Genomic DNA, 47,114 nt, shown 5'->3' on the forward strand with positions numbered 1-47,114 from the left:
ATCATGTCGTCGGTCATCAGTGGTCTTTCCATCAGGTTTGAGCTTGAACAACCCGACCCTACCGGAAAAACATTGATGACCACCCGCTACGCCGCTCACTCGCTACGGCGCTGTTGTGGGCGCGCTCGCGAGCGGCTTCGCTACCGCCGAGCTACACCTCCCCCAGGGACGCGACCACCCGGAAAGCGAGGCGCAACGGCTCCCTTTCCGAATATGCACGGTGGCAAGCTCAGCGCCGACGGCGTGCAGGCACTGTTGAACAAATATGTCACCAATGCGCGCGAGCACTGCATCTCCCTTCGCTCGAAGCGAGTGTCGCCTCATGTCTTGCGGCACTCCGCTGCAATGGAGTTGCAGCAGGCGGGCGTCGACTGCTCGGTCATCGCCCTGTGGCTGGGCCACGAGGCGATGGACAACGCTGACCTATCTTCATGCACATCTTGAACTGAAGGAATCCGCACTCGCAAAGCTGAAGCCGTACGAACGTGCCAAGGCTCAGCGATTTCGACCGAACGACCGGCTTCTGGAATTCCTGAACGCCCTCTGAGCATGAGAACTATGCCGACTGTCAACCATCGGCTCCCAGCCGAACTGCCCGGCAACGCGCGGTGATCCGTCTCCATCAGAAGAGGCGCTCGGCATAGTTCGCCGGTCGGCATAAACGGCCAAGCTCAATGACATCGACCCTCAGGCCTGGCTGGCCGATGTGCTCTGCCGCATCGCCGACATACCCGTCTCCAGGGTCGGGGAACTGCTACCCTGGAATTGGAAGACGCAATCTGCGAGATTGGCCGCATGACCATGTCCCCAAAGATTGCCATGTCCGATAGCGTCAACGAAATCGCCACGATCCGTATCGAGTTGCGGGATACCGATCCTCTGATCTGGCGCGAAGTCGATGTGCCGACGTCGATCACGCTGAAGGTGCTGCACGACGTCATCCAAGCTGTGATGGGCTGGTTCGTCTCTCACTTGTGGGAGTTCACGATCGGTAAACAGAGATACGGCCTGCCAATGGACGAGGACTGGGGGACAGCACCACGCAAGGAGGCATCCAAGGGGCATCGTCAACTTAACGGATCGTGGATTTCGATATGAGATGACGGGGTATGACAGACCGTGACCCGCTTTACCGCCGCCATCGTTTCCCAGCCGAGATCATAGCCCATGCTGTGTGGCTCTACTTCCGTTTTCCCCTCAGCCTGCGGATGGTCGAGGACATGCTGGCGGCCCGAGGCATCATTGTCTCGCATCAGACGGTTCGTCTGTGGGCAGAGAAATTCGGCCGCGCCTTCGCCAATGAGATCCGCAGCCGCTCCGCCGGTCGGCTGGGCGACAAGTGGCACCTTGACGAGGCCGTCGTTGCGATCGGCGGCAAGAAGCACTGGCTCTGGCGCGCAGTCGATCAGGATGGTTTCGTCCTCGACGTTCTGGTCCAAAGTCGTCGCAACGCCAAGGCAGCCAAGCGCTTGATGCGCAAGCTGTTGAAGAGCCAGAGGCACCCGCCGCGGGTGATGATCACCGACAAACTCCGATCCTACGACGCTGCAAAGCGCGAGATCATGCCGGGTGTCGAACATCGTTACCACAAAGGCTTGAACAATCGAGCGGAGAACTCCCACCAGCCATTCCGGCGACGGGAACGGATCATGAAACGCTTCAAGTCACAGCGACATCTACAGCGCTTCGTCTCCATCCATGATCCGATCGCCAACCTCTTCCACATCCCCCGCCACGACATCTCATCCAGCCACCATCGCGAACTGCGTTCAGAGGCGATGAACCTGTGGGCTGAAATCGCGCGGGTGTGACCGTCATGACGCAAGCGGGCTCCCATTGCCTCTCGCCCATTAAGTTTACGATGCCGGACTCGCTGCGGCTCGACACGCACCGCCATGCGGTAGCCATCCCATTTGATTTCGAAAGACCATTGGTCGCCCGACGGTGGCTTGTCGACGAGCTGAGCCAGGCATGGCTCAATTCGCTCTGGCATAGGGTCAAAGGGAAGTTCAGGCGGCTCCGGCCGCCGGACGCGGACAGGACGCGAAACGAGCGGCGCTTCAGCGTCTCGCAGCAACGGTGCGGATTTCGGAGTCTTGGAGGGTCTCTTCGCCATCCTGGCATTGCGCCAGAAACGTATTAGAATTGGCTGAGGAGGAAATGAGGGAGGCTGAAAATGCCGTTTACTGGACTGGTGATGCTGCCTCAGGAGATGGAAGTCGTGCAAGATGTCTTCAATGCGGTAGTCCGTGAGCCCTGGTTCCTCCGGACGACATCGAACGACAAGGAATTTGCGGAGTTTGTGCTTCGCGCTTATCGCGCGGGCATAACCGATCGAGACCACCTTTTGATCTATTGCCACGAGGCAGCGGTGCTGCGCTTCAGTCGACACCCCTGATCCGCAATTCAAGGCGAGCGCAAGAGAAAAAGCCCACCGCAGAGGGGCTCGCGGTGGGCCTTGTACACGGCTCGGGGGCGGATACCGTAGAGGGGAGATGGTAAACCGAGCCTGGCAGCTCTGATTAACGCTTGCGACTGCGGAGCGTTCCGGTACCGTCAGATAGCGTACAAAGCAGGGGTGAGATGTGCGGGCGCTGTACCGAAATGCTGCCGTGGCCGGAATTGATCCGACCCTATCGGTTGACCGATCCCTGGTTCGGCCGGAACGTTCCGGCCCGCTATAACATCGCGCCGACGCAAACGGTGCCGTTCATCCATCATGACGCCGACGGTCAGCAGGTGCTGAGAGAGGGCCGCTGGTGGCTTGTGCCGAGTTGGGCGAAGGAGATGCCGAAGGCTGCGATGTTCAATGCCCAGGTCGAAACAGTCGACACGTCGGGCGCCTTCAAAGACGCTTAGAAACCGAAGCGCTGTTTGATCCCCGCCGACGGATATTACGAGTGGACCAAGGCGAGGATGGCGGCAAAGACCCATGGTTCATCTTTCTGCCCGGCCCGACGCCGTTCGCATTTGCGGGTCTCTGAGCCTATAACATTGCAATGGATGTCTACAGCTGCACGATCATCACCGGCCAGGCCGTCGCGCCCACGAACCAGCTTCATGACCGCATTGCATACATCCACGATCCGGAATTTTACGACGCTTGGCTGTCCAAAGAAACGCCGCATGCCGATCTCAAGCCGATGTTGGCGGGGCACAATTTGAACGGTCAACTGCAATTTCACCGCGTGTCGCGAGATGTGAATTCGTCTAAGTTCGACGGTGATCCCGGATGCGTCAATCCGCTGTAGGGAACCGGTGATTCCTGACTTCGTTGGGTCGGCAGGAGAAATAAATGAACCGTCCGTGCCTACAAGGCTATTGCGATGATCGCTTCCTGGAGTGTTACGAGTCCATGGAAGATCATTTCAACGATATCATGGATGCAGCATCGCCGCAGATTGGACGCCCGCTGAAGCCGCGGCCGCCATCGTCGATCTTGCTGACAACTGCATGCTGAAGCTCTTCGGGATGGAGGAGACGCAGTCGAAGATTGCTCTCTTCGTGGATAGGGAAAGCCGAGGGAGACATAATCGCTAACTCTTGCTAGCCGTCTTTGCCTGGCAACGATCGTCATTCGCTGCCAAAACACTCTATGCGTTCGGCGCGTTGCTGGTTCGTTATGTTCTCTGCCAACGCACTGCCGAACGTGCGGGAACTTAAGCGGAGCGATCTCATTTCGGTCGTGAACAGCATGTCACCCGAGGAAAGTGGAAATGCGCAGAGTGCTTGTGGTCGAGGACGAGGTGTTGATTCGCTTGACCATTATCGACGCGCTGGAGGACGCGGGGTTCGAAGTCATCCAAGCTGCCTCGGCCGACGAGGCGATCGGCATAATCAAAGAGCAGACGATCCATTTCCTTTTCACCGATATCCAGATGCCTGGCAGATTGTCGGGTGTCGATCTGGCGCGCGCCGTCGCTGAGAGGTTTCCCCAAGCCGGCATCATCGTGGCTTCGGGCCGCTTGGCCCCGGGTGACATAGAGTTGCCACCAGACGCCGAATTCTTCTCGAAACCCTACAGCTTCTCGGATATTGTCGCTCGCTTAAACGCGTTGTCCAAAAAGTGAGGCTGAGGACCATTCTGGCAAGCCGGACAAAGCTGCTTCGATGCTCTTCTCATGTGCACTGCCTGGAAAGGAATACCGTGAAAATCGAACTCCCRTCTGACCGGATTTCTTCGCGGGAACGCTTCCTCGAAGCTATTGTGCAGAGCGCCATCGACTATGCGATAATTTCGATGGATCTCGATGGTCTGGTTACGAGCTGGAACGAGGGCGCCCACAAGGTGCTGGGCTGGACGGCCGAAGAAATGATCGGCAAACCGGCTACGTCTTTCTTTATCGAGGAGGACCGGGAACGGGGAGTGCCCCAGTCAGAGATGACCGCCGCCCTTCACCGAGGCCGAGGCAGTGACGAGCGGTGGCATTTGCGCGCAGACGGATCGCGCTTCTGGGCGTCTGGCGAGATGATGGCGTTGAAAACCGTGGACGACAAGGTAATCGGCTTCGTCAAGATTCTTCGCGACAGAACCGGAGAGCGGGAACAGGCAGAACGTCAGCGATTGATGATGCACGAACTCAATCATCGTATGAAAAACACTCTCTCTGTCGTCCAATCCATTGTGACACAATCGATGAGAAACTCGGCTTCGCTCCACGACGCGCGTGAAAAAATCCAATCCCGTATATCGGCCTATTCCAATGCTCACGACATCCTACTTCAGAAACAATGGCTCAGTGCAACGCTCGAAAATATCGTCGAGGCTGCGAAAGCAGCCATCGGCTTGGAAGCGAGTGACCGCATCAAAACGGGCGGTCCGAAAGTGACGCTCGGTCCAGAAGCGGCCCTGTCGTTCTCCATGGTGCTTCACGAGCTTCTGACCAACGCCTGCAAATACGGAGCGCTGTCGAACGAGAGCGGATATGTGGAGATCAGGTGGCGGATTGAGCGCCGTGACGATGGCGACCACCTTTTGTCGTCGTGGAGGGAAATCGGCGGGCCAGCAGTGTCGGCACCGGTTCGCAAGGGTTTTGGCTCACAGCTGGTTTCTGCCAGCCTCCGCAGCTATGGCGACCTGGACTTTTCATACGAAACAAGCGGCTTTGTCCTTGAGGCGGATATGCCGCTGTCCAAAGTCCAGTTTGAAAACGATCTAGCTCTTATTAGATCAACGTGTTGAGCGCCTTTCCCATCGTGGTCGCTTTGCATTCCCGTCGAAGTCTTAGCCCGCTCAGTGCGCCCCGATTGCTGGCAGCCGCCGGGACGCAGGCGTAATCGGTGAAAAGGCATTCTTGCTGCGCGTTTTCGTCGGGATGCCCGAAGACGAGCGGCTGCTCATAGTGAACCTCGGCCCGGCATCACCATCACCGGCCTCGCCGATCCGCTGCTCGCCCCGCCGACCCGCAGCCAATGGTCCGTGGTCTGGTCGAGCGAGGATTTCGCTTACCGAGGAAGCGGCCGGCGGCCCGGGGATTTGCAAAGTCGCTGGCCGCTCAGGGCCGACTGCTCCCTAATCCTGTCGCCGGTGAGGGGGGACCGCCGCGCAACACCCGACAGTGATCAGTTGAGAGAGTGGCAGAGACGCATTTCGGAGTAGCAACATTGCATTCAGGGATGCCGTCAGCCTTGCACCGCTCGGCTTCCCTCTGATTGAGTACGTCGCAGCGTGCGCTTGAAACATTTCATGGCTAGGGGTGATGGCCCTGCGATCAAATTGGTCGAAACCCAAGCTTGATGGCCCTCTAAATGAACTTAGCGTTGCTATGCAAATCAAATCAAGCGCGTGGCCGCATGTAGACGAACGACATGAAATCATTACGCAATGTACGGTCGCCGTCACCTCGGTTAAGCGAGCTGGCGGCGACACGGTACGCAAACGATTGCGAAGCCATGGCTAAGTCAGGCCCTCGCCATACACGTTCGGCGCACGTGAAGAAATTCAATCTTCGTCATCGTTGCCCTTGATCACCACCCCGTGATTGTCGTCGTTTTCCTTGATGATCACCTTCTTCTTGACCACGACGTCAGGATTGCGTTGCTTCAGCACAATGCTCCCCGTCGTATCAGGGTCGGGGTCGGTATGGCGCTTTATAATCGTGACGTCGTCCGCAGCAGCGATGCTGGCGAAAGAAAACATGGCAACGAGGCCAAGTCCAATGACCGTCTTCATCTTAGACTCCTTTGCGATTTTATGCATTGCAAACGGGGCCAGGCATGGATGGTTCCAGAGCTGCTCGATGGGCATCACCAGCAAATTCGTTCGAGGCCCTATCAGGGACGGAACGGGTCGCCCGGAAGGAAGCTCCGACAGGGCTCAAAGCTTGAATGTTGTCGCAGGCCACCTTGATGATGACGAGGATATGGACAGCCATCAGCGCCCCAACAAATCCCCAGAGCAACGACCAGAATGAGATGGAAATAAACGAACACGGCGTTCGACTCCAACCGGACGGCCGAGCGGCATCAGGCCAGAGCCTTCACGCAGGCTGAAGATTACCAAAGGGGAAAAGGCCTTCCGGCAGGAACATCTCGAGCGCGGGGTTGTTGTCACGATCAATTGGAAGGAAACAACCATGTCAGACAACAAATATCCTATGCCTCCGCAAGCGAAGCAACAACAGTCTCCCCCGGGCGAAACCAAGCTCATGGACCCCGTGCCCGATCATGGCGAAGACAGTTACAAGGGCAGTGGCAAACTCAAGGGCAAAGCTGCCGTAATCACAGGGGCGGACTCGGGAATTGGACGCGCAGTCGCGATAGCGTATGCCCGTGAGGGTGCTGATGTACTAATCTCGTATTTGAACGAGGACGAAGACGCGAGTGAAACTGCAAGGTGGGTCGAAGCCGCCGGACGCCGCGCTATTGTCGTGGCCGGTGACATAAAGTCCGAGGACCACTGCGTTTCTCTCGTGAAGCGGGCCGTTTCCGAGTTGGGCGGGATCGACATCCTCGTCAACAACGCGGCCTTTCAAAGGACGTATTCTTCCATTAGCGACATAACCGCCGACGAGTGGGACGAGACGTTTCGGACAAATATCTACGCGCCGTTCTTTCTTGCGAAAGCTGCGGTTCCGCATATGAAACCGGGTGCATCGATCATCAATACGACGTCGATCCAGTCTCGGCAGCCATCGTCACATCTTCTCGCCTACGCCTCGACCAAAGGAGCTGTTTCGAATTTCACGGCCGGGCTCGCGGAAATGCTCGCCGATAAAGGCATTCGGGTCAATGCTGTCGCACCTGGGCCCATTTGGACGCCGCTGATTCCCTCCACGATGCCTTCGGAGAAGTCGGCATTGTTCGGCAGCAAAACATTAATCGGTCGTGCGGGTCAGCCCGCCGAACTGGCTGGCGCCTACGTGCTGCTGGCGTCCGAGGACGGCAGCTATATGACGGGAGCCGTCATACCCGTCACGGGCGGGGAAATCATGATTTAACTATCGACCATCGTCGAAAAGTTGTGGTTGACAAGTCGCCTGGATTGGTGCGCGAAGGCGGCCAATTGGCCGCGTCGGCAAACGATATTAACAGCTCACGCACAAGATAGTCGGAAACATCCATGCCTGATCGCTCGCCAGAGGAAATTCAGCAGCGACGCGAGCGGCGGGCTGCGCGACGCGAAGCTCAGAGGCAGGCTAATTTGGACCGCGCCAGCCGAATGCATGCTGCGAGGCTGAAAAGCCAGTCTGAAGCGACGCCTCCAGGGCGAGCGGCTCATCCTTCGTCCCGGGTCAATATAGGCTGTTCGGGCTGGTACTATTGGCATTGGAAAGGTAAGTTCTATCCGGACGACGTGCCGCGCGATGAGTGGTTCTCGATATACCAGCGTGAATTCCACACGGTTGAGCTGAACGCGCCATTTTATTCCTGGCCGACCGTCGCGACGGTCAGGACATGGCTGCGCCAGGCTCGCGAGGATTTTGTCTATACGATCAAAGTTTGCGAACTGATCACGCATGTGCGGCGATTTGAAGAAACGCAGGAACTTGTCGACGATTTCGGATATATTGCGGATTTGCTCGGGCCTCAAATGGGTTGTTTCCTGTTCCAGCTTCCGCCGAGCGTTCGCTATGATCCCCGCAAGCTCGAACTGATCCTCGGACAATTGGATCCTCGCCATCGCAATGTCGTGGAATTCCGCCACAAGAGCTGGTGGAATGAGCACGTCTACGCCGCGTTTCGAGCCGCTGGAGCGATATTCTGCTCGCCCAGTGGACCGCGCCTGCCCGACGAGTTGGTCAAGACTGCTGATGATGTCTACATCCGTTTTCACGGCGTCAACCAGTGGTACCGCCATGACTACAGCGAGGCTGAGCTGGCTGTTTGGGCTGCGCGCATCGTCGACAGCGGGGCCAAAACCGTCTGGATCTACTTCAATAACGATCGCGACGGATATGCAACCAAGAACGCCAAGATGTTGGCGACCTTGCTGCTGATCAAACATGACGATGAGATGCCATGGTAGCGAGTGGCTCGGTTATCCGTGCTCGGCCATCGAGAGGTACTGCTCTGCAATCGCCGTCTTCGGGCAAAAGATTCAGCGTGAAACAAGAAAAGCCGGCGCACGTCCCCTGTGCACCGGCTTTGCGTTGTTCTCGATTGATAAGGTACACGACGAGCGCCGCCAATCGTCGTGCTTGACCGATGTTCAGATTCGCTTTGAGAGTAGGTTCAACTTCGGGCCGCCGCCCTGGTGAAACCAGAGCACCGAAGCTGAGTGCGATTCTCTGTTCAGCCTGTCGAGGACTGGAATTAATTGATTTGCCCGATCGGATGAACTTATATGAGGTATTAGATCGTGCTGAGTTATGGCGGGTTGTAACAGCGGCGTTGCTTGCAGCCGGTGGCAGGGCAATCAAGAGCTGATGCGCGAGCATTCCCGCGCGGGGCGCGGCCCGCCACAATCTCCAATCCGGTTCATGTCGGTTTCAGTGCAGCCACCGGATCAGGGGGCCGGCCGAAGATTAACAGTTCGACTTGCGCAGTTCTGGTGCATCCGGAACCTTCTCATGTCGATGGGCATTGAGCGAATGCATCATTGTGGGAGGTATTCTTTCGCTCGGAAGAGTCCACGACTTGAGGATCGCCACTCACAATCTCAACGGCGTGCACGTCCGCCTACAAGTATTTCTGCGGTGGCTCGCTAAGGCATCTCCCGGAGTGGTTTGCCTGCAGCAACTGAATGCTCCCGACAGTAATTTCCGCCGAGGAAATCGAGGCTGCAAGCTACGGTGCGATCTGGGGTGGTCAGAAAAGCGGGAGCGGTGCCGCGATCGTCGCAAAGGGCGAACAACCTATTCAGGCACGAAAAGGCCTGCCCGACGATCCGGACAATGCCCGCAGCCAAATGCAGCGGCAAATTCGCGTAATGCTATACGGAGAAACTCATGTCCGGGGATAGTGTCAAGAAGCGGTGGTCGCGCCGGCTCACCCCGGCAAAGCGATCCCATCCCTACATCGTCGGCATATTCCTAATGTTGGCGGTTTATGGCCTTTACATCGGCCGGGATTTCCTCACGCCCGTCTTCCTTGCTTTCATCTTGGCGACGACACTCACCCCGGTCGTACGGTACATCGGAAAGTGGGGCGTACCGTCCGCGGTGGGGGCGACTATTCTCATAGTCATCTCGGCCTTTTGCCTCGGAACCCTTGGCTATTTCACAAGTGGCCCCATTTCTCAAATGATAAGCGACGCGCCTGAAATCGGCGACAAACTGCGCGAACGGGCCGACACAGTTCGGCACATGTTCGATAAGGCGATAAAGGCGACCGCCCAAATTGACAAGGTTTCAGAGAACGTCGACGACGCCACCACCCAGAAGGTGGTAGTTGCTCAGCCAGGCATAGTCTCGCGAGCAGCGGGAAACCTCCTTTCGGTAGGCACCACGCTTGCAGTGACCTTCGTGCTCTCGCTTTTTCTGCTCGCGTCCGGAACCCTGTTTTACCAGAAGATAATCCAGGTGTTCCCCAACCTCAGCGACAAGAAGAAGGCGCTCAAGGTCATCTACAACGTTCAGTCGGAGATATCACGCTACCTCTTTACAATCACGGTGATCAACATCATCGTCGGAATCGTCGTGGGCTCGGGAATGTGGCTGCTCGGGATGCCGAACGCTCTGGTTTGGGGCGTGGCGTCTGCGGTCCTCAACTACTTGCCCTATGTGGGCGCGCTCGTCGCCATCGTCTTGGTGGGCGCGATATCGATCGCCACATTCGACGACACTTTTTACGCTTTGATTGCCCCGGGCTTCATTCTATTGGTCCATATTCTGGAGGGCCAGTTCCTGACGCCGATGCTTCTGGGAAGGAGACTGGAACTGAACGCCGTGTTCGTGTTCATCTCGATCTCTTTCTGGTCCTGGCTCTGGGGCTTTGTCGGCGCACTTATGGCAGTGCCGATCCTGGTGATTATCAAAGTCGCTTGCGACAATTTTGAGTCGCTGCACCCGGTCGGCAATTTCCTTACGGCGGAAAAGCCGATCCAGAAAGACGCAATCGACGATCCTGCCTTCTAAGTGTTTCGAGTGAGACGCCGTGTCGTCGCTGTTCGACAAGCCCGCTTGAGGACGACGGTACATCTGGTTCTGGGGTCAGGTGCCACTGCCGCCAGCGGCGTCGAGCGTCTACGAGGCAGTATGGTCCTGTGACGTAACGCCAGTCCCATGCTCCTCGTGCTGGATAACGAAGTTGCCCTCGCGCTTGTCAAAAATCATAGTGTTGGCGCGGCGCTCAACTGGCTCTTGGCCGATACCGGCTCCGTCCGCGATGCGGGTCATCTCTTCATCGACAGCATCCGGCAGGTTGGGTTTCTGACTGTCTGTATACGCCAATGAGAAAGATGGAACGATCTCAACGCCCTGTGGAGATCGGGGGTTGCCAGCATTCGCTCCCGCACCACCCTCGGCCATTCCTTTACGATAAATTCCCTCGATCGAGGTCGGATCGATCCGCGGTTCGAGAGCCGAGGAGCGAGTGTCGTCGTCAACTAGGTCGGGGGCTGTAGCGACATCATCCGTCATGCGAGTGGCCTCCGGAGTTTTCGTGTCCCGCAATCCCTCTTCTAATTGTTGCTGGCCATATGGCGGCCGCTCGGCGCCTTGGCCACCGGGAACAAGCTCCTGGACGGGATCTGCCTCAGAAGTCCTGAACTCATTGTCGGGCCGCTCATGGCCCCCGTGAGGGTCGTTCGCACTTCCGCCGCTACGGCGACTTGCGCTAGCCAGATCCGACCCACGATTTGATATCGGGGAGCCGCTGATCAAAAGCCTTGCATCGCGAGGGGATATACCCGGCGGGCGGCGCTGGTCGAGTGACGAAACGTCTTCTTTCGAGCTTTCATCGCGGGGAGAACCATCGCCGCTGCATCCGTTAGCCTCCGTATCGAGACGATGATGTTCAGAGGTAGCATTGTGCCGGTCGATCATGATCTTACCTTTGGACTGGGTTGGTTGCTTTGCGATCGAATCGCGTCAGAGAGAGCGCCTCATCATCGCTTGCGGCTGCCGTTCGACGCCGACGCGTCTTTGCTGGTTAGAATCGAGCAAATGACCCCGCGCTTCTTTTTGATCGTGGTCTAGCAACCGAGATTGCGTCGATCGTCAGTTTCTGGCGATGCGTGTTGGTGTCGCTTGCCGATCTGTCTTGCGGCGTGGCTTGTACCAATGCCAACGGTTTCGCTTCGACCCGTTTACGCTCTGAGTGAAAGCTGCAAGCTCACTCTCTGCCTGTAGCCAGTTTTCCAAATCCCGCCCTACTGGCATGCCGGCTTGGAGCCAGATCGCGTGGGCTCGCGCACGGATAAAATTCTCACCTTGGTCATCCATTCAAACCGCTCGACAATATTTTCACGGGGACATTGCGATAAGGGTGAAACACCCGCGTCGGGCGGGCCTTTCATCTGGCAGTGTCACTTGCTGTTCTTAAGGCTTTGCTCACCAGCCTTCGACTGCTGCTCGTTCTTGCCGCCGCGCGCACTGTTGCCCGACTTGTCATCATTGGAGCTTGAGGAAGAAGCACCTGCATTCTTGTGGGTTTGCTGGCCTGCTTTAACGTGCTGCTCGTGTGATCCACCTTGAGTTGCCATGCTATTTCTCCTTGAATTACCCGATGAGACCAACAGCGGCCTCGCATAGCTCAACCGTCCTCAAGGCGGTGTGTTCCTAGAGAATTACCATGGAGCGATAGCGTACAGTGATGCTGAAGCAGAGATCGACTAGGAACATCAAAACGGCAGGCGCTTGGTTGGAGCGCCCATGTCAACGGGACATGGCGGCACGAAAGATATGGGATTTTCTGTGATTTCTCCCCGTGGTCAACCAAATGGCAGGCGAGTTCCCATCCCGTCCGGCGGTCCTCTTTTTCCATGGAGATCCCAGATTACCGGCGCTCGGTGCAGCCTGTCTTGCTCGCTGCTCGCGTAACCACCGAGCGCTTTTGAACCGGCTTCGAGATCGACCGTTTTACCTCAATCGAGGGATGATTTTGCTTCCGCAATCGAGCCGCCTGGCTGTGAGGAAAATGCAATGTATAACCACATCAACGGACTGCTCTCCCTTTTGTCGGCAGAACAGGCTTCACACATTGATCCATTGCTGACGCCAGTTGATCTCGAAACGCGCGCGGTGCTGCATGAGCCGTACGAACCGATTGAACACGTTTATTTCTTTGAGGGTGGACTCTCCTCGGAGATCGTAACGGACAGTGCCGGCGAAAAAATCGAGGTCGGCTGCATCGGCAAGGAAGGATGCTCAGGGCTGCCGGTCGTCCTTGGCGTGCCGAGCAGCCCTCATAAAGCTTTTATGGAGATCGGCGGACACGCCTTGCGTGTCCGGGCTTCGGATCTTCATGGAGCGATGGAAAAAAGCGTCGAAATCAGATCGCTGATACTCCGCTTCGTGCACGTCTTCATGATCCAGATCGCAGCGACCACGCTGTCGGACGGCCGGTACGATATCCACCAACGACTGGCACGCTGGATTCTCATGGCGCACGACAGGATCGAGGGTGACGAGATCGCTCTCACACACGATTTCCTGGCCCTGATGCTAGGGGTCCGTCGCTCCGGCGTTACAAACGCGATCCATATTCTGGAGGGCGATCATCTGGTCCGCGCTGATCGCGGGCTAATCACAGTGCGGGATCGCCCTCGATTGGAAAAGATCGCCGAGGGATGCTACGGGTTGGCTGAGGCGGAGTATCGGCGTGTTCTGCTCGGCCAGTGAACCAACCTCATCGCTATTCGAGATGCAAAGCCGCTCTGAACGGAAACTGGGAAATCTGCTTGCCGTTCTCGTCGAAGATCAGGAATTCCTGTGCGTCCAGCACTTGGCCTGATCTGATCCGATCCGCCATGATTTCCCGTGCGGCCTGGATCGCCTCGTCGTGAACGGATGCGGCGTCAGGTAAATCAATACCCTCCAAGTCCTCAATGAAATCATCGCCTTCGCGCATATGGAAAAAATAGCGTGGCATTTCAAACTCCGGATGACCACCATAGTTGCTTTCCACTCTAACGGTTCCCATTCAGCTCTCGTGAGCTTCTGTACGCTTTCAGACCGAACCTGCGATCCCACCCCCGCCAGCTGGAACCGTATGCCACTTTTACAATTAAGCGTACGAACGCTCCCAATCCGGAAACGTTTACTAGACAGCGTTGAATTGAACGAGCTCTTGCTATGGCAAACCGCGACCAAGGCCCCCAGACGATTCCCGATCTGCGGGATGTGATCGACGACAAAATCGTTGAAATCATTGACTACGCTAGGCGGGCCGGTTGGCAGCTTGACGAGGTCCTCATCTCGATTGAGGACTGCATTGCCTACCGCTGGCCCAAGGAAAGCCATGTTGCTTCTGACAACACACGCTGCAGCTGACCGACGAAGTTGCGCGTGATGAAGATCCAAGCTCGAGTTCGTCGATATTCCGTCCGGCACGTTACATGTTGGTCATGGCGGATCTTCATCATCGGTCTTGTTTTTCGACGGGCATCCGTGGACCTCATTCCACTCGGGCCGGTCGTCGAAGGTCTCTCGACCTCCCTCTAATATTCGCATCACCGCAGTGAAATGGCGCAGCCACTTTGGCTGTACGGCAGGAAGCGGCGCGGGAACATGCGGTTTCGTACCCCGTTAGGAATGCACAATACGGGAGCAGAGCATGTCAGGCCATCCAACCAAACCGCACATCAAAGTTTATTCCGGACCTGCGGGAGGCTGGGGATCGGCGAAATCCGTCAGCCAGATCCTGTTGCGCGAACATGTATCGGCTAAAGGCCCCGCGCTGCTCGCCCACCAGAACAAGCCCGATGGCTATATGTGCGTCAGTTGCGCCTGGGCCAAGCCCGCCAAAACCCGTCCGCTCGAATTCTGCGAGAACGGCGCAAAGGCCACGGCCTGGGAGGTGACAAGCCGCCGCGCCGGCCGCGCCTTCTTCGCGGCCCACACCCTGGTTGAACTCGAAGGCTGGCGCGACCATGACCTCGAAGAACAGGGCCGGTTGACGCATCCGATGCGTTGGGATGCCGCGAGCGACAAATATGTGCCTGTGGCCTGGGAGGCTGTCTTCGAGGAGATTGGACGCGAGCTTCGCGCGCTGTCGCCCAAGCAGGTGGATTTCTACACATCCGGCCGCGCTTCGCTGGAAGCATCCTACATGTACCAGCTCTTCGCGCGCATCTATGGCAGCAACAACCTGCCGGATAGTTCCAACATGTGCCACGAGAGTTCATCGGTGGGACTGCCGGAAAGCATCGGCGCGTCGGTCGGCACGGCGATCCTCAGCGACTTCCAGAACACGGATTGCATTTTCTACATCGCCCAGAATGTCGGCACTTCCTCGCCGCGCATGCTTCATGACCTGCAGGATGCGGTCGAGCGCGGCGTCAAGATCGTCACCTTCAATATGCTGAGGGAAAGGGGCCTGGAGCGGTTCGTCAATCCGCAGGCGCCCGGCCAGATGCTAACGGGCAAGGAAACGCCGATTTCCTCCGAATATTATCAGGTAAGGAATGGCGGCGACACCGCGGCTCTGTTCGGCGTCTGCAAGGCGCTGATCGAGGCCGATGACTGGCTCAAGGCATCCGGCACCAGCAAGGTGTCCGGTGACGATGACGTGCCCAAAAATCCGGCGGAGGCCAGCACCGTCGCCTTTGCCGCCGCAATCGCTGCAGCCGACAAGAAGCATGTGCTCGACCATGATTTCATCAAGCAGCACACGGCGGGCTTCGAAGATTTTGCCGCCGCCGCGCGGCAGCATGAATGGTCCGAGCTGGAGCGCGTTTCGGGACTGACGCGCGAGCAGATGACCGAGGCGGCACAGATCTATGCCAAGTCCGACGCCGTGCTGATCGTCTATGGCATGGGCCTGACACAGCATGTCATGGGCGTTGACAACGTGCATATGGTGGCCAATCTGGCACTTATGCGCGGCAATATCGGCAAACCGGGCGCCGCTATCTGCGCCGTGCGCGGCCATTCCAATGTCCAGGGTCAGCGGACGGTCGGCATTACCGAAAAGCCAGGCCTGGTGCCGCTCGACAAGCTCGCAGAGCTTTATCAGTTCGAGCCGCCGCGCTGGACCGGCCATTCTTCGGTCGAGACCTGCCAGGCGATCATCAGCGGCGAAACACGCGCCTTCTTCGGCCTGGGCGGAAATTTCTTGCGGGCCGTGCCGGACACGGAGGTCATGGAGAGCGCCTGGCGAAAACTGCGGCTCACCGTGCAGGTGGCGACCAAGCTCAATCGCAACCATGTCATCCATGGCGAAATCGCCTATCTTCTGCCCTGCCTCGGCCGGATCGAGGTCGACAAGCAGGAAGGTGGCCCGCAGGCCGTGTCGATCGAAAGCTCGGTGGCGCACTTCCACGGCTCGCGCGGCATGACAGCACCCGCAAGCCCCGAACTGCTCTCGGAGCCGGCGATCATCGCCGGCATTGCCAAGGCGACGCTCGGCGAGACAAAGGTGCCGTGGGAGGCCTGGTTGGCGAATTATGCGGAAATCCGCAACGCCATCGAGCGGACCTATCCTGAGACATTCAAGAATTTCAACGAGCGCATGTTCCGTCCCGGCGGGATCCCGCGGCCTTTGCCCGCCCGGGAGCGGAAATGGGTGACGCCGAACGGCAAGGCGAATTTCATCACGCCAGAGCGGTTGTTTCCGGAATTCGCCATCGAGACGGGCCGCGCTGCATTGCACCTAGCCACGCTGCGCTCCAACGACCAGTTTAACACGACCATTTACGGCTACAGCGACCGCTTCCGCGGCGTGGAAGGCACGCGAAAAGTGGTGTTCATGAATGCGGAGGATATTGCCGCGCTTGGATTTGCCGATGGGCAGAGTGTCGATCTCACCACCGCGATCGAGGCGCAGACGCTGCGTCAGGTGAGGGGGCTGCGCATCGTCGAATACGGTATACCGAAAGGCTGTTGCGCCGGTTATTACCCCGAATGCAATCCGCTTTTCCCGCTCTCCCTTCACGATGCCAAATCGAAGACGCCTTCCTACAAATTGCTGCCTGTCTTCGTGACGGCTTCGCGCGAGATTCCTGTCGACTGAATTCGTTGAGCGTGGTTTGAGATGACCTGGGAGTCGGCGGCAGAAAAACTGCGGATAGGAGCGCTGGTGCTTGCGGCGATCCTTTGCTGTGTGACGGCTGCGGTTCTGATGGGCTGGCTGCGCGGCGAGCGCGAATTCCGGCTGGCACCACCGCTCTCGGCGGAGCTGGACAAATTCCGGCTGATGCCGAACGGCATCGGCGGCGCGCCCCCCGAAGTCTATTTCGCCCTGGGCAAGCCCTATGAGGGCGATTCCTATGATCTCAGCCAGGGCAAGCGGCTCTATTCCTGGTTCGGCTGCGCGGCCTGCCATGGCGATGGCCGCGGCGGCATCGGGCCATCCTTCCTCGACGGCTGGTGGCTTTACGGGCCAGAAATGGTGTCGGTCGTCGCCTCCATCCGCGACGGCCGTCCGCACGGCATGCCGGCTTTCCGCGACAAGATGACGAGCGATGAGATCTGGCAGCTTGCCGGCTATGTCCGCACCATCGGCGCCTATTCGGTGCAGACGACAGCGCCGAGCCGCAATGACGACAAGCATACGCGGCCTTCGGAAAACCGCGGCCCGGCGGTGATCCAGTTTGATCCGGGGCCTTCGGGGGCGAAGGTCGATCAAGGACCGTCTCCATGAAGTGGATCGGGCGGTTGGCATCTCTGGTCTCTGCCTTGATCCTGGCCGGCTGCGACAATCCGCAATCGGCGCTCGATGTGCAGGGGGCGGTGGCGGTCGAACTCAGGCACCTGATCCTGGTCTTCGCCGTGGTCTGCACGGTTGTCTGGCTGGCGGTTGTCGGCGTGCTTGTCTGGGCGCTGCTGCGCAGACGAGGGAGCGGACAGCCGGGCGGTGCCGAACAGGAGAGAACGCTGCGGCTGGCAGTCTTGGCTGCCGTCGCAGGCACGGTCGTGATCGTTTCAGGGCTGACGCTAACGAGTTTTCTCGCAACCCACCGGATCGCCTTGATGGGTGACGCCGCATTGACGATCCGCGTACGCGGCCAGCAATGGTGGTGGCAGGTCATCTATCCCGACAGGAACCCGGCGCTCGCTTTCGAAACCGCCAACGAGATCCACATTCCGGTCGGAAAGAATGTCCGGCTCGAACTGGAGGGGGTAGACGTCATTCATTCCTTCTGGGTGCCGAGCCTGGCCGGCAAGCAGGATCTCGTGCCCGGCCGGCACAACAGCCTGACGATCCGCGCCGAGCGCCCCGGCGTCTATCGCGGGCAATGCGCTGAATTCTGCGGCCTGCAGCACAGCCATATGGCGGTGCTGGTGATCGCCGAGACCGCGGCGGACTACGAACGTTGGTCAGCGGCGCAGCGCGCGCAGGCTGTCGCCTCGATCAACTCCGAGGCCAGCACCGGCCACACAGTGTTCCTGAGCAAGCCATGCGCCGCCTGCCACACGATCCGCGGGACGTTAGCCGCAGGCAAGACCGGTCCAGACCTGACGCATGTCGGCAGCCGCACGACGATCGCTGCAGGCCTTGTCGAGACGACGCGCGGCTCGCTCGCCGCCTGGATAGCAGATCCGCAAACCCTCAAACCGGGGAACAACAWGCCATTGGTGCCGCTGACGAGCGACGAATTGCGAGCGCTCTCCGCTTACCTGGAGAGCCTCAAATGACTGAGGACAGCAAACCCCCGCAATTGGACAGCATGTTCGACAATGCCGAGCTCGAACGCAGGCTAGCCAAAACCTGGCAGACGAAGCCGGGGATCTGGGGGGCGCTTTCGACGGTGGACCACAAGATCATCGGGCAGCGCTATGTCGCCACCGCCTTCGTCTTCCTGCTGCTCGGCGGGCTGCTGGCAGTGGCGATGCGCATCCAACTGGCGCAGCCAGAAGCGCGCTTCATCGGTCCGGACCGCTACAACCAGATCTTCACCATGCATGGCTCGAACATGATGTTCCTGTTCGCCGTGCCGGTCATGGAAGCCATGGGTGTCTATCTCGTGCCGCTGATGGTCGGCACGCGCAACATCGCATTCCCGCGCCTGAACGCCTTTTCCTACTGGATGTATCTCGCGGGGGGCTTGCTGCTATGGATCGCGTTTGCGCTCGATGTCGGACCCGATGTCGGCTGGTTCGCCTATGTGCCGCTCTCCGGACCGGAATATGGCACCGGCAAACGGGCGGACATCTGGGCGCAGATGATCACCTTCACCGAAGTCTCGGCGTTGGCGATTTCGGTCGAGATCGTCGTCACCGTGTTCAAGCAGCGGGCGCCGGGCATGTCGCTCGACCGCATTCCGCTATTCGTCTGGTCGATGCTGGTGACCTCCTTCCTGGTGATCATGGCCATGCCGGCGATCATGGTCTCGAGTTCGACATTGATCATGGACAGGCTGGTGGGCACGCATTTCTACAATCCCGCCGAGGGCGGCGATGTGCTGCTCTGGCAGCACCTGTTCTGGTTCTTCGGCCATCCGGAGGTCTATATCATTTTCCTGCCGGCGGTCGGCATGGTCTCCACCCTGGTCGGCACGTTTGCCAGGCGCCCGGTCTTCGGCTACCTGCCGATGGTGATGGCGCTGATCGCCACCGGCATTCTCGCCTTCGGCCTCTGGGTGCACCACATGTTCGTCGCCGGCCTGCCGCGGCTGGGGGCGAGCTTCTTCACCGCATCGAGCATGTCGATCGCCGTGCCCGCGGGCGTGCAGATCTTCTGCTGGCTCGCAACACTCTGGGACGGGCGGCCCGTGTTCAAGGTGCCGCTGCTGTTCGTCATCGGATTCGTCTTTACATTCGTGATCGGTGGCCTGACCGGCGTCATGGTCGCCTCGGTTCCGCTCGATACGCAGGTGCACGACACCTACTTCGTCGTCGCACATTTCCACTATGTGCTGGTCGGCGGCGCGGTATTTCCGCTGCTCGGCGCCGTCTACTACTGGTTTCCCAAGATGACCGGGCGGATGATGAGTGAGCGGCTGGGCCGATGGGTGTTCGGCCTGGTCTTCGCCGGCTTCAATCTGACCTTCTTCCCGATGCATATCCTCGGGCTCGAAGGCATGCCGCGGCGCATCTATACCTATCAGCCGGAAATGCCCTGGGGCGGGCTCAATCTGTTTGTCAGCTTGAGTTCTGGCATTCTCACACTCGGTTTCCTGATGTTCTTCATCGACATCGTCAGGAGCGCCCGGCATGGAGCACTGGCGGGTGCGAATCCGTGGGGCGCTGCGACGCTCGAATGGGCGACCTCTTCGCCGCCGCCGCCCTATAATTTCCGTTCCATACCGGTCATCAGCGCGCGCGAACCGCTATGGTCCGATCCGGATGAATTGCCGGTGGCCGCAGGGCTTCAGGTGGACCAGCGCGAACTTCTGGTGACCAGCGTCGTCGAGGGACTGCCGGAGGCACGCGAATCCTCGCCGCAAAACTCGATCTGGCCGTTCTGGGCCGCGATCGCCACCACGGTTCTGCTGATCTGGTCGATCTTTTCACCCTGGGCGGTCGTCTGGGGCACCATTCCGTTGGCCATCGCGCTGATCGGCTGGTTCTGGCCGAAAGGCGATCCGGAGGATGATTCATGAAGCAACGCGTCGTCCTCGATGTGTCACAACTTCCTCTGCACGGTCTGGGCACGGCCAGCCTCACCTGGTGGGGCACGCTCGGTTTCATGCTGATCGAGGGAACCGGCTTTGCGCTGACGATTGCCATCTATCTCTACCTGATGAGCATCGCGCCGCATTGGCCCATCAATGCACCGCCGCCCGATCTGCTGCCGGGCACGATCCTCACCGTGTTGTTGCTGGTGAGCGTCGTGCCGAACGTGATGGTGGCGGCCTGGGCGCGCAAACAGGATCTGCGCCGGGTGAAGATCGGGCTTGTCGTCATGTCGGTGCTCGGCATCCTGCCGCTCATGGTGCGCATCTTCGAGTTCCCGGCGCTCCGGATCAAGTGGGACGACAATGCCTATGGTTCGGTGGCCTGGGTGCTGCTCGGCCTGCACACCACCCATATCCTCACCGACCTGGCGGACACGCTGGTGCTGACCGCCCTGATGTTCACGCGCCACGCCGACAATCCGCGCCGCTACGGCGACGTGCAGGACAATGCCATGTACTGGAATTTCGTCGTGATCGCCTGGATCCCGATCTATGCCTGCCTCTACTGGCTGCCACGGCTATGAGTAGCGCTTTCGCCAGATATGCCGGGCTGATCTGGGCGCCGCTTTTATGGGCAGCGAATACCCAGCTCGGCCTGATCCTGCCGCATGTCGATTGCCCGCAGCATGCGCTCCTGACCGCGGCCGTTGCCTGGATAGCGGTCGTGCTGGCGCTCGGCAGCGCCCTCGTTTCGTATGCGATGCGCGAGGCGAAGCCGTCGCGGCTGCAGATCTTCTTCGGATGGATGGGCGTGCTGTCCGGCTTGGTCTTCTCGCTCGCACTCGCTTACCAGGGAGCGGCAAGCCTGCTGTTGAATGCATGCGAACGTTGATCGCATCGAGCCTGCTGATCGCGGCATTTGCCGGCACTGCGGCGGCGCATGGCGACGAGACGCATGGGCTCCAACTCGCCTGGACCTTCGATCCCTGGATCGTCGTCCCGTTGTTGCTGACCGGGCTGCTCTATGGCCTGGGTTCCATGCGGCTTTCGCTGCGGATGCGTGCCGGCAAGCATCGGTTCAGCCATGCGCTCGCCTTCTGTAGCGGCTGGCTGGCGCTGGCCGGTGCGCTGGTGTCGCCCTTGCACTGGCTCGGCGAACATCTCTTCACCGTTCATATGATCGAGCACGAGATCGTCATGGCGGTGGCGGCGCCGCTGATCGTCATCGCTCGACCCATCGGTGCGTTCTTCTGGGCTTTGCCGCGAACCGGCCGTCACTCGGTGCTGCGGGTTTTCCAGGCATTGCGAGACGTCTGGAGGTACATGACCCGCGGCAATGTCTCGACCTTGCTGCACGGGCTGGTGATCTGGATCTGGCATGTGCCCCTGCTGTTCGACGCCGCGGTCACCAACACGACGTTGCATCGGCTGCAGCATCTCAGTTTCTTCCTGGCTGCCGTTCTCTTCTGGTGGTCGGTGCTCTGGGTTAGCGACCGCGGCATCGCGGCCTGGCATCTGTTCGTCACGATGATGCATACGAGCGTTCTCGGCGCGCTGATAGCGCTGGCGCCGCGGGTGCTCTATGTCGCGCAGACCAGGATGGCGGCGGGTTGGGGCGTGACGCCGCTAGAAGATCAGCAGCTTGCGGGCATCGTCATGTGGGTGCCGGCGGGAACCATTTATGCCGGCGGTGCTTTGGTTCTGCTGGCGCTCTGGATCAGCAAGTCCGGCACGGGAGCATTACATGGCCGAAGCATCCGCTCGTCATGACTTTGGCGGCTTGGTCTTGGTGGCGGGTATATTGGCCGTCATCCTCGCCTTCATCGGCGCAGACGCGCTGAACGACAGGCAGCAGACACGCGACGTTGCCAAGGCAGCGACCGGCGGCAATCCCGACCGGGCGCCAGAACTGTTCCGCAAATATGGCTGCACCGGCTGCCACACCATCCCGGGCATTCCCGGCGCCGACGGCCAGGTGGGAGCGCCTCTCGCAGACCTCAGGAAGCGCGTCTACATTGCCGGCGTCATAGAGAACACGCCGGACAATCTCATCCACTGGATCGTCTCGCCGCAGGCCTTCGCGCCGCATGTGGCGATGCCGGCAACGGGCATAACCGAAGCCGAGGCGCGCGATCTCGCGGCCTATCTCTACGCGCAGTGAGGCGGTCAGGGTTTCGGTGTTTCTCGATAGGGCAGGGCCTTGACGTAGCGGGCGATCGCCTCGCGATCGGTCTCAGGCAACATAGCCGTATTCGTCACTACGTCTGCCATCGATGAGCCGACGCGGCCGTGATCCGGCGTGTTCCCGGTCTTCAGCAGCTCGGCAATATCTTGCTCCGACCATTTGGCGAGCCTAGCGGGGGTGATATTCGGGATATAGCCCGTGCCCTCCGGGTCGACGCCGCCGGCGAACAATGTCGATGCCTTGATCGCGCCAAAGCTGTTGCGCGATGAATGACACTCCGCGCAATGGGTGACGGCCTCGACGAGATAGCGTCCTCGGTCGGGTGCAGCTTTCGCAATCTGCGCGGCGGGCTGGCCCTCGCGGAAAAACAAGAGCTTCCAGATGCCGAGCCCGCGCCTAATCTTGAAGATCATCGCAAGATCATGCGGCGGCGGACGGCCCTTCACGGCCGGCAATGTCCGGAGATATGCAAACAGATCCTTGATATCGCCCGGCTGCATGCCGGTGAAACTGGTATAGGGAAATGCTGGATAATAGTGCTGGTCCTTCGGCGAGACGCCGGCGACCAGCGCATTCGCCAGGTCCGTCACGTTCCAGGCGCCGATACCGTCCGCCATATCGGACGAGATGTTCGGCACCCGGAAAGTCCCATAGGGCGAGGCGAGCGCTAGGCCTCCACCAAGCCTGAGGCGATCCTGCTGGCCGGGCGCAGCATGGCAGGATGCACAATCGCCGGCAGCGAAGACGAGGCGGCCGCGCGCCGGATCGCCGGTGCCGGCCAGCAGCGGATCATCCTTCGCAAACGGTTTTGCCGGCGCCGTCGCGACCCAGATGATTGAGCCGATTGCTGCCAATGCGACAACCGCGATGGCCAACGGAACGGGGATGCGCATTCTACAGCACCTTGCAGGGACACTCCTGCACAAAACACCGATCCGGGCTCGGTGTTCCCATCGCAGAGAGTTCCAACGTCACCGGGGGGGCCTCGCCGTCTATATTTGGGCCGAGCGCTGTAAATCGAGAGAATGCAACGTAGCAGCACCCTTCGGGGTTACTGGGTGATTGATAGCGTCGCGGCAAAGCTTGTAAATAAGCGCTCGGTCTGCCGAGCGTCCTATATCCCACCCACCAGTCTTTGAACACTTCGAGGCGGGTATTTTGTCGCAACTCGGAAAAAATGGGAAAAACGCGAAGCGCCAGATTGCTCGACTGCTCAACGAAGATGAAATCTGCTATTCAAGTGGGTCAGCTCATCCGGCTGATGCAACACTGCTCCTGATAGCCCTCAATCCCGAGGTTGCGCCTGCTTTTCGAAAGTCAGCTTCTTCCCCTCGGGGTCCCGCTCCCACGTGCAGTTGTGCTCGAGCACGAACTCGATCGTGTTGACGTCCCGTTCGGTTTCGTCTGCCCCCGGCACTGCCGAGGTGATCCAATCCTTCGGAAGCGTTACCGACATTCCTGGTTCAAGCTCGTCGAGTATTCTACGCAACTGGTCGAAATCCATGGATCAATCTCTGCGGAGCTGTTGAGGCGCCTGGGGGCGGGGGACGTGAAGAATAGCGAAGTAGATTAGCCAACGCCCGGATCGACTTCTCCGGCGGTGGGCTCGGGAAGCGCTCCGGTGCCGGGCGTCTTTTCCCGATCCACCAGCTCTGGTTTGGAGTGAGGACCAGCTGGCGGATGCTCACCTTCGGCATCCGGCTTATCCCCCAACGCGGACGAACGTGCCGCGACCGATGCAGCCAGGGCGTTGAGGGTCGCCCGCTCGGTAAATCCTTGCTCCTGTGCAGTCGAAACGATGTCGCCGATTTCAAAATCGACAAGTTCGCGCAACTCGGAGTCGCCGCCAGCGTCAGTGGTTTTTGAATTATCCATGCAACAACAACGGCTCGAAGTTGGCGAGGTTCCGCAGACGGATCGGCGACGCACGCGGCCGCCAAAACGATGGGCATTCGGAGGGTCGATTAGCCTCGGTCGGTAGAAGGAACTATGGCCGTTTGTACGATAACGCGCGGGAACTTCGTGCTGGCGTCCGTGTTGGCGCAGTGTTTCCAACATATCTTATTCGGAGTACCTGATGTCCAAAAAACCCGCTTCTCAGTCGCCGCCATCAAAATCGTCTCAGCCGAAACCCGTCGATGCGACGATCCATGACCAGGTTCTGACGCGAGGGGACGGAGGCGAGCTGCATCAGACCGCCGAAGACGGACAGCCTGTTTTGACCACCGCGCAGGGCGGTCCCGTCGCGGACGACCAGAACTCGCTACGTGTCGGCGCCCGCGGCCCCCTGCTCGTCGACGACTTTCATTTCCGCGAGAAGATTTTCCATTTCGATCATGAACGCATTCCGGAGCGTGTCGTGCATGCGCGCGGCTACGGCGCACATGGCTTCTTCGAGACATACGAGTCCCTTGCCGCCTACACCAAAGCCGACCTCTTCCAGCGCCCCGGAGAGAGGACACCGGCTTTCGTCCGTTTCTCCACCGTCGCCGGCAACAAGGGGTCGTTCGATCTCGCCCGCGACGTCCGCGGCTTCGCCGTCAAACTCTATACCCAGGAGGGCAACTGGGACCTGGTCGGCAATAACATCCCGGTTTTCTTCATCCAGGACGCGATCAAGTTCCCCGACATGGTGCATGCGGTCAAACAGGAACCGGACCGCGCCTTTCCACAGGCCCAGAGCGCGCATGACAATTTCTGGGACTTCATCAGCCTCACGCCCGAAAGCATGCACATGATCATGTGGGTAATGTCTGACCGCGCCATTCCGCGGTCCTTCCGGTTCATGGAAGGGTTTGGCGTTCACACCTTCCGGCTGGTCAACGCCAAAGGCGAATCCACCTTCGTCAAATTCCATTGGAAGCCGAAGCTCGGGCTTCAATCCGTTGCCTGGAACGAGGCTGTGAAGATCAACGGTGCCGATCCCGACTTCCACCGCCGCGATCTCTGGAATGCCATAAAATCCGGCAACTTCCCTGAATGGGAACTCTCTCTGCAACTGTTCGACCAGGATTTTGCGGACAATTTCGATTTCGACATCCTCGACCCGACTAAGATCATCCCTGAAGAAATCCTGCCGCCGAAGCCCGTCGGCCGGCTTGTCCTCGACCGGATGCCCGACAATTTCTTTTTCGAGACCGAGCAGGTCGCGTTCATGACGCAAAACGTGCCGCCGGGCATCGATTTCTCCAACGATCCTCTGCTGCAAGGTCGGAACTTCAGCTATCTTGACACCCAACTCAAGCGTCTGGGCAGCCCGAACTTTACCCATATTCCGATAAACGCACCAAAGTGCCCATTCCATCACTTCCAGCAGGATGGCCACATGGCCATGCGCAATCCGGTGGGCCGGGCGAACTATCAGCCGAATTCCTGGGGCGAAGGGCCACGCGAATCGCCGATGAGCGGCTTCACGCACTTCCCGGCAAACGAGCAAGCCCAGAAGGTCAGGCTTCGTCCGGAGAGTTTTGCCGACCACTATAGCCAGGCGCGGCAATTCTACATCAGCCAAACCCCACCAGAGCAGCGTCATATCCAGATGGCATTGACATTCGAACTCGCCAAGCTCGAAACGCCCGTCATTCGCGAGCGGGTCGTGGCGCATCTCATGAACATCGACGAGACGCTGGCGAGCGCAGTCGCCGAAAGGCTCGGATTCCAGTCGATGCCAAAGCCCGCCGAAGCTGCCATTCCGACACGCCAGGACCTCGATCCATCGCCCGCACTCAGCATCGTCAAGCGCGGGCCGAAGCGCTTTGAAGGGCGCAAGCTTGGTATTCTCGTGACCGACGGGGTGGATGCCAATCTTCTCAAAGGCCTGCAGGATGCGATCACGGCGGAGAGGGCGGAGGTCGCCCTCATTGCGCCAAAGGTCACCGGGGTAGTCGCATCGGACGGCAGCCTGGTGCCAGCCCAGTTCATGATTGATGGCGGGCCTTCGGTCTTGTTCGACGCCGTAGTGCTTTTACCGTCTGCGCAGGCAATCGACGATCTCGTCACGGAAGCCACTGCCCGCGATTTTGTCGCAGATGCCTTCCAGCACTGCAAGTTCATCGGCTACGCGGCCGATGCCATGCCGCTGATGCAGGTAGCAGGTATCGCGGACAAACTGGATGAAGGCACAATCGAGCTTCCCGGAGAAAGCCTCTCGGCGTTTGTCACGGARCTCGGCAAGCTCAGGGTCTGGGCGCGCGAGCCATCCGTTAAGCTGGGCAAAGCTTCGCCGCCTCGGCMAAAGTAGCCACGCACTGCGTTTTGATTGTTCAGATGTCGATCCCGAAACTTCGGGATCGCAGGTGGAAGATCGTGTCAGGACAGGCCAATGAAGACGGAAAATCGGAGAACAGCATTGATTACCGGCGCGGGGTCGGGCATCGGCAGAGCGACGGCATTTGCCTTCGTTCACGAAGGGTATGCCGTGAGCCTGCTCGGTGATGATCTCAATGACGTTACACCCGTCGCCGCCGAAATCGAGCGCCTTGGCGGCGTTGCCCACGCCGTTAAGGCCGACATTTCCATAGAGATGGAAATGCAAAAGGCGGTCGCACAGACCGTGCGCACTTTCGGAAGGCTCGACGCGGTGGTCGCCAATGCCGGCATAAATGGGGTCTGGGCTCCGATCGACGACTTGGCGCCGGATGAGTGGGATCGCACGATTGCCGTCAATCTTCGGGGAACATACCTGACGATCCACACGACCGTGCCGCAGCTCAAGGCTCAAGGTGGCGGCTCCATCACCGTCGTGTCCTCGATCAACGGCACTCGAACGTTCACTACCCCTGGCGCTACTGCCTACACAGCGACAAAAGCCGGACAAGTGGCGATGGTGCAGCAACTCGCATTGGAACTTGCTCGGCATCACATCCGCATCAACGCGGTGTGTCCCGGCGAGATCGACACCAACATCGAGCATAACACCTCCCTTCGTGGCGAAGATGAGACCGCCATTCCGGTCATCTGGCCTGAGGGCCAAGTGCCGATTACAGGCGGCAAGCCGGGCCGAAGCGAAGACGTTGCCAACATGATCGTGTTTCTGGCGTCCGACAAAGCTGGCCATATCACTGGGTCACCAATCTGGATCGACGGCGGCCAGGGACTCCTGCGATGACCGAACTGACACGTCGATACAAATGGGGGCCGTCACTCACGTCCGGTGGCGGAAGCGGCTTCCGGCTTTGGGCACCGTCCGAGGAACGTGTTTCCCTCCGAATTGGTGATCGAAACCTTCCGATGCAGGCCGCCGGAAACGGCTGGTTCGAAGTCGAAATCCGCTCGCGTCCCTTTGGCGAAGTCTACGGGTTTATTCTTGCGGACGGCACCGTCGTTCCCGACCCGGCCTCGCGACATCAGGTCGACGTCCGGGGACTGTCAACTCTGGTCGATCCGACCTCCTATCAATGGAGGCACTCACATTGGAAAGGCAGACCTTGGCAAGAAGCTCTCTTCTATGAGCTTCATATTGGCACTTTCACGCAAGAAGGCACGTTTCGATCGGCGATGGAGCGGCTGGCTTACTTGGCAGATATAGGTTTCACCGCGGTCGAGGTCATGCCGCTCGCCCAATTTCCGGGCGAGCGAGGATGGGGCTACGACGGCGTCTTCCAGTATGCCCCCTTCAGCGGTTACGGATCACCGGATGACTTCAAGGCGTTCGTCGATGCCGCGCACGGCCATGGACTGATGGTCTTTCTCGACGTGGTCTACAATCATTTCGGACCAACAGGCAATTTCCTCTCCAGCTATGCGCCGGATTTCTTCCTCGAAGACAACCCGACGCCCTGGGGGCCAAGGATCGCCTTTGCAAGCGAGCCTGTGCGGCGATTCTTCATCGAGAACGCAATTTACTGGCTGACCGAGTTTCACCTCGACGGCTTGCGTCTCGACGCCATCGACATGATTACAGATCCGAGCGAAACCCATATCCTCGAAGAATTGTCGGTCGAGGCGTATGCGTCGGTTCGCGATAGGCAAATACACTTGATCACCGAAAATCCGGCAAACGGCACAGACCTGATGGCGTTACGACCAGACGGCACTCGCCTGTTCAAGGCCGACTGGAACGATGACTTCCATCATGCCCTTCACGTTGCTGTGACAGGAGAAAGCACGGGGCACTATGCGCCGCTGTCGGACAAACCCTGGGAGAAAACGGCAAATGCGCTCGCACACGGCTACATCATGGATGGCAAGCGAATCCTCGACGTCGATCCGCCACCATCTTCATCGCTGCCCACCACCTGTTTTGTCCATTTTCTTCAGAACCATGATCAGATCGGCAACCGCGCTCTCGGAGACAGACTGCACACGAGCTTAGACCAAGACTTGTACGCGGCGCTCGTGGAGGTCTTGGCCCTTTCGCCGCAAGTACCGTTGTTTTTTATGGGCGACGATCATCTGAGCACGCGGCCGTTTCGATTTTTCACCGACTATGAAGGCGAGCTTCGCGCGAACGTCTGGGCAAATCGTGAAACTGAGGCGAGAAATTTCGGCGGGTTCCCGGCAGATTTCGGACCCGAAGACATTCCCGATCCGTCTCGTCTTTCGACGTTCGAGGACAGCAGGATCGACTGGGTTGAAGCCGATAGACCAGAGGCCGGCGACTGGCGCGCTTTTCTCAAGAATCTCTTTCGTGTGAGAGCATTCCAAATCGTGCCCATCATCGGAAAACGAATGTTGGGCGGCACGGTCGTCAAATCGCCGGAGCGTTGCCTGTTCGTCGACTGGCGACACGGCCAGGGCACTCTTCATCTGCGCGCAAATCTTTCGGAAGATCGGATCGAAATCGCCCCAGTGCCAGGCGTGGAAATCTATTCGGGAAAGAGGTCGCAAAGCCATGGATCACTGGACGGATATAGCGTTCGAGTGTGGAAATCGACTTCGGAGACTTGAGAAGATCAATGCCCGTCGGCCCCAAGGCCTGGAAGGAAGACACGGCAACGATGTTCGAGATTGGTGTCAACTCGGGAGCTTCACAATCGCCCAGAAGGCGGCGGTGTCGGACATGTTCGAAGTCCAGGCCGCCAAGCTCGAAGTCCAGAACGGCAAGAGCAAGAAAATCAAGGCATTTGCGAAAGACATGGTCAAGGACCACAGCGCAAGCACCGACAAGCTCAAGGCCGCCTCAGCGAAAGAGGGCGTCATATTGCCAACTGGGCAGGATCCCGAACGTCAGCAAAAGCTGGCCGCCCTCAAACCCTTGAGGGGCGTTGAACTCGACGCTGCTTACGCCTCTACGCAGATCTCGGTCCGCACGGCAGCGGTAGCGCTAATCGACGCCTATTCCAAGGATGGCAAAGGCGGTGCGCTCAAGGCATTCGCCCCCAAACTTACCCGGTGATTCACCAGCACCTCATTCGTATCCAAGGTTTGAATTCCGGTGAGTAATAGCTCGCTGCGGATGAGCGCATTGCTCGTTCCCAGCAGGCGCGAGCTTGGTACGATTTCGCACGCGGAACTGCCCGGCATCGCCTGCATTGAGTCCGTGAATACGACCAGATTTCTACGCAAATCGGTCACCACGCCCGACAGCACGATCGCAAACACATCGCCGCGAGCCGCTGGGACGGGGCGGAAAAACATGTCGAGGGGCGCCCGTCGCCCGCGCGGCTCATTGAAGCGACGCGCCGTGCGTTTTGGGTGACTCTGAAACGCACGGTCGCGACAACGATGCAAGGCCACCGCGCCCAATTCGAGCCGAACGAGAAGTGTGACGATTGCGACGTGGCCACCGGCATCAATGAATATCTTGCAGCTCGGCTTTGCGGCATGTCAGCCGCAAATGCTCAAGATCATGCAAATCGAGCATGTCCCATGGCACCGCTTTCTTGCTGGCAGACCTGGTCGCACCGATCGCGCTCAGAACCGCGCGGCCGATGGCAAGTGCAGACAGCCGTTCAAAAAGGCTGTAGGCGCCGACGTGATATTCGACGACGTAAACATCCGCGCCGCGCGCCTCCGCCCTGATTTCTTCCAGGCGCCCGACTGCCTTGCCCTCCAGGTCACGGACCTGTCTTCCCAGTAGCAGCTCGAGGTGAACTTCATTCATGATTGGCCTCCCGGGATCCAGCTTATCACGTGCCGTTTCAGCCAATCCTGAAAGTGCTCCAGTGGCGTCTCGCGTCGATCCACATCCAGTTCGATGTCGACACCAACATTTCTCACTTTTATCCACGGCACGCGAAAAGCTGTTGCCGCAGGCTCCAGGCCTGCCGCCTTGCGAAGCCAAAGCATTAAGCGATGCGGCCGGCGCCCCAGCCGTCGCGACAGCGTCAAACTGCCCATTTCGATGAAGGCGACCCTCGGCGCGTCGCCATCGGAGATGCTCAGGACGATGCCGTCCGCCTTGCCGATGCGATTTTGCTCTCTGTCGACCAATTGCTTGTCGAGCACGTCGCGGATCAGAAGCATGTCATCCTCCGAAGATTTGCAGGGGAAGAGTTATGAGGGCGACGATGAACGACAGGCCGATGATGACCAGCACGGCGGTATTGCTGATCCATCCATTGCGATGATCTCCAACGAAATTGCGGTCGTTCATCAAAAACAGGAACGGAACCACGCCGACGGGCAGGGCCAGGGCCGTGATTGCCATTGAAAAGATCGTCAGCTGCAGGGGATCGACGCCGATCGCGATCGGCAGGACGGCGATAGTGATGAAACCCGTATAGACCAGCGCGAAGGCCGGATCGGTCCTCGGCTTGGCATCTTCCGACCAATTCCAGCCGAAACCTTGGGCGACCAGATAGGCCTGGCCCAGGCTTGCTTCGAGTGCAGCGCCGAAACAGGTAATGCCAAGCGAGGCCGCGAACAGGTAGAAGCCCCATTTGCCCAAAGACGGGGTCAGGATCGGCGCGATCTGGTCATATCCTTGGATGTCTGTGATGCCACGCGGCGGATAGACGAGGGCCGCTACGATCAGGATTGCGGCTGCAATGACGGCGCCAAAGCTCATCCCTAATGTCGCGATAACACGATTGGTGCCGAAGAAACTCTTATCCCATTTTTCTTCAATAGCGCCGGAGGAGTAAAACAGAAATAGGAATGGCGCTATAACTGCTCCAAGGATGCTGACAGCGATGAAACCATAGTGCAGCGGCGCGTCGTGCGGCAGCGTCGGCACCAGGCCTTTAGCCACCTCCAGCCAGGGCGGGTGCATGACAAACACCCCCACCACGAAACACAACGCCACCAAGCCCAGGATGGCGACGCCTTCCTCGATCATGCCGAACGTGCCCTTCCAGAGGAGAAGCCAGACGGTGAAGGCCACCGGCAAGGCCCACCATTGAAAACCGACACCGCTGACGAATTGCAATGCCAGCGCAACGCCGCCGATCTCCGACGCGAGCACGAGCAGATTGACAATCGAAATGATCAGCAGCGTGAGCAGGAAATAGTTCGAGCCGAAGCGTTCCCTCAATCCATCCGCAACGGTATGATGGCTGGCAATAGCAAATCGCCCCGACATTTCAATCAGGAAGACGAGGCAGACCGTGCCGATGACAATGGCCCAGAGCAGGCTGAATCCATAGGCTGCTCCGGCCTGGGCCGACGTTGCGATCTGGCCGGTCTCGATAAATCCCCCGACACTGGTGACGATCCCCAGCGATATTTGGAGCAGCTTTTTCATCCGTCCGGCCGATAGGTGTTTCGTAGCTTCGCCTCGTACTGATGAAGCGCCGCGAGATGCTGACGACCTCGTTCAAAACGATCCTGACCAACCTCGCCGTACGCCGCGGCGATTAGCCTATTGAGTTGAAGAACACTCGCTCTGGCATCGCCAAATCTCGACGTTTGCGGGAGCTGTGACGAAAGGTTTGAAATCTCCTGCTGACATCGCTCCAGTGCGAGATCGGTGAAACCCTTTGGAACTTCGGCCCCAAGACGACCGTCGAGGATCATCTCCGCAGTGGCACTCCATGAAAGAATTCCGTCCATTTGCTTGTCGAATTGATCATCTTGGCTTGAGCACGAAGCAAGCCATAAGAACAGGAATGAAGACAGAATTTTTCTGGAATCCGACCGGCATCCGCTCGCAATTCTTTTCCACACCATTCCAGATCTCGTGAATTCGGACGCCAATAAGCTGTGGAACCTCCGAACCTTTAGGTAGCCGGTACAGGCGGTACTTGGCGAAAAACTTTGGAGCAAAATGCACCTGCCAAATCTCAGAATATTGCGCTGACACGCCAATTCAGACACGAGTCAACTGGTTGTCGCCTCCTAAGTTCCCAAGCGAAATAACTCACGATGCCGCGCCTTACTGAGATTGCCGGATTGGCGGTTCGAAATGTTGAAGACAGAACTTTTCCTATCCCAGGTTGCCGGCGGAGCGTAATCATTCCCACTCATCGACAATAAGACGGAAAGGGAGGATCTCGACGGGAGCGTCGTGCATATCGCTTACCGGTTCCAGCAGGGCGGATTGGCCGCCTGCTCATGCCGTGTCAGTACCAGCTTGATCGAAGACGTGCGAAGCGATTCCACAAAGTCGAGATTTGCCTCGCCTGGAATTCCGAAAACATACTCGACACCTTCGTTCTCCAGTGCACGAACGAGAAGGTCTGATCCTTTGGCCATAGAGTATCTCCTTTTCGTACATCATGCTCTCGGGAGTGCCGTTTTTAAACCTCTTAGCTTCGAATCGTGGCCAAAGCTAACGCCATTAACGGCGTGGAAAGAGCCCGGCCGACGGATCACTTCTCGACAAAGGCAGCCAAACCACTCGGATGTCGAAGGCAGTTCGCATGCCGCGAAGCGCTGTGCTACGGAAGGCCGTCGAATCCGGATACGCAATGCTTCTCCAAGTTCAAAACGTCTACAAATCGTTCGAGACCGCGGAAGGCCCGCTTGAGGTCCTTCGTGATGTCTGCCTCGACCTGGAGGCCGGCCGAAGCCTTGCGCTCACGGGGGAGTCCGGCAGCGGCAAGAGCACCCTGCTTCATCTGATCGGTGGCCTCGATGCCCCGTCGCGCGGACGGATTTTCGTTTCCGGCACGGACATTGCGGGCTTAGGCGATGCTGGAAGAGCAGCGTTGCGGCGCGGGACGTTGGGGTTGGTTTTCCAGCAGTTCAATCTCATCCCTTCGCTGGATGTCGCTGCGAATCTCTCGTTTCATGCGCGGCTCGCTGGTGCGCACGATCACGCTTGGATGAAGACACTCGTCGATCGACTGGGACTGGACAAACTGCTCAAACGGTTCCCGGAGCAGCTTTCCGGCGGCCAACAGCAACGGGTCGCGATCGGTCGGGCGCTTGCAGGACGTCCGAAGCTCGTGCTTGCCGACGAACCGACGGGCAATCTCGATGAGGCGACAGGCGATGCGGTGCTCGATCTCATGTTGGAACTCGTTGCCGAGCGGGGCGTGAGCCTGCTGATGGTGACCCACTCGCCTCGACTGGCGCAGAGGCTTGATGCCCGAGTTCATCTGAGGGGAGGCAGCATCAGCTGATGTTGAGGGCCAGTCTCGATGCGTTGTCTTCACATTGGCGTCGGCATCCGATGCAATTCGTCGTGCTCCTGCTCGGTCTGTCGCTTGCGACCGCCCTTTGGTCCGGGGTCCAGGCGATCAACGCGGAAGCGCGCGCCAGCTATGACCGCGCCGCCGCCATGCTCGGCGGTAACAGACTTTCGCAACTGGTGACAAAAGACCGGGAACTGTTCGACCAGGATCATTTTATCGCATTGCGCAGGGCAGGGTGGCTCGTTTCGCCGATTCTTGAGGGTGATCTGAAAATCGGTTCAACCACCGTGCATCTGATCGGCATCGATCCCGTGAGCATCCCGACTGATGCAAATGTCGCCTCGGTCGGCAGTGGTGCCGACCTTTTGCCTTTCATCACACCGCCTGGGGTCATGTATGTAAATTCCGCCACGGCGAAGGCCCTTGCCGAGCGGACATCGGCGGCGCTTCGTGTTGATGAGAGCCTGCCGCCCGGGACCGCGCTCGTCGATATCGGTATCGCCCAGACGCTTTTGGACCATCCGCTGCGGCTGAGCCGCTTGATCGTCGCAGACCATCAGCCTGCGGGGCGCGGTAGGCTTGAAGACGTCGCGCCGGACCTGTCCTTGCAGGCTCCCGATCCCCAAGGGGACCTGACGCGCCTGACCGACAGTTTTCACCTCAATCTCACGGCTTTTGGTTTTCTTGCCTTCGCAATCGGGCTGTTCATCGTCTATTCGGCGATCGGCCTGGCTTTCGAACAACGACGCTCGACATTCAGGACGCTTCGCGCGCTCGGGGTTTCGGCGGCGGCGCTGACAGGGCTGCTGATTGCCGAGCTGCTGGCGGTCTCGGTGTTTGCCGGATTGGTCGGCGTCGCGCTCGGTTACTTGATAGCCTCACTACTGCTTCCCGGCGTTGCCGCCACGTTGCAGGGCCTCTACGGAGCGACGCTGCCGGGCACGTTAACGCTTAGGACTGAATGGTGGGTGGCTGGGCTCGGCATTGCGGTTCTCGGCGCTCTCGGGTCGGCGGGACAAAGTCTCTTGCAGGTTTGGCGAATGCCCCTGCTTGCGCCGGCGCAGCCTCGCGCATGGGCGGTGGCCTCGGGCCGAACCAGGCAGATGCAGGCCGTGGCAGGCGCTCTCTTACTGACATCAGCCGTCATGCTCGTGCAGTTCGGATCGGGACTGATCGCGGGTTTCGCGGTCCTTGGGGGGCTGCTGCTCGGATCGGCACTGCTGCTGCCGGTCGCGCTCTCTCTTGTCCTGGCCGCCTTTGAGGCATTGGCGCACCGACCTCTTCACCAATGGTTTTGGGCCGATGCACGCCAACAGCTTCCCGGCCTGTCCCTGGCACTGATGGCCCTGCTGCTGGCCCTTTCGGCCAATGTCGGCGTCGGCACCATGGTGGCGAGTTTCCGCCTGACATTCGAGGGTTTCCTCGATCAACGGTTGGCCGCCCAGCTCTACGTCACCGCGCGCACCGAAAAGGAAGCGTCCGCGTTGCGCGCTTGGCTCGAGGGCCGGGTGGACGCGGTTCTTCCGATCTGGAGCACGGATGGCAAGATACTCGGCCAGCCCGCGGAGGTCGTCGGCGTGAAGGACGACAGGCTATACCGTGAGAATTGGCGTTTGCTGTCCGGGGAACAGGACGCATGGGACAAGGTTGCCGCCGGAAAGGCCGCCCTTATTAACGAGCAGATGGCGCGCCGAGACGGTTTGCGACCGGGCGATCGGATCACGCTGCCGGCAGGCTGGCAGACGGAGGTCGCAGGTGTCTATTCGGACTACGGCAACCCTATCGGACAGGCGATCGTCGGCGTGGACGCGCTCGCGTCGCATTATCCCGATCTTCCGAAGCTGCGGTTTGGTTTGAGAATGGATCAAAGCCGCGCGGCAGCCCTGGCTCGGGAACTGCGGGCTCGGTTCGGCTTGCCCGCGCAGTCGGTGATCGATCAGGCGAGCCTGAAGCGGAAGGCGCTTGAGGTCTTCGAGACCACTTTCGCGGTCACCGGAGTGCTCAACGTCCTGACGCTCGGGGTTGCCGGCATTGCCATGTTCGCCAGCCTCATGACACTGTCCAGCATGCGGCTGCCACAGATTGCGCCCGTCTGGGCCATGGGCGTGACGCAACGAAGGCTGGTCCTGCTCGAACTTGCCCGCACAATCGGGCTGGCTTTGTTCACACTGCTGGCGGCGCTTCCGGTCGGCATAGCGCTTGCCTGGGTGTTGCTGGCGGTCGTCAATGTCGAGGCTTTCGGATGGCGATTACCGCTTTTCGTCTTCCCCATGGATTTGCTGAGGCTCGGCGTCTACTCACTCCTGGCCGCATTTCTTGCCTGTCTTGCGCCGCTGAGGCAGATGGCGAGGATCGCACCGTCGGAGCTTCTCAAGGTGTTTGCCGATGAACGCTAAAACGGTTCTAGTTTTCTGCGCCGCGATTGTGACGATGGTCTTCGGATCGAGCGCTCTCGCGCAGGGGTTCGCCGGACTTGGCACGGACGCCAAGGGCTTTAAGTCGCCGACGATCGGAACCCCCCTGCAGTTTCCTCGGGACTTTGGCGCACATCCGGACTTCAGAATCGAATGGTGGTACCTGACCGCCAACATCAAGGGAGATGACGGCAAAGACTACGGTGTCCAGTGGACTCTGTTTCGCTCTGCGCTCGCACCTACCGATAAGGCCGATTGGTCAAGTCCTCAGGTCTGGCTCGGCAACGCAGCGATCACGACACCCGACCACCACTATGTCTCAGAACGGCTCGCGCGTGGCGGCATTTTGCAGGCAGGCGTCACCGCATCACCGTTTAGCGCCTGGATCGATGACTGGAACATGACGGCGCGCGCCACTTCCGGGGAACCTCTCCCCGACGTCAGCCTCTCCCATCTCGATCTCGCGGCGAGCGGCGCGGAGTTCATGTACAAACTGGAACTCGACTCTTCGAAGCCGCTCGTCCTGCATGGTGACCGCGGGTTTTCGGTGAAGTCGGAAACCGGGCAGGCAAGCTATTATTATTCGCAGCCGTCCTATGCGGTCAAAGGCACGTTGAAATTGCCTGGCGGCGATGTCGCCGTAACGGGTCAGGCATGGCTGGATCGCGAATGGTCCTCGCAACCGCTTTCTCCGGACCAGTCGGGTTGGGACTGGTTCTCCCTTCATCTCGACAGCGGCGAGAAGTTGATGTGTTTTCGCCTGCGCGACAGCCGTGGCGGGTACACGTCCGGGACCTGGATCGCCGCAGACGGTACGTCAACGCCGCTGAAACAAGGAGAAATCAAATTAACGCCGCTCGGCACAACGACGGTGGCGGGCCATACCGTGCCGATCGAATGGAAAATCGACCTGCCATCGAAATCGTTATCGATCACCGCGACGGCCTTGAATAGAAAGGCATGGATGGCAACGAGATTTCCATATTGGGAAGGGCCGATTAGTTTTAAGGGAAGTCATCTTGGGTGGGGTTATCTGGAAATGACCGGTTATGATTGAGGCGCAAAGAGGGATGTTGACTGCTGTTGGCCCCAAGGCCGACATGTCCGCCCCATCGATCGCATTGTCGCCAGCAGACGTCAGCGTTGGTCTTTTCTCGCTCCCATCTAAACGCCGAGCAGGCCAAGCCGTATCAAGCTCTCGGCGGTGGCGGCAATTGCCTCTTCCCTCGATCGGGGAGCCCATCCAAACAAGCGCTCTGCCTTCTTGCCAGTCGCATTCATGTCGTAGTTCAACAGCGGCACGACCGCCTTGAGCTGTGCGTTCGTCTGACCGGCGATCCGCACCTGCTCGTCGGACCATACCTCCGTCGGCACTTTTCCGGCCTTTTCTCCGAAGCGTTGCCGCAGCAGTTCTGCAACTTCGATCATCCACAGGCTCTCGCCAACCGTGGCCAGAAACCGTTCTCCTTTGGCGGCGGGATTGGTCATGGCGTGAAGATGCAGGTCGGCCACGTCCCGCACGTCCACGCAACAGGAATTGACATTCAGGCATCCCGGCTGTCCGTTCAGCATATTGGTGATCAACCTGATGGAATGTGAATAGTCTGCACCCAGAACGGGTCCGTAGACGGCAACCGGATTGATTGCCGTGAGCTCCAGCCCTTTGCCTTCCCGAGCGATGAAGTCCCAGGCGGCACATTCCGAGAGGGTTTTCGACTTCTGGTTGTGTTTCGGCGTGGAATATTGACCMCTCTGGCGGGGTGACCGGCGTCCAATTTTGACCCCCCTCCTGTTTTGTCTGACCATCCGTCTTTTGCTGGCGGATGGAGGGGGAGTTGAAGCGAGTGGATACGATTGCGCGTGTTCGTCGAGCCTTCCATGTTCAAGGCTGGTCAGTGAAGAAGATCGTCCGGGAGCTGCATGTGTCCCGCAACACGGTCCGTAAGATACTGCGTTCTGACGAGACCGATTTCTCCTACGAGCGAGAACATCAGCCGTTACCGAAGACCGGGCGCTGGAAAGCCGAGATCGAGCGCTTCCTGGCGGCCAACGAAGGCAAGCCGTCTCGGGAGAGGCTGACGCTGATCCGGATTTACGAAGAGCTGCGGGCGCTGGGTTACGACGGCAGCTACGATGCGATCCGACGCTATGCGAAGGGCTGGTCGAGGGATCGAGGAGCTGTGACAGCCGAGGCCTATGTGCCGCTCTATTATGCGCCGGGCGAGGCCTACCAGTTTGACTGGAGCCACGAGATCGTCCTGATCAACGGGGTGACGACGACGATCAAGGTCGCCCATGTCCGGCTCTGCCACAGCCGGATGATGTTCGTTCGCGCCTACATGCGCGAAAGCCAGGAGATGGTGTTCGACGCCCATGACAAGGCCTTTGCCTTCTTCCGTGGGACCTGCACACGCGGCATCTACGACAACATGAAGACGGCGGTCGAGACCGTGTTTGTCGGCAAGGAGCGGCAATACAACAGGCGTTTTCTGCAGATGTGCAGCCATTATCTTGTTCAGCCGGTCGCCTGCACACCAGCATCCGGCTGGGAGAAGGGCCAAGTCGAGAACCAGGTCGGCCTCGTGCGTGAGCGCTTCTTCACGCCACGCCTCAGGGTCAAAAGCTTGGAAGAGCTGAATGTCTGGTTGCTCGACAAATGCATCGCCTATGCCAAGGCACACCGCCATCCCGAGCAGACCGAGCGGATGATCTGGCAGATGTTCGAGGAAGAGCGCGGCAGCCTGGTGCATTATGTCGGCCCGTTCGACGGCTTTCACTGCGTTCCGGCGTCGGTATCGAAGACCTGCACGGTTCGCTTCGACAACAACAAATACTCGGTTCTCTCCAAGGCCGTTGGCCGCCCCGTCGAGGTTCATGCTTATGCCGACAGGATCGTCATCCGCCAGGACGGGGTCAATGTCGGCGAACATCAGCGATCCTTTGGCCGAGGCGATACCGTCTATAATCCCTGGCATTATGTGCCTGTCCTGGCTCGCAAACCCGGTGCCCTTCGCAATGGTGCTCCCTTTCGCGAATGGGTTTTGCCAGCGGCGATGGAGAAAGTCCGAAAGCGCTTGAAGAGCGTCGATGACGGCGATCGGCAGGTGGTCACCATTCTCGGATGCGTTCCCGCCGATGGTATCGCGGCCGTCGAGGCGGCCTGCCAGGAAGCACTCGATCAGGGCGTCTGCTCAGCCTCGGTCATCCTCAATATTCTGGCGCGGCGGCGTGACCCGGCTCCGGCCGCAACCCTGCAAACCCCGGATGCGCTTCGACTGACCCATGAACCGGCCGCCGATTGCGCACGCTATGACAGCCTCAGGAGGGCAAGCTGATGGAACGCACACAGGTTCTCGAACTGATGAGCACGCTGAAGCTCTACGGCATGCGCAGCGCCTATGACGAAGTCATGGGCAACGGCATCAAACGCCAGCACGAACCGCCGCGTATCATCGGCGATCTCTTGCAGTCGGAGATCGCTGAGAAGCAGGCCAGGTCGATCCGTTACCAGCTCAGCATCGCCAAACTACCGCTCGCCAAGGATATCGACGACTTCGACTTCAAGAATACCCTCGTCAATGAACCCTTGGTGCGCGATCTTGCGACCGGCACTTTCGTCGCCGACCAGCGCAATGTCGTCCTGGTCGGCGGCACGGGAACCGGCAAGAGCCATCTGGCCATCGCCATTGCCCGCGCACTCATTCGCAACGGCACGCGCGGCCGCTTCTTCAACGTTGTCGATCTGGTCAATCGCCTGGAGACGGAGACGCGCAGTGGCAAGCAGGGACGGACCGCCGATTACCTGACCCGGCTGGACTTCATCGTCCTCGATGAACTCGGCTACCTGCCGTTCGCCCAGGCGGGAGGTCAACTGCTGTTCCATCTGATTAGCAGGCTTTACGAGCGCACCTCGATCATCGTCACTACCAACCTGGCCTTCGGTGAATGGCCGACGGTGTTCGGCGACGCCAAGATGACAACCGCACTGCTCGACCGGCTGACTCATCACTGCGAGATCGTTGAAACCGGAAATGAGTCCTGGCGCTTCAAGAACCGCTCTCAAAGCTAAAGCCCAAGAAGATCATCACCCGCACTTGGCCCGCCCTCTGCAACCCCGGCCAGCGCCGGGCAGGCCAAGCGCTGATCGTCTATAGGGGGTGAAGATTGGACGCCGATAAGGGGTCAACATTCCGCGCCGATTGACAGCAGGCTCCTCGAGATGAAGACGCACGGGTATATGGAAGGGTGCAGGAAATGTTTTTATGAGCTGGACATCCTGTGTAGACTGAAATCGGAAGTCATCCGTCTTCAGCTTTCCACCATAGCGCTGACGCCACTCCAAGAAGTGCATTTCAAATGCTTCAGGTATGCGGGAGGCAGCTTTTGCTGCAGCAACTCTGTCAGGAACCGCAATCTCGGGGATCAGCCTGGCGATGCCGGGTTGAATGGTAGTATCATCAACTGGCGCCAGCGCGATTAGATCGAACGCTTGGGAGGCGGTAAATTCTTCTGCTGAAAAAAGTTCGATATCGTCAGAAATCGGAGATACCGCCTCGTAGCCTCGAGCCGAGAGGGTTATGCGCCCTTGTGACTCTGTGACCAGACCAGTATCCAGAATGTCTTGTAGAAGCACACTTGTCTCGGCATGCTCGAAACCGAAATAGGCACCAACCTGTTCCGCTGTAATCTCAGGCATCAGATGTATGAGCCTAATCGCGTATTCTGTGGCGAGTGGAATGGATGGCTCATCTCGTTCCGTCTCGATCTCTAGGCCTGAGTAAAACGTTTCGGAAACGAGCGCAGATATTTCCGAACCCATCCGGTATTGTGTCTTCAGCGTACGAGCCGCCGCCTGGCCATAACTTGACCCGAACGAACGTTCGAAGTCACTCCTTTTTAGGTCCTCAACCTGGAAATCTGGCAGTCGGTTGTGCAGTGCTTTCAAGGCCACATGGCCGAAGAGAGGCGGCAACTGTCGATGATCGCCAACCAGAAGGATCCGTCGGCCAGACTGCATAGCCGAACTCGCGGCGGAACTGTCGCGCCCGCTCATAGACCTCTTTCCGTTTCCACTCCGGCGAGTCGGCATCAACCCAGGCGGCATCGAGATCGCGCTCAAGTGCCTCGGCAAATCGGCGATGGGGTCTCGGGTCGGCGACGGCGGCCCAGCGGCGATGGAATTTCCGATGCTCGCGATCGTCGAGACGCAAACCCTTCACATATGTCATGCCGCACTCCGGACATTCGACAGTTTGCGTCGGCTTGGGTTTGCGGAATTTCGGGGCGTAGACCGTAAGTGACATCGCTATTCCGTCATCGTCCGCCGTGTATTCGACGCGGTAGCCGCCCCCCGTCTTGTGCTTCGCCGTCGTCATGCCACGCCAGCCGCGATGCGGCGCGCTGATGGAGACGGATCTCATGCGGTGACGATTGCCGTCATAGAACAGCACGGAAATCTCTTCATTGGTGAGTTGGGGCCGTCCTTCGAGCGAGGGTCGGAGAAGGTCGCACAGCGACGAGACATCAATACGAAAGCCGAGCTGCTCCAACCAGATGCAAAGAGCGGCGACATCGGTAGCCGCAAGCTGCTGGTATCCGATCACGTCGTCGTTGCGTCGTTCCGGCCGCGGGAACACCGTTCGATGCGGAATACCGAGCTTCAACGGGAATGAAACTAGATCCACCACTGCAGGGGGATCGAGGCGGCGATCCTGCCTCAGCAGGAAATCCTCGACATCGCTGTTCGAGACCCAGCCGCTTGCGACTATCCGGGCTTCCATTGCACCCGGGATATAGGAGCCCTTCGGCGCTGGTCGCTGCAGGGCCTGCCAGATTGCCTTGATCGCCTCAGGCTCCATCTCCATTCGCCGAATCCATCCTCCTTCGATACATGCGACGAACAACCTCGACAAATAGCGGGCGGCGTCAAGATCCCAAACGTTCACCTGGAGGCTTTGTCCGCCGCTGCGCCGGTTGCACGTAAAGGTTCAATCGACGAGATCGCCGAGAATATCGGCCCCAGCATACTCACCATGCTCGTCGGGCTAGGCAATGACCTCTCCCGGGAGCCGAACAATCAATGTTCCGTTTTCATCGCGACGGATGGCGGCGAGAACGTGGACCCGGCATTCCTCGATGGCGTCCTCAATTGTGACCTGTGCCTGGCAGGGCTCTCATATCACATCAAATCGTCCTCGATCTGGATTGCCCCGCCTTCCGGATCGGAAATTCCACCTGCCCTGTCCAACGACAATATTGAATCAGTACGACCCCATCGATTCATGTTGGTGATGTAAGCGCTGGCGAGACGCCTCTGGCGCACGGCTCCAGTCGCGCTGCGACCGAGGCAAGCAGACGGTTTCAACCGAACCGGGCGAGGATACTTTCGCGATGAGCGAAGAAGAATCCTATTGCATGCGGCCGATCTTGGCCGGATAAGGTGCTGGTAGATTTTCAACCATGTCGCGCAAAATGAGTACCACGCCGTCGATACGTCCCATACTCGAGCACGAGACCGCACATTGGCTGCAGCGGCGCGCTGCCGCCGATCTGAAAGGTCGCGCGCTTGCCTGTGCCGTAAACGCTCGAAACTTTCTGGTCCGCGCTGAGAAGACCGCCAAGGACTCGACGATCGTTTCCTATTTTTGCGCTACGCACGCGACCGAGGAGGCCGTGGCCGCCTTCGTCTCGGCCTGCAAGTCGGCCGGATATCCCGAGGCGAAGGCGATCAATCTGCACGATCACAAGGACAAGGCGACGGTCTCCGCCTTCGCCCAATTTATTACGGGCCACTTGCACGATGCCGGGCTGAGCATTGCGCATGAGCCTGGAGAGGATGTTCTCGTCGCCCGGGTCCGCAACGGCGACGCGGTCCAACATTATCCCCTCGGCCTACATCTCTTCACCTTCAACAAAGACATTCAAAGCGAAACCCATTTTGATGCGTTCGAGGGGTTTTCGGCGCTCTTCGGCTCGCCGGAAGACATGCGGCGCCACATCGTCACTCGATCGACGTTTCGCGACAAGGCGCTCTACGCGTCGAGCGGCGGAGCGCCCGCAATGCCGGAAGATATTCTTGGACTCCAGCTTCAGGATCACGCCTTCCTGACGCTCGGCCTGATCTGGGCTGCCATCGACGTTATCAATCATAGACAGCGCGAGCCCTTCGTCATCCAGGTCCTCGGCGCCATCAACGAAGTGAATGCCGGCTTCAAATCCAAACCACCCGGACCGTGCACGGACGCGGAGGACCAATCGCATTGACGATCCACCAGTTCTACCAGCCGCCGCTCCACTGGCAGCAGTTCGAGGAGTTTGCCGTACAGCTTCTTGCCGAGGTCTATGACGTGCCGACGGCGCAGCCATATGGTCGCCCTGGTCAGACGCAGCATGGCGTCGATGTCTATGGCCGGTCCAGGAAGCACGGACAGATTGCCATGCAATGCAAGAGATTGTCGGGCTTGGATGCAAACAATCAGCCTCTTCCCGGTGGGCCGATCTCGCGGAAATTCTTCTTCGATGAAGCCAAGGCCATCGAGGCTTTTCCGCATGCAATATCCATCTGGATCCTCGTCACGACGGCCAGACGAGACACGCGCGTACAGGGGTATGCCGAGGAGCTGAACGAGCGATGGGCCAAGAAGGGGATCGACCGGACAGCGACGATATGGTCATGGGACGATTGCGTCAGCCACCTGAATTCCTATCCGGAACTCCGAAAACGCTACTATCGCGACGTCATCCAGGTGAACAGCATCGGCGATCTCGACCGGATGGTCTTGGAAACGATCTCGATGGCGTTCAACAGGACAGCGTTTGAACTGCCATTGCATATCGAGACACCGAACGAATTCCTACAGGCTCTTCAGGACACACAGAGAGCCCTGCGAACCGGCGCGCTTCTCGACAGAAAGAGCGGCCACGTCATCCGTAAGTCAATCGGCGGATGGCGTCAGATCAATGATCCTGAATGGCGATCCGCGCTGGGAAAGATCGACAGGAACCTGCGGACTCTAAGGACGCGCCTCGAACACGGATTGAAGAACGGTACGATCCGGCGAACGAACAATTATCTCGATTTCACGAACATGCGGCAACTCCAGGATCTGGAGGAGCTTCGCGAACGTTGTGTCCGCGACCTGACCGATGTTCTGATGGACGCCGGGCTGCCGGCGATCTGATGAGTGCCTTCTGTCCATCGTCAGATGTCAAATACAGCGTACCGTTTCAGCTCGGCAACCAAGTTGAGACGAATAATGTCAGTGATCGGAGGCGACGCAATGCGTCGCGTGAGGAGTAGTGAGAAGCGTGGCGCTGGTTCCAACAGCCAATGAAATTGCGGTGCGAGAAGTCCTTGCGAAATTCGACGCCGAATTCGCTCAGGTCGCCGCTGCGATCGAGAATGGCGAATTTGCATTGTGGGTGGGGTCGGGGATTTCGAGGCAGGCGCCAAATCTCGGCAACCTCATCGAACGTGCCTTTGACTACATCCGCGAGAGAGCAATCGACGCCGCTACGGCTGCCGCCTATTTGCCGGCCCTTGAGGAGGCGTTGGGGCTCGCGGAGGTTGATCCGGCGGCGGTAGAGCCACAGTATGCCCAGCCGCTCGCGCTTTGGCCGCAGCATGATGCGATCATTGATCGCTTGTGGAAGAAATATTCGCGAGTTCTCGACATCCGGATCGCCGGCAAGGACGCGGATTTCGTCCTATGGGATGCAATTGACATCAGACAGGCCTTTGAGAATCCGGCACCGCCGGCCGCTGAGCATCTGTGTATCGCGATCCTGGCCCTCGAGGGCGCCGTACAGAACATTGCTTCGGCTAATTGGGACGGCTTCATCGAAGCAGCCGTCAGCCGTCTGAGCAATGGGGTGCAGGGTGTCATCCAGGTGGTTGTCGATCCTGATCAACTCCGCGGACCCGCGGGCCGTGCGCGGCTGCTCAAGTTCCATGGCTGCATTGTCCATGCGGCCGACGAACCCGTGGTGTTTCGGCGGTTCCTGACTGGAAGTTACACCCAGATCATGGACTGGCCGGAGAAAGCCGAGTTCGCCGCCATGTGCAACGCGGTTGTCGGCCTCGCGACGGCCCAGAAGACCTTGGTATTGGGGCTCTCGATCCAGGATAACAATCTCCAGACGCTGTTTGCCCGTGCCAAGGCGGTGCATGCTTGGCCATGGCCTTGCGCACCGGCTGCGCCGGCTCATGTTTTCTGTGAGAACCAGATTCAACAGGGCCAGCGCGACGTGCTGCGTCTTTCTTACGGCAATGCCTACAACAACGATCCGGCCGCTGTCCATGATGCGACGCTTCTGCGCGCCTGGGGCGAGAAGGTGCTGATCGCGCTTGTCCTTAAGCTCGTTGCAGACAAACTCGTCCGCTTGATGGAGCTTGCTCTCGAGCCCTTGGGAAAGGGAGTGATCGCGGGTGCGCTCAAACCCATGATGACAGATTTGCGGAACGACGTTGCCGAATTAGCGGTGCCCGTGCCCGGCGTACAACACCGGACAACCTTCGTGAATCGGTCGATCGCACTATGGTCTCGCATGTTGTCAATATTCCGCGGTGGTGTTCTGCCAGCAAATCCGGATGCCTACGAGACACTCAGCCACACGACACCCAATCTCATCGCAGCCGACCAGAACGCACAGGCGATGGGACTGGGACGCCTCGGCGTTGCGTTGTCGCTTCTTCAAAATGGACGGGCGGCAGGGCTTTGGGAGTTGCGTCACCCAGCTTCGAACGATCTATCATCAGGGGCGATGACGGCTCGTGCGTCACGCCCAGATGGAGTAAATCGCCCGCTATTCATTGTGAAATCCGCCACGGACGCAATCGCGCTCCAAAGCAATGGCGCCTTCGCCAACGACAATGCGATTGTCCTCCATGCCGACGATACATGGCATCGAATGGTAGACGGTGGTACAAGTCGGCGCCGGGTGCGCGCCGCGCCGGGGCGAACCGGCCGCGTCGGGGATACTCATGTCAGCCTGGGCAATCTGCTCGCGCGCTGCGATGACGCTCCGACCCTGCTACAGGAATTCGTCGCGGAGATGATGTTATGAGCGGCTCGCCTCTCGTACTGGCAATCCAGGCACGGCTTCGCGGAGCCGGTTATTACGCTCTGTCAACTCCCTTCAAAATTGCGGGCGTCGAGTTCAGCTTCACCGGCGCGATGCGGGGTCGTGACGGGCGGGCGCTCGACCTCGTGATTCTGGTGGATACGACGACAGGAGATTTTGGTGATCGCGACGGCGGGCGGGTCCGTCAAAGGATCGAAGCATTGAGCCGTGCTCTCGATGTCACGGCTTCGCGCTACGTTGTAACCGCTATCCTCGCTGGCGCGGTGCTGGCCGAAGGGGTCGAGACACTTTCGGAAACCTGCCGGGTCTTGCAGGTCGACGGCGTCACCCTAAACGCCGAGGGCAGGCCGGCAGATGAAATTGCAGCACGCCAGCTCGACGATCGAATTCGCGTGCTTCTTCCACTCACGCTTCCTGTTCTACCCGCAGAGGCGAAGGACGGCAGCGGCTCGGCCATGGAACAGCTCGTCCGCGCGCTTCCCGCCGGTACGCAGACGGCCCTTGTCAATGCAGTAATTGCCGCCTCGAGCACCGGCGAACAGGCTGTGACCGACGCTGCGGCACTGATTATCAATGCTGCGTTGCAGTACGAACCGGGAGAGGAACTGCCATGAACGACCTCATCCTTAAGAGCCTCGACATCAATAACTTCCGCAGCATCCGCGGTAAGGTGCATGCGCCCCTCGATGCTAAGGACGGTTCGGACAATAAGCGCTACATGTTTCTTGGTGTGATAGTGTAGTTCCACTCCGGATGGAACGGGTCGCCTATGATATTGAGGCTTGCCATCTGGGCATTGGAGACCTTGACGCCCTTTTGGTAGGTGCGGGTGTCGATGGCGCATTCAACCTTGAGGCCGGTCGTTGTCGTGG

General features: G+C 59.1%; 50 protein-coding genes and 3 pseudogenes. 36 read left to right on the forward strand and 17 right to left on the reverse strand.

Annotated features, from left to right (window positions below; all coding sequences use genetic code 11):
* From AC1D06_RS26585 to AC1D06_RS26625, 9 genes and pseudogenes are all read left to right on the forward strand, one after another.
* A partial coding sequence (locus AC1D06_RS26585) for a tyrosine-type recombinase/integrase (RefSeq protein ID WP_477988798.1) occupies positions 1–444 on the forward strand: 444 nt, incomplete at its 5' end.
* Between the two features lie 217 nt (positions 445–661).
* Positions 662–799: pseudogene (locus AC1D06_RS26590) on the forward strand (transposase domain-containing protein); the annotation flags it as partial.
* Complete coding sequence (locus AC1D06_RS26595) at positions 796–1,098, forward strand: plasmid pRiA4b ORF-3 family protein (protein ID WP_477988800.1); 303 nt, start codon at positions 796–798, stop codon at positions 1,096–1,098. The pseudogene AC1D06_RS26590 and the gene AC1D06_RS26595, both read left to right, overlap by 4 nt.
* A gap of 11 nt (positions 1,099–1,109) precedes the next feature.
* A complete protein-coding gene (locus AC1D06_RS26600; protein ID WP_477877277.1) occupies positions 1,110–1,811 on the forward strand; it encodes an IS6 family transposase in 702 nt (233 codons plus the stop codon).
* Between the two features lie 365 nt (positions 1,812–2,176).
* Positions 2,177–2,398, forward strand: a complete 222-nt coding sequence (locus AC1D06_RS26605) for a hypothetical protein (protein ID WP_477877276.1) — start codon at positions 2,177–2,179, stop codon at positions 2,396–2,398.
* A 185-nt stretch (positions 2,399–2,583) separates the two neighbouring features.
* Positions 2,584–2,859 carry an SOS response-associated peptidase family protein gene (locus AC1D06_RS26610; RefSeq protein ID WP_477877275.1) on the forward strand — a complete coding sequence of 92 codons (276 nt, stop codon included), beginning with the start codon at positions 2,584–2,586 and terminating at the stop codon, positions 2,857–2,859.
* Positions 2,860–2,999: 140 nt separating this feature from the next.
* Positions 3,000–3,251, forward strand: coding sequence for an SOS response-associated peptidase family protein (locus AC1D06_RS26615; protein ID WP_477877274.1), 252 nt, complete (start codon positions 3,000–3,002; stop codon positions 3,249–3,251).
* 465 nt (positions 3,252–3,716) lie between these two features.
* On the forward strand, positions 3,717–4,070 hold the full coding sequence (locus tag AC1D06_RS26620; protein WP_477877273.1) for a response regulator transcription factor: 354 nt from the start codon (positions 3,717–3,719) through the stop codon (positions 4,068–4,070).
* Positions 4,071–4,147: 77 nt separating this feature from the next.
* On the forward strand, positions 4,148–5,182 hold the full coding sequence (locus AC1D06_RS26625; RefSeq protein WP_477988802.1) for a sensor histidine kinase: 1,035 nt from the start codon (positions 4,148–4,150) through the stop codon (positions 5,180–5,182).
* 759 nt (positions 5,183–5,941) lie between these two features.
* Here AC1D06_RS26625 and AC1D06_RS26630 read toward each other — a convergent pair.
* Complete coding sequence (locus tag AC1D06_RS26630; RefSeq protein ID WP_477877271.1) at positions 5,942–6,172, reverse strand: hypothetical protein; 231 nt, start codon at positions 6,170–6,172, stop codon at positions 5,942–5,944.
* 403 nt (positions 6,173–6,575) lie between these two features.
* On the opposite strand from AC1D06_RS26630, the gene AC1D06_RS26635 reads away from it, so the two are divergent.
* The 3 genes from AC1D06_RS26635 (at position 6,576) to AC1D06_RS26645 (ending at position 10,517) form a co-directional block, all read left to right on the forward strand.
* Complete coding sequence (locus AC1D06_RS26635; protein ID WP_477877270.1) at positions 6,576–7,439, forward strand: SDR family oxidoreductase; 864 nt, start codon at positions 6,576–6,578, stop codon at positions 7,437–7,439.
* Positions 7,440–7,561: 122 nt separating this feature from the next.
* Positions 7,562–8,467, forward strand: coding sequence for a DUF72 domain-containing protein (locus tag AC1D06_RS26640; protein ID WP_477988804.1), 906 nt, complete (start codon positions 7,562–7,564; stop codon positions 8,465–8,467).
* Positions 8,468–9,389: 922 nt separating this feature from the next.
* Positions 9,390–10,517 (forward strand): AI-2E family transporter, encoded by a 1,128-nt coding sequence (locus AC1D06_RS26645; RefSeq protein WP_477877268.1) that lies wholly within the window; start codon positions 9,390–9,392, stop codon positions 10,515–10,517.
* A 108-nt stretch (positions 10,518–10,625) separates the two neighbouring features.
* Here AC1D06_RS26645 and AC1D06_RS26650 read toward each other — a convergent pair whose 3' ends face one another.
* The 3 genes from AC1D06_RS26650 to AC1D06_RS26660 form a co-directional block, all read right to left on the reverse strand.
* On the reverse strand, positions 10,626–11,021 hold the full coding sequence (locus AC1D06_RS26650; RefSeq protein WP_477877267.1) for a hypothetical protein: 396 nt from the start codon (positions 11,019–11,021) through the stop codon (positions 10,626–10,628).
* Between the two features lie 579 nt (positions 11,022–11,600).
* Positions 11,601–11,825: a DUF2934 domain-containing protein gene (locus AC1D06_RS26655; RefSeq protein WP_477877266.1), complete on the reverse strand. Its 225-nt coding sequence runs from the start codon at positions 11,823–11,825 to the stop codon at positions 11,601–11,603.
* A gap of 83 nt (positions 11,826–11,908) precedes the next feature.
* Entirely contained in the window at positions 11,909–12,085 is a 177-nt protein-coding gene (locus AC1D06_RS26660) for a hypothetical protein (RefSeq protein WP_477877265.1), read from the reverse strand.
* Positions 12,086–12,524: 439 nt separating this feature from the next.
* Between AC1D06_RS26660 and AC1D06_RS26665 the strand changes: the two genes are divergently transcribed.
* Positions 12,525–13,223 carry a Crp/Fnr family transcriptional regulator gene (locus AC1D06_RS26665; protein ID WP_477877264.1) on the forward strand — a complete coding sequence of 233 codons (699 nt, stop codon included), beginning with the start codon at positions 12,525–12,527 and terminating at the stop codon, positions 13,221–13,223.
* A gap of 13 nt (positions 13,224–13,236) precedes the next feature.
* Here the strand turns inward: AC1D06_RS26665 and AC1D06_RS26670 are convergent, their stop codons facing one another.
* Entirely contained in the window at positions 13,237–13,509 is a 273-nt protein-coding gene (locus AC1D06_RS26670) for a DUF6894 family protein (RefSeq protein WP_477877263.1), read from the reverse strand.
* Positions 13,510–13,676: 167 nt separating this feature from the next.
* On the opposite strand from AC1D06_RS26670, the gene AC1D06_RS26675 reads away from it, so the two are divergent.
* The 9 genes from AC1D06_RS26675 to AC1D06_RS26715 all read left to right on the forward strand — a co-directional run bounded on the left by AC1D06_RS26675 (position 13,677) and on the right by AC1D06_RS26715 (position 22,262).
* Positions 13,677–13,874 (forward strand): hypothetical protein, encoded by a 198-nt coding sequence (locus tag AC1D06_RS26675; protein WP_477877262.1) that lies wholly within the window; start codon positions 13,677–13,679, stop codon positions 13,872–13,874.
* A gap of 283 nt (positions 13,875–14,157) precedes the next feature.
* Positions 14,158–16,554 carry an FdhF/YdeP family oxidoreductase gene (locus tag AC1D06_RS26680; RefSeq protein WP_477988806.1) on the forward strand — a complete coding sequence of 799 codons (2,397 nt, stop codon included), beginning with the start codon at positions 14,158–14,160 and terminating at the stop codon, positions 16,552–16,554.
* Between the two features lie 21 nt (positions 16,555–16,575).
* Entirely contained in the window at positions 16,576–17,184 is a 609-nt protein-coding gene (locus AC1D06_RS26685; protein ID WP_477988807.1) for a c-type cytochrome, read from the forward strand.
* A complete protein-coding gene (coxB, locus tag AC1D06_RS26690; protein WP_477988809.1) occupies positions 17,181–18,179 on the forward strand; it encodes a cytochrome c oxidase subunit II in 999 nt (332 codons plus the stop codon). Before AC1D06_RS26685 ends, coxB begins: the two co-directional genes overlap by 4 nt.
* Positions 18,176–20,086, forward strand: coding sequence for a cytochrome c oxidase subunit I (ctaD, locus tag AC1D06_RS26695; RefSeq protein WP_477988811.1), 1,911 nt, complete (start codon positions 18,176–18,178; stop codon positions 20,084–20,086). Before coxB ends, ctaD begins: the two co-directional genes overlap by 4 nt.
* Positions 20,083–20,685, forward strand: coding sequence for a cytochrome c oxidase subunit 3 (locus AC1D06_RS26700; RefSeq protein WP_477988812.1), 603 nt, complete (start codon positions 20,083–20,085; stop codon positions 20,683–20,685). Before ctaD ends, AC1D06_RS26700 begins: the two co-directional genes overlap by 4 nt.
* Positions 20,682–20,993, forward strand: coding sequence for a hypothetical protein (locus tag AC1D06_RS26705; RefSeq protein ID WP_477988814.1), 312 nt, complete (start codon positions 20,682–20,684; stop codon positions 20,991–20,993). The genes AC1D06_RS26700 and AC1D06_RS26705 overlap by 4 nt, the downstream gene beginning before the upstream one ends.
* Positions 20,981–21,871: a cytochrome c oxidase assembly protein gene (locus AC1D06_RS26710; protein ID WP_477988816.1), complete on the forward strand. Its 891-nt coding sequence runs from the start codon at positions 20,981–20,983 to the stop codon at positions 21,869–21,871. Before AC1D06_RS26705 ends, AC1D06_RS26710 begins: the two co-directional genes overlap by 13 nt.
* Positions 21,846–22,262 (forward strand): c-type cytochrome, encoded by a 417-nt coding sequence (locus AC1D06_RS26715; protein WP_477877254.1) that lies wholly within the window; start codon positions 21,846–21,848, stop codon positions 22,260–22,262. The genes AC1D06_RS26710 and AC1D06_RS26715 overlap by 26 nt, the downstream gene beginning before the upstream one ends.
* Before the next feature lie 5 nt (positions 22,263–22,267).
* Here the strand turns inward: AC1D06_RS26715 and AC1D06_RS26720 are convergent, their stop codons facing one another.
* From AC1D06_RS26720 to AC1D06_RS26730, 3 genes are all read right to left on the reverse strand, one after another.
* A complete protein-coding gene (locus tag AC1D06_RS26720; protein ID WP_477877253.1) occupies positions 22,268–23,179 on the reverse strand; it encodes a c-type cytochrome in 912 nt (303 codons plus the stop codon).
* A 392-nt stretch (positions 23,180–23,571) separates the two neighbouring features.
* Positions 23,572–23,790, reverse strand: coding sequence for a hypothetical protein (locus AC1D06_RS26725; protein WP_477877252.1), 219 nt, complete (start codon positions 23,788–23,790; stop codon positions 23,572–23,574).
* Positions 23,791–23,855: 65 nt separating this feature from the next.
* Positions 23,856–24,161 carry a hypothetical protein gene (locus AC1D06_RS26730; RefSeq protein WP_477877251.1) on the reverse strand — a complete coding sequence of 102 codons (306 nt, stop codon included), beginning with the start codon at positions 24,159–24,161 and terminating at the stop codon, positions 23,856–23,858.
* 202 nt (positions 24,162–24,363) lie between these two features.
* Here AC1D06_RS26730 and katE point away from each other — a divergent pair, with 202 nt between their 5' ends.
* From katE to AC1D06_RS26750, 4 genes are all read left to right on the forward strand, one after another.
* Positions 24,364–26,526: a catalase gene (katE, locus tag AC1D06_RS26735; protein ID WP_477988817.1), complete on the forward strand. Its 2,163-nt coding sequence runs from the start codon at positions 24,364–24,366 to the stop codon at positions 26,524–26,526.
* 81 nt (positions 26,527–26,607) lie between these two features.
* The gene (locus AC1D06_RS26740) at positions 26,608–27,393 is read left to right on the forward strand and encodes an SDR family oxidoreductase (RefSeq protein WP_477877249.1); all 786 of its coding nucleotides are present in this window, start codon (positions 26,608–26,610) and stop codon (positions 27,391–27,393) included.
* On the forward strand, positions 27,390–29,174 hold the full coding sequence (gene treZ / locus AC1D06_RS26745) for a malto-oligosyltrehalose trehalohydrolase (protein ID WP_477988819.1): 1,785 nt from the start codon (positions 27,390–27,392) through the stop codon (positions 29,172–29,174). The genes AC1D06_RS26740 and treZ overlap by 4 nt, the downstream gene beginning before the upstream one ends.
* Positions 29,119–29,622, forward strand: coding sequence for a DUF4142 domain-containing protein (locus AC1D06_RS26750; RefSeq protein WP_477988820.1), 504 nt, complete (start codon positions 29,119–29,121; stop codon positions 29,620–29,622). Before treZ ends, AC1D06_RS26750 begins: the two co-directional genes overlap by 56 nt.
* A 396-nt stretch (positions 29,623–30,018) precedes the next feature.
* Here the strand turns inward: AC1D06_RS26750 and AC1D06_RS26755 are convergent, their stop codons facing one another.
* From AC1D06_RS26755 to AC1D06_RS26775, 5 genes and pseudogenes are all read right to left on the reverse strand, one after another.
* Positions 30,019–30,330, reverse strand: a complete 312-nt coding sequence (locus AC1D06_RS26755) for a PRC-barrel domain containing protein (RefSeq protein WP_477877246.1) — start codon at positions 30,328–30,330, stop codon at positions 30,019–30,021.
* Positions 30,327–30,692 (reverse strand): hypothetical protein, encoded by a 366-nt coding sequence (locus AC1D06_RS26760; RefSeq protein ID WP_477877245.1) that lies wholly within the window; start codon positions 30,690–30,692, stop codon positions 30,327–30,329. The genes AC1D06_RS26755 and AC1D06_RS26760 overlap by 4 nt, the downstream gene beginning before the upstream one ends.
* A 1-nt stretch (position 30,693) precedes the next feature.
* Positions 30,694–31,911, reverse strand: coding sequence for an Nramp family divalent metal transporter (locus AC1D06_RS26765; protein WP_477877244.1), 1,218 nt, complete (start codon positions 31,909–31,911; stop codon positions 30,694–30,696).
* Positions 31,908–32,336: a hypothetical protein gene (locus AC1D06_RS26770; RefSeq protein WP_477877243.1), complete on the reverse strand. Its 429-nt coding sequence runs from the start codon at positions 32,334–32,336 to the stop codon at positions 31,908–31,910. Before AC1D06_RS26770 ends, AC1D06_RS26765 begins: the two co-directional genes overlap by 4 nt.
* Positions 32,337–32,708: 372 nt before the next feature.
* Positions 32,709–32,861: pseudogene (locus AC1D06_RS26775) on the reverse strand (thiamine pyrophosphate-binding protein); the annotation flags it as partial.
* 215 nt (positions 32,862–33,076) lie between these two features.
* Between AC1D06_RS26775 and AC1D06_RS26780 the strand changes: the two are divergent.
* From AC1D06_RS26780 to AC1D06_RS26790, 3 genes are read left to right on the forward strand one after another with little or no spacing between them, the layout of a single operon-like run.
* The gene (locus AC1D06_RS26780) at positions 33,077–33,733 is read left to right on the forward strand and encodes an ABC transporter ATP-binding protein (RefSeq protein ID WP_477877395.1); all 657 of its coding nucleotides are present in this window, start codon (positions 33,077–33,079) and stop codon (positions 33,731–33,733) included.
* A 50-nt stretch (positions 33,734–33,783) separates the two neighbouring features.
* Positions 33,784–36,141, forward strand: a complete 2,358-nt coding sequence (locus AC1D06_RS26785) for an ABC transporter permease (RefSeq protein WP_477877242.1) — start codon at positions 33,784–33,786, stop codon at positions 36,139–36,141.
* Positions 36,131–37,216 carry a lipocalin-like domain-containing protein gene (locus AC1D06_RS26790; protein WP_477877241.1) on the forward strand — a complete coding sequence of 362 codons (1,086 nt, stop codon included), beginning with the start codon at positions 36,131–36,133 and terminating at the stop codon, positions 37,214–37,216. Before AC1D06_RS26785 ends, AC1D06_RS26790 begins: the two co-directional genes overlap by 11 nt.
* Before the next feature lie 107 nt (positions 37,217–37,323).
* On the opposite strand, the gene AC1D06_RS26795 is transcribed toward AC1D06_RS26790, so the two are convergent.
* A complete protein-coding gene (locus tag AC1D06_RS26795) occupies positions 37,324–37,671 on the reverse strand; it encodes a hypothetical protein (protein ID WP_477988822.1) in 348 nt (115 codons plus the stop codon).
* Positions 37,672–37,994: 323 nt separating this feature from the next.
* Between AC1D06_RS26795 and istA the strand changes: the two are divergent.
* Positions 37,995–39,561, forward strand: a pseudogene (gene istA, locus AC1D06_RS26800) (IS21 family transposase).
* Positions 39,494–40,228, forward strand: a complete 735-nt coding sequence (istB, locus tag AC1D06_RS26805; protein WP_477988823.1) for an IS21-like element helper ATPase IstB — start codon at positions 39,494–39,496, stop codon at positions 40,226–40,228. The pseudogene istA and the gene istB overlap by 68 nt, the downstream one beginning before the upstream one ends.
* A gap of 15 nt (positions 40,229–40,243) precedes the next feature.
* Here the strand turns inward: istB and AC1D06_RS26810 are convergent, their stop codons facing one another.
* Both AC1D06_RS26810 and AC1D06_RS26815 read right to left on the reverse strand, forming a co-directional pair.
* The gene (locus tag AC1D06_RS26810) at positions 40,244–41,104 is read right to left on the reverse strand and encodes an AAA domain-containing protein (RefSeq protein WP_477988824.1); all 861 of its coding nucleotides are present in this window, start codon (positions 41,102–41,104) and stop codon (positions 40,244–40,246) included.
* On the reverse strand, positions 41,064–42,023 hold the full coding sequence (locus tag AC1D06_RS26815) for a C2H2-type zinc finger protein (protein ID WP_477988826.1): 960 nt from the start codon (positions 42,021–42,023) through the stop codon (positions 41,064–41,066). Before AC1D06_RS26815 ends, AC1D06_RS26810 begins: the two co-directional genes overlap by 41 nt.
* A 90-nt stretch (positions 42,024–42,113) precedes the next feature.
* Between AC1D06_RS26815 and AC1D06_RS26820 the strand changes: the two genes are divergently transcribed.
* From AC1D06_RS26820 to AC1D06_RS26840, 5 genes are all read left to right on the forward strand, one after another.
* Positions 42,114–42,455, forward strand: a complete 342-nt coding sequence (locus AC1D06_RS26820) for a hypothetical protein (RefSeq protein WP_477988827.1) — start codon at positions 42,114–42,116, stop codon at positions 42,453–42,455.
* 163 nt (positions 42,456–42,618) lie between these two features.
* Positions 42,619–43,422 (forward strand): hypothetical protein, encoded by an 804-nt coding sequence (locus AC1D06_RS26825; RefSeq protein WP_477988828.1) that lies wholly within the window; start codon positions 42,619–42,621, stop codon positions 43,420–43,422.
* The gene (locus tag AC1D06_RS26830; protein ID WP_477988829.1) at positions 43,419–44,339 is read left to right on the forward strand and encodes a hypothetical protein; all 921 of its coding nucleotides are present in this window, start codon (positions 43,419–43,421) and stop codon (positions 44,337–44,339) included. Before AC1D06_RS26825 ends, AC1D06_RS26830 begins: the two co-directional genes overlap by 4 nt.
* Positions 44,340–44,466: 127 nt before the next feature.
* Complete coding sequence (locus AC1D06_RS26835) at positions 44,467–46,224, forward strand: SIR2 family protein (protein WP_477988831.1); 1,758 nt, start codon at positions 44,467–44,469, stop codon at positions 46,222–46,224.
* Entirely contained in the window at positions 46,221–46,856 is a 636-nt protein-coding gene (locus AC1D06_RS26840) for a hypothetical protein (RefSeq protein WP_477988832.1), read from the forward strand. The genes AC1D06_RS26835 and AC1D06_RS26840 overlap by 4 nt, the downstream gene beginning before the upstream one ends.
* Before the next feature lie 100 nt (positions 46,857–46,956).
* On the opposite strand, the gene AC1D06_RS26845 is transcribed toward AC1D06_RS26840, so the two are convergent.
* Positions 46,957–47,114, reverse strand: a 158-nt coding sequence (locus tag AC1D06_RS26845) for an ISAzo13-like element transposase-related protein (RefSeq protein WP_477988834.1), incomplete at its 5' end; no start/stop codon positions are given.

It is taken from the genome of Rhizobium sp. P2_G2, assembly GCF_056403555.1.

What these genes read in the sequence shown, in the direction of transcription:
- AC1D06_RS26595 (WP_477988800.1), top strand. Translation starts at nt 796, where the DNA reads ATGACCATGTCCCCAAAGATTGCCATGTCCGATAGCGTCAACGAAATC.
- AC1D06_RS26600 (WP_477877277.1), top strand. Translation starts at nt 1,110, where the DNA reads ATGACAGACCGTGACCCGCTTTACCGCCGCCATCGTTTCCCAGCCGAG.
- AC1D06_RS26605 (WP_477877276.1), top strand. Translation starts at nt 2,177, where the DNA reads ATGCCGTTTACTGGACTGGTGATGCTGCCTCAGGAGATGGAAGTCGTG.
- AC1D06_RS26610 (WP_477877275.1), top strand. Translation starts at nt 2,584, where the DNA reads ATGTGCGGGCGCTGTACCGAAATGCTGCCGTGGCCGGAATTGATCCGA.
- AC1D06_RS26615 (WP_477877274.1), top strand. Translation starts at nt 3,000, where the DNA reads ATGGATGTCTACAGCTGCACGATCATCACCGGCCAGGCCGTCGCGCCC.
- AC1D06_RS26620 (WP_477877273.1), top strand. Translation starts at nt 3,717, where the DNA reads ATGCGCAGAGTGCTTGTGGTCGAGGACGAGGTGTTGATTCGCTTGACC.
- AC1D06_RS26630 (WP_477877271.1), bottom strand. Translation starts at nt 6,172, where the DNA reads ATGAAGACGGTCATTGGACTTGGCCTCGTTGCCATGTTTTCTTTCGCC.
- AC1D06_RS26635 (WP_477877270.1), top strand. Translation starts at nt 6,576, where the DNA reads ATGTCAGACAACAAATATCCTATGCCTCCGCAAGCGAAGCAACAACAG.
- AC1D06_RS26640 (WP_477988804.1), top strand. Translation starts at nt 7,562, where the DNA reads ATGCCTGATCGCTCGCCAGAGGAAATTCAGCAGCGACGCGAGCGGCGG.
- AC1D06_RS26645 (WP_477877268.1), top strand. Translation starts at nt 9,390, where the DNA reads ATGTCCGGGGATAGTGTCAAGAAGCGGTGGTCGCGCCGGCTCACCCCG.
- AC1D06_RS26650 (WP_477877267.1), bottom strand. Translation starts at nt 11,021, where the DNA reads ATGACGGATGATGTCGCTACAGCCCCCGACCTAGTTGACGACGACACT.
- AC1D06_RS26655 (WP_477877266.1), bottom strand. Translation starts at nt 11,825, where the DNA reads ATGGATGACCAAGGTGAGAATTTTATCCGTGCGCGAGCCCACGCGATC.
- AC1D06_RS26660 (WP_477877265.1), bottom strand. Translation starts at nt 12,085, where the DNA reads ATGGCAACTCAAGGTGGATCACACGAGCAGCACGTTAAAGCAGGCCAG.
- AC1D06_RS26665 (WP_477877264.1), top strand. Translation starts at nt 12,525, where the DNA reads ATGTATAACCACATCAACGGACTGCTCTCCCTTTTGTCGGCAGAACAG.
- AC1D06_RS26675 (WP_477877262.1), top strand. Translation starts at nt 13,677, where the DNA reads ATGGCAAACCGCGACCAAGGCCCCCAGACGATTCCCGATCTGCGGGAT.
- AC1D06_RS26680 (WP_477988806.1), top strand. Translation starts at nt 14,158, where the DNA reads ATGTCAGGCCATCCAACCAAACCGCACATCAAAGTTTATTCCGGACCT.
- AC1D06_RS26685 (WP_477988807.1), top strand. Translation starts at nt 16,576, where the DNA reads ATGACCTGGGAGTCGGCGGCAGAAAAACTGCGGATAGGAGCGCTGGTG.
- ctaD (WP_477988811.1), top strand. Translation starts at nt 18,176, where the DNA reads ATGACTGAGGACAGCAAACCCCCGCAATTGGACAGCATGTTCGACAAT.
- AC1D06_RS26700 (WP_477988812.1), top strand. Translation starts at nt 20,083, where the DNA reads ATGAAGCAACGCGTCGTCCTCGATGTGTCACAACTTCCTCTGCACGGT.
- AC1D06_RS26705 (WP_477988814.1), top strand. Translation starts at nt 20,682, where the DNA reads ATGAGTAGCGCTTTCGCCAGATATGCCGGGCTGATCTGGGCGCCGCTT.
- AC1D06_RS26710 (WP_477988816.1), top strand. Translation starts at nt 20,981, where the DNA reads ATGCGAACGTTGATCGCATCGAGCCTGCTGATCGCGGCATTTGCCGGC.
- AC1D06_RS26715 (WP_477877254.1), top strand. Translation starts at nt 21,846, where the DNA reads ATGGCCGAAGCATCCGCTCGTCATGACTTTGGCGGCTTGGTCTTGGTG.
- AC1D06_RS26720 (WP_477877253.1), bottom strand. Translation starts at nt 23,179, where the DNA reads ATGCGCATCCCCGTTCCGTTGGCCATCGCGGTTGTCGCATTGGCAGCA.
- AC1D06_RS26725 (WP_477877252.1), bottom strand. Translation starts at nt 23,790, where the DNA reads ATGGATTTCGACCAGTTGCGTAGAATACTCGACGAGCTTGAACCAGGA.
- AC1D06_RS26730 (WP_477877251.1), bottom strand. Translation starts at nt 24,161, where the DNA reads ATGGATAATTCAAAAACCACTGACGCTGGCGGCGACTCCGAGTTGCGC.
- AC1D06_RS26740 (WP_477877249.1), top strand. Translation starts at nt 26,608, where the DNA reads ATGAAGACGGAAAATCGGAGAACAGCATTGATTACCGGCGCGGGGTCG.
- treZ (WP_477988819.1), top strand. Translation starts at nt 27,390, where the DNA reads ATGACCGAACTGACACGTCGATACAAATGGGGGCCGTCACTCACGTCC.
- AC1D06_RS26750 (WP_477988820.1), top strand. Translation starts at nt 29,119, where the DNA reads ATGGATCACTGGACGGATATAGCGTTCGAGTGTGGAAATCGACTTCGG.
- AC1D06_RS26755 (WP_477877246.1), bottom strand. Translation starts at nt 30,330, where the DNA reads ATGAATGAAGTTCACCTCGAGCTGCTACTGGGAAGACAGGTCCGTGAC.
- AC1D06_RS26760 (WP_477877245.1), bottom strand. Translation starts at nt 30,692, where the DNA reads ATGCTTCTGATCCGCGACGTGCTCGACAAGCAATTGGTCGACAGAGAG.
- AC1D06_RS26765 (WP_477877244.1), bottom strand. Translation starts at nt 31,911, where the DNA reads ATGAAAAAGCTGCTCCAAATATCGCTGGGGATCGTCACCAGTGTCGGG.
- AC1D06_RS26770 (WP_477877243.1), bottom strand. Translation starts at nt 32,336, where the DNA reads ATGGTGTGGAAAAGAATTGCGAGCGGATGCCGGTCGGATTCCAGAAAA.
- AC1D06_RS26780 (WP_477877395.1), top strand. Translation starts at nt 33,077, where the DNA reads ATGCTTCTCCAAGTTCAAAACGTCTACAAATCGTTCGAGACCGCGGAA.
- AC1D06_RS26785 (WP_477877242.1), top strand. Translation starts at nt 33,784, where the DNA reads ATGCAATTCGTCGTGCTCCTGCTCGGTCTGTCGCTTGCGACCGCCCTT.
- AC1D06_RS26790 (WP_477877241.1), top strand. Translation starts at nt 36,131, where the DNA reads ATGAACGCTAAAACGGTTCTAGTTTTCTGCGCCGCGATTGTGACGATG.
- istB (WP_477988823.1), top strand. Translation starts at nt 39,494, where the DNA reads ATGGAACGCACACAGGTTCTCGAACTGATGAGCACGCTGAAGCTCTAC.
- AC1D06_RS26815 (WP_477988826.1), bottom strand. Translation starts at nt 42,023, where the DNA reads ATGGAGATGGAGCCTGAGGCGATCAAGGCAATCTGGCAGGCCCTGCAG.
- AC1D06_RS26825 (WP_477988828.1), top strand. Translation starts at nt 42,619, where the DNA reads ATGTCGCGCAAAATGAGTACCACGCCGTCGATACGTCCCATACTCGAG.
- AC1D06_RS26840 (WP_477988832.1), top strand. Translation starts at nt 46,221, where the DNA reads ATGAGCGGCTCGCCTCTCGTACTGGCAATCCAGGCACGGCTTCGCGGA.